Below are 57,671 nucleotides of genomic sequence, written 5' to 3' on the forward strand. Positions count from 1 at the left end.
TTCAAGCATTTTATGGAAAAACTGTTTGAATTTTTCCGCATCACATTTCATCACTTGCTGATAAGTGCTGACTTCAGGCTGATCGGTGAAGAAAATACCAAACATTCCGCCCACATAATTCACCACAAATGGAATGCCGTGTTTATCGGCAAGTGCTTTTAAGCCAAGGGCTAATTTTTCCGTTTGCTCAGCCAGACGCTGTTCATTGCCGGCTTTTTTCAGCTCGGTTAAACAAGCCAGCCCTGCCGCCATTGCGATTGGGTTGCCTGAAAGCGTTCCCGCTTGATAAACTGGACCAGTTGGCGCGATATATTGCATAATTTCTTTTTTACCACCAAATGCGCCCACAGGCATTCCGCCACCGATCACTTTACCAAGGGTGGTTAAATCAGGGGTTACGCCATAATATTGCTGCGCACCGCCTAATGCCACGCGAAAGCCTGTCATCACTTCGTCAATAATTAACAATGCGCCATATTGATCACAAAGTTCACGCAGTTGTTGTAAAAAGCCTGCTTTTGGTGGAATACAATTCATATTGCCTGCCACTGGCTCAATAATCACACAAGCGGTGTCATCAGGGTATTGCTCAAAGGCTTGCTTAACAGAATCAATATTGTTGTATTCGCAAGTTAAGGTGTGTTTAGCAAAATCTGCTGGCACACCAGGGGAACTTGGCTGACCAAGGGTTAGCGCGCCAGATCCCGCTTTCACCAGTAAACTATCAGAATGGCCGTGATAGCAGCCTTCAAACTTGATGATTTTATCTCGTTTGGTATAACCGCGCGCCAAACGAATGGCCGACATTGTGGCCTCTGTTCCCGAACTCACCATTCGTACCATTTCGATCGAAGGCACAAGCTGACAAACCAGCTTTGCCAAGTCAATTTCTAACGGCGTAGGCGCACCAAAGCTCAAGCCTTTTTCTGCGGTTTTTAACACCGCACTTAAAATGGCTGGGTGGTTGTGGCCTAAAATCATCGGGCCCCAAGATCCCACATAATCAATGTACTGCTTGCCGTCGGCATCAAAAATATAAGCGCCCTCAGCGCGATCAATAAACACTGGCGTGCCGCCAACCCCATTAAACGCACGAACAGGGGAGTTCACCCCACCAGGGATCACTTTCTGCGCTTGGGAAAAGAAATTTTCTGAATGGTTCATTGTTTGTCCTTTATCTTGTTTAAGAGAGAAATTGAGTAAAATTGTGGGCTATTGTACTGTAAAATTATCAGCAGCCCCTAAAAATTTATAAAAATATTTATGCGCACTTTTGCCTTTATGGTATGCTTTCGCCACTCATTTTTTACTGAAATTATTCATTATGTTGTTGAGTTTTCTGCTCACATTTCTCGGCGCACTGCTCTCTTTATTTGCAATGCGTCCGATTGCGCAAAAAATCGGTTTAGTGGATAAACCAAATTACCGCAAACGCCACAAAGGGGCAATCCCCCTGATTGGGGGCATTTCGCTATTTATCGGTAACTGCGTGTTCTATTTTTTAGAATGGGATCAAATGCGGCTGCCTGCGCTCTATCTTTTCAGCATTTTTGTGCTGTTAGCCATTGGTATTTTAGACGATCGCTTTGACATCAGCCCATTCATTCGCGCAGGAATCCAAGCCTTTCTCGCCATTTTAATGATCGATATGGGCAATATTTATCTCGATCATCTTGGACAAATTTTAGGCCCGTTCCAATTAACGCTCGGCTCAATCGGCTTGATGATCACCGTATTCGCCACCATCGCTGTGATCAACGCGTTCAATATGATAGATGGCATAGACGGCTTGCTCGGTGGCTTATCCAGCGTGGCTTTTGGTGCGATTGGCATCTTGCTGGTAATGGATAACCAAATGGATCTCGCCTATTGGAGCTTCGCCCTAATCATCGCTATTTTGCCTTATTTAATGCTCAATCTTGGTATTCCTTTTGGCGCAAGATTTAAAGTGTTTATGGGCGATGCAGGCAGCACGCTGATCGGCTTTACCATTATTTGGATCTTGCTACTTAGCACGCAAGGCAAAGGCCACCCAATGAACCCAATCACCGCACTATGGATTATCGCCATTCCTGTGATTGATATGATCGCCATTATTTACCGCCGCTTACGCAAAGGCAAAAGTCCATTCCGCCCAGACAGGTTGCATATTCACCATTTAATGGTGCGCGCAGGGCTAAGCTCACGCCAAGCCTTTTTATTAATCACCTTTATCGCCGCGCTATGCGCAGGTTTTGGTATTTTAGGCGAAGTTTATTACATCAATGAATGGATAATGTTTGTCGGCTTTATTCTGTTATTTTTCATTTATGTTTTTTCTATCGCCAGAGCGTGGCGTATCACCCGTTGGGTAAGAAGAATAAAACGCCGCAAACAACGTTCACAAAAATAACGTCAAAAACCACCACACTTTTTGTGAATATGGTTTGATAATTTGCGTAGGGGCGAACCTATGTGTTCGCCCGCCTCCCCCCTTTAGAACGTAGCAACTGTATTCCGCTAAAAAGCAAAAATACAAATTCGTTAATTAAAGCGCGTGAGCGTCCCATTGCGAGCCATCGCGGACAATCGCATTTAAAATGGTTAGAAGCTTACGCATACAGGCGTTAATCGCCACTTTGAACGCCTTACCATTAGCGCGTAAACGTTCGTAAAATTGTTTGAGTTTAGGCTCAAAACGCACGCAAACAAATGTGGCCATATACAGTGCATTTCGCACGGCTTTGCGACCACCTGAACAGCGGCTTTTCCATTTGGTGTCACCGCTTTCTTTCGGATGTGGCGCAACGCCAACAAGCGAAGCAATTTGTTTATGTGTATATTGACCTAACTCAGGCAACATTGACATCAAAACGGCTATCGTTTGTGTGCCTAACCCTTTGATGTCTTTAAACTTTTTTATTGTATCGTCAAAATGTTTGAGATGCTGTTCGATTTCACTATCCAGCTCATCAATACGCAGACAGAGATAGTCGATATGCTGCTCAACACTGAGTCGTTGTGTGGAATGGACTTGTTCAAGGCGGTTTTTCTCCGCGGAACGCATTTCAACAAGCTGATTACGGCGTGAAACAAGGGCTTCAAGCTGTTCTTGCTCGGGAGTCGGTGGTATGTAAAGCTGTTGCGCTACATTATCACGCATTGCGAGCATCTGGGCGTAAAAAGCCAACATTTTGGCGTCTTTATTGTCGGTTTTTGCTAGTGACTGCGACATCGCAAACTGATTGGTTTGTCGCGGGTTGGCAATCACCACACGAAAGCCTGCGCGGTGGAGTGCTTTAGCTAATGGAAGTTCAAGCCCACCGGTGCTTTCAAGGACAATTAAGTCCACACTGAAACGACGTAAATACTCAATGGTATGCGCAATCCCTTTCGGGTTGTTGGTTTCGGTCTTTGTTCGTTTTTGGTTAGAAAGCCCAATGACGAAATGACGTTTAGCAACATCAATACCACAATAAGTTTGTTCATTCATCATTAACCTGCCTTGCATTCGGGTTTAAGTCTGGCAACTGTTCGGTTTTTTGGTGAAATGTTATCTGCTCTCATTGCTACAACTCGGTTTGTTGCCTGGGGCGGACTCGAGATGCAGATAACGGGGTTTTGTTGCTATTTTATATTAATTTTAATATACAAGGGGCGAACCTATGTGTTCGCCCACCTCCCCTATTTAGAATGTAGTGTGGGCTTCAGCCCACCGACCGAAAAAATTGAGTCAAGCGATGGGCTGAAGCCTATCCTACGTTTTATTATTCGGGCAGACGCACAGGTCTGCCCCTACGCCCATTTTTCAAATTTTCCACAGCGCAGGGGCGTATTGCATACGCCCCGATAAATGAATATGGACACCCCTATGTCTTCGCCACATACAAAAAATAAAAAAGGCTTGGAAACCCAAGCCTTAGATTATTTTTAACAATTACAGATTGATTTTTTTCTCGAAACGCTCTGCGGCGTAATCCCAGTTCACCACGTTCCAGAATTCTTTAATGTAGTCTGGACGGCGGTTTTGGAATTTTAAGTAATACGCATGTTCCCAAACATCTAAACCGAAAATTGGGTAGCCTTCGCAACCTGCGATTTCTTTACCCATTAATGGGCTGTCTTGGTTTGCGGTGGAAACCACTTCTAATTTACCGTTGTTTAACACTAACCACGCCCAGCCTGAACCGAAACGAGTTGCTGCTGCTTTCTCAAATTCTGCTTGGAATGCTTCCACAGAACCGAAATCACGGATAATTGCATCTTTTAACGCACCTTGTAAGGTTGTGCCTTTTTTCAAGCTTTTCCAAAATAAACTATGATTTACGTGGCCGCCTGCGTTGTTGCGTAAACCTGTACGCTTGTCCGCTGGCACTTCCGCTAATTTAGTGATCAATTCACCTGGGCAAAGCTCTGCAAATTGCGGCAATGTTTCTAAAATCGCATTGGCATTGTTTACATAAGCTTGGTGATGTTTTGTATAGTGAATTTCCATTGTTTGCGCATCAAAATGCGGTTCTAACGCATCATAAGCGTAACCTAATTCTGGTAATGTATAAGCCATAATTTTTTCCTTCTGAATAAAATGTTGGAGTTAAAATTCTGTGTCATTCTAGCAAAAAACTTGATTAAGATCATTAAAAGTTTAGATTTTTCGCCAAAATCTCACCGCACTTTACCTTCTATTTTTCACAAAATAAAAGGCAAAGTGCGGTTTAAAATTAGGCATTTTTTGATATAATTTAGCGGTTTTAATGATTTGAAATAAAGAGAAAAAAGGCGAAAAAATGACCCAATCAATCAATCAATCAATCAATCAATCAATCAATCAATCAATCAATCAATCAATCAATCAAGATTCTAGTGCCAGCCTTGCGCAACAGCAAGCGTTTTTAAATGATTTAGATGCCAAACTTTGGAAGTCAGCAGATAAGCTGCGTAATCAAATTGATGCCGCCAATTATAAACACATCGTCCTTGGCTTAATTTTCTTAAAATATATTTCTGATAGCTTTACCAGCTATCGTCCAAAACTTCTCGCTCAACTGCAAGATCCACAAAGCTCACTTTATATTGATCCGAAAGAATATTCCCCTGAAGAATATCAAGCCGTCCTTAATGAAGAAATGGAAGATAAAGATAACTATGCGGCAGAAAACATCTTCTGGGTGCCACCGCAAGCTCGTTGGGAAAATATTCGCAACAATGCCACCTTAAGCAAAGGTGCGCCGTTGCCTTGGGGCGGCACTTTTCGTAGCGTAGCAAATCTGCTTGATAACGCCTTTATCACCATTGAAGAAAAAAATGACAAACTCAAAGGTGTGATTCAACGCATTTCAGGCTTTGATGTGAGCGACAAAACCCTCATCGGCTTAATTTCCACCTTTTCTGATACCGATTTCAGTCAGCCCACTTACAACGGCCAGCCCATTTCAATGGCAGCAAAAGATATTCTTGGCCACGTTTATGAATACTTCCTAGGTGAATTTGCCGCCGCCGAAGGGAAAAAGGGCGGTGAATATTTCACCCCAAAATCTATTGTAACTCTCATTGTTGAAATGCTTGAACCCTATCAAGGCCGCATTTACGATCCAGCAATGGGATCGGGCGGTTTTTTTGTGCAAACGGAAAAATTTATCCGCGCACACCAAGGCACCATTAACCAAGTGTCTATTTTCGGGCAAGAATATAACCCTACCACTTGGAAACTGGCGGCAATGAATATGGCAATCCGTGGGATCGAATTTGATTTTGGGAAGCGTCCAGAGGATAGCTTAGTCAAGCCACTGCACATTGATAAAAAAATGGATTTTGTGATGGCAAATCCCCCTTTTAACGTGAAAGATTGGTGGGACGAATCCCTACAAGGCGATCCACGCTGGGCATACGGCGTGCCGCCAACAGGCAACGCCAACTTTGCGTGGATTCAGCATATGCTCAACCAACTTGCGCCACAAGGTCGAATGGGTATTGTACTAGCAAACGGCTCAATGAGCAGCCAATCAAGTGGTGAGGGCGAAATCCGCCAACGCCTAATTGAAGCAGATTTGGTGGAGGCGATGGTCGCCCTGCCAAGCCAGCTCTTTACCAATGTGCAAATCCCTGCCTGCATTTGGTTTTTAAACAAAAACAAAGCGCACAAAAAAGAAGTGCTGTTTATTGACGCACGAGAAATCGGCTATATGAAAGATCGCACCCTGCGCGATTTCACCCCTGAGGACATCGCCCACATCGCCAACACCTACCACGCTTGGCAGCAAAACAACGGCTATGAAAACCAAGCGGGCTTCTGCTACTCCGCCAGCCTTGAGGAAATCGCCAATAATGATTTTGTTCTCACTCCAGGGCGTTATGTCGGCACGGCAGAACAACAAGATGACGGCATTCCTTTCGCCGAAAAAATGCAAAAACTGACCGCACTTTTAAATCAACAATTTGAACAGGGGCGAGAGTTGGAGTCAGAAATTCGCAAAAATTTATTAATACTGGGAGCGTAAAAATGAGTGATTGGGCAAAAGTTGAATTATCTGAATTATTAACCCTTGTCATTGATCATAGAGGAAAGACACCTAAGAAAATGGGATTTGATGACTTCTTTAGTAAAGGCTATCCAGTTCTTTCAGCAAAACATATTAAAAATGGAGATTTAGTTAATCTAGATAACCTTAGATATGGTAATAATGAGATGTATAAAAAATGGATGAAGGAAGAAGTAAAAAAAGAAGATATTATACTTACTTCAGAAGCCCCACTTGGTGAAACATATTATATAGATAATGATCAAAAATATATTTTAGGTCAAAGAGTCTTTGGATTACGAGTCAATAAAGAAAAAGTAGTACCAAAATATTTAGAGATATGGCTTTCCTCCCTAAAAGGACAACAAGAGTTATTTAAGCGAGCATCAGGTTCAACAGTACAAGGAATAAAACAAACAGAATTATTAAAAATTACTGTCGATATTCCACCACTAGAAATTCAAGAAAAAATTGCAACAATAGGGGATTCTCTATCTAAAAAAATTAAGCTAAACACCCAAACCAACCAAACCCTAGAGCAAATCGCACAAGGGATTTTTAAACACTGGTTTATCGACTTCGCCCCTGTACACGCCAAAGCCAACGCCTTGGCACGCGGCGAAACCACCGAACAAGCCGAACTGGCAGCAATGGCGTGCTTAAGCGGAAAAACTGTGGAAAAAATCACCGCACTTAAAACCCAAGATCCCACCGCCTACCACCAGCTACAACAAACCGCCGCCGCTTTCCCAAGCGAATTTGTGGAAACCGAAATGGGGGAAGTGCCGAAGGGGTGGGAGGTGAAGCAAGTTAAAGATATGGGAAAAATTATTTGTGGAAAAACACCTTCTAAAAAGAAAGAAGAATTTTATGGTAATGACATTCCATTTATCAAAATTCCTGATATGCATAATAATACCTTTATTATAAAAACAACGGATAATTTAAGTTTATTAGGTGCAAATAATCAAAAAACTAAATTTATTGAGAAAGGTAGTATTTGCATTAGTTGCATAGCTACTGTTGGTCTAGTTTCAATTACAAGTGAACGTTCTCAGACTAATCAACAAATTAATAGTATCGTTCCAAATTCAGAAATATTTACAGAATATTTATACCTTTACTTTTCACAAGATACTATGAACAAGAAACTGAAAGATTTAGCTAGTGGTGGAAGTGCCACACTGAACTTAAACACCACTGCATTTTCAAATATAACATTATTAACACCTAATAATAATTTAATAGAATTTTTTCATAAAAAAGTACAACCTGTGTTTGACAAAATTTTATCAAATAAAAAAGAAAACATATCTTTAAGTGATACAAGAGATGAGTTATTGCCTAAACTTTTGAGTGGGGAGATTGAGTTATGACAGGAAAAATTAAAAATTTAGACGAAATAAAAGAAGCTGATATAAATAAAGGTATTTTAGAACAAGATTATATATTAGAAATCTATAATGATGATTATCAAAGTCCATTCCAATGCTTAAAGATCGAAACTTGGGAACAATTAGAATGGCTAATTAAAGAAACTAAAATAGAAAGAGAAAATGGAAATTTTATTTTTCGTGGACAAAAAGATTGCCATTGGAAGCCTATAAGTTCTTTAGAAAGAGAAGCCAAAGAATTAACCCCTAAATTAATAAGCAACCATTTTAAGAATTTTAAGAAATTTGCTAGAGGGCGAACAAACGAACAATTTATACTTCATAAGACTGGCCGAGAAAGTGAGCAACGTGAACTTTGGGCATTAGGACAACACATAGGACTAAAAACTCCATTATTAGACTGGAGCTGGTCAATCTTTGTAGGGCTGTTTTTTGCCTTTGAAGAAGATAGAAATGAGACACCTTATAGATCTGTATTCTGCCTTAATTATGAGCGGTTATGCCCTGATAAAGATTTTATAAATGGCGTTTTTGAACCTATAGCAGATCCTATAGGAAGATTAACTGCACAACAGGGGCTATTTGTAATGCATAATGTCATACCTAGATTGATAAAAGGAGATATTACTCTATCTAGAAAATATTTAATAGCTGAAAATCTTCAAAAAAACATCATAGATTATTTAGATTTTATTGGAATAAAAATGGAAACACTTTTCCCAGATATATATGGTGCAGCAAAAAAAGCTAATTCAATACTATTTCAAGAAATTTATAAACATAAGAAAGAGCGATGAAAAATAATGAATTTTCGACCGCTCTTACCCGTAGGGGCAGACCTATGTGTCTGCCCGAAACAATATTCCCTAAACAACAAATGGGAAAATAAACACGGGCGAACACATAGGTTCGCCCCTACGCAGGAATAAATAGATTTTGGTAACAATTAACAAAAAAAGAGCGGTCAAAAATAATTAATTTTTTCAGAAATAAATTATTCTCCCACTAACTAATCCCCCTCTTTTGTAAAGAGGGGTTAGGGGAGATTAACAAACAACAAAAGGAATCCCCAATGCGAATAAACGAATCCACCATTGAAAATCTCGCCATTGAACAGTTGAAATCCCTTGGTTGGCAATATGCCTACGGCAAGGAGGTGTTGGCTGAGCTGGTTTATCCTTGGCGGGATAGCCTGAAAGAAGTGGTGCTGAAACCCCATTTATTGCAAAGTTTGCGCAAAATTAACCCGCACTTACCCGAGGAAACCTTGCTTGATGTGGTGCAGTTGGTGTGCAAAAGCGATATTTTGCCGGTGGAAGAACGCAATAAGCAGTTTTACCAGCTGTTAAAGCAAGGGGTAAAGGTGCGTTACCAGCAAAACGATCAGGAAAAGCACGATGTGGCGCTGTTGGTGGATTTTAAACAGCCTGAAAATAATCTTTTTTATGTGATCAATCAGTTTGATATTCAGGGCAATAAAGGCAAGCGGATTCCCGATATTTTGTGCTTTGTGAACGGTTTGCCCTTGGTGATTTTTGAGCTAAAAAATCCCTTTAAGGTGAATGCGGATTTGGATCGCGCCTTTAATCAATTACAAACTTATAAGCACGAAATTGACGATCTTTTTGTATTTAATCAGCTAATGGTGATTTCAGATGGCACAATGGCGCGGGTGGGGTCGCTCACGGCTGATTTTCAGCGTTTTTTACCGTGGCGTGTGGTTGATGAAAGCCAAAAAAGCCAGCGTGTGAAATTCGAATATGAACTTGAAGGCTTGTTGAAAGGGCTGTTTTCTCCGCAAACCTTGCTCGATTATGTGCATAATTTTGTGGTGTTTGAAAGTGATAACAAAGGGCGCACGGTGAAAAAAATTGCCGCCTATCACCAATTTTATGGCGTGAATGCAGCGGTGGAAGCCACCATTGGCGCGCAGTTAAGCGATAGCCGTAAAATTGGCGTGGTGTGGCATACGCAGGGTTCGGGCAAATCCCTTTCTATGTTGTTTTATGCTGGCAAACTGATCAGCCAGCCTGAATTGAAAAATCCCACCATTGTGGTGGTAACGGATCGCAATGATTTAGACGGTCAGCTTTTCGCCACATTTAGTCAAGATCAGGATATTATTCGCCAAACACCAATTCAAGTGGAAGATCGCGAAGCCTTGCGTATGGAATTGGCAAAACGGGAAAGCGGTGGGATTATTTTTACCACCATTCAGAAATTCGGCTTAAATGAAACAGAAAGCCAATTCCCTGTGCTGAATACAAGGCACAATATTATTGTGATTAGCGATGAAGCGCACCGCTCGCAATATGGTTTTCACCAAAAAGTGAATGCGCAAGGGGCATACCGCGAGGGCTATGCGAAATATCTGCGCACTGCCCTACCCAATGCAAGTTTTATCGGCTTTACTGGCACACCAATCAGCCTTGAAGATCGTGATACGCAAGATGTGTTCGGCAAATATATTTCTATTTATGACATTCAAAATGCGGTGAATGATGGTGCGACTGTGCCGATTTCCTATGAACCGCGTCAAATTCGTCTAAATGAAAGCGAGGACTTTGGGCTAGCGGTGGAAGAAGCGCAAACAATACTTGATGATGACGAAAATAGCTATGCGTTCCGTGTGCGTGAGCAGTTAATGGGCAGTGATTCGCGGATTAAAGCCTTAGCGGAAGATATAGTACAGCACTTTGAAAAACGCAACGAGCTAATTGAAAGCAAGGCGATGGTGGTGGCGATGAGCCGCCGAATTTGCGTGAAGCTCTATGATGAAATTGTCAAACTTCACCCAGATTGGCATAGCGATGATGTAAATCAAGGGGCGATTAAGGTGATAATGACGAGCAGTGCTTCAGATTCTGAAAGTATGCAAGCCCATAGTTATTCTAAGCCTGAACATAAAATCTTAGAAAAACGCTTTAAAGATCCTGATGATCCGCTCAAAATCGTGATCGTGCGTGATATGTGGCTAACGGGGTTTGACGCGCCTGTGTGTAATACAATGTATATCGACAAGCCAATGCAAGGGCATAATTTAATGCAGGCAATTGCGCGGGTAAACCGTGTGTTCCGCAATAAAAGCCGTGAAAATGGCGGACTGATTGTGGATTATGTAGGCTTGAGAGACGAACTCAAAGCCGCCTCGGAAGAATATACCAACGCAGGTGGCAGTGGTGAGGTAACAATCGATATTAATCAGGTGTTTCAAAAAATGTTGGAATATCTGGACATTATCCGTGGCCAATTTGCTACGCCTGTTGAGGGCAAGATTTTTGATTTACCCCACGCCTTGCAAGAGCGAAATCCGAAGCAATTACTCGAAGCCATTGGGGATGCTGCAAATCATATTCTGAAATTAGATCATCAAGAAAAGAACCCCGATGATCCACAAAGTGCGGGGGAAATTTCGCAAGATTTTGCTAAAAAAGTCAAAACACCGCGTAAAAAAGCCTTTTTAGAGGCGGTTTCCTTAGCCAAAAAAGGCCTTGCCCTTTGCCGTTCAATGCCTAAAGCCCAGCATTATGAGCAAGAAATTGCGTTCTTTGATGCGGTGCGTGCCACCATCATCAAAACGGCAAATCAGCAAGGTTCGCCAAGTTCACCAAAAGAAAAGCAAATCAAGCTCGTCCGCCTGCTCAACCAAGCGGTGCAATCAGACGGCGTGGTGGATTTATTTGAATTAATGGGTGAAGAACACCCTGATATTTCCATTCTTTCCGATAATTTTCTAGGTATCGTTGAAAAAAGTGGCAAGCCAAATTTATGGGCTTCTGCCATTGAAAGTTATTTAAAACGAGAAATTCGCGACAAAGCCAGCGGCAATATTGCCGTGCAAAAAACCTTTGAAGAAAAACTCAAAGAAGCACTGAATCAATATAATGCGCATAATTTAACCGTGATCGAGGTGATCAAAGAATTATTAAAACTTGCAAAAGAACTACAAGATCAGCTCAGCAAAGGGCAAGAATTAGGCCTTAGCACGGCGGAACTGGCGTTTTACGATGCCTTAAGCCAAAACCAAAATGCGGTGGAAATTTTGGGCGATGAAGTGTTGCTAAATCTCGCCAAAGAAATCACCGATAAATTGAAAAAATCCGTTACCATTGATTGGCAGTATAAGGAATCTGTGCGGGCAAAAATGCGTGTTCTCATCAAGAGAGCCTTGAAAAAATATAAATATCCCCCTGACGACGAGCCAGAAGCCATTGAATTTATCCTTAAACAAGCGGAAGTGGTGTCGGACGAGTTGAGTAGAGCATAATTGACGGATAAAAAAATAGGCTTAATCATTAAGCCTATTTTTATTGTTAATATAAAAAGTGCGGTGATTTTTTCGCACATTTTTTATTTCAGTTTTTCCATTTTCTCACGGCTAGCTTTTGCAAGATATTGTATTCATTCAATAAATGTATTTTAGCCATAATTTTGTTCCCCAAACACCTTCCAAAACGGCACAATCTCAATCACTTTGCCATCAACAATCATTTTATCTTCCTGATCAAAGGTAACGATAACGCCTTGCTCCAATTTAAAGAAATTCATCGCATCAACTAAGCCGTCCCGTTCTCGGGCGATATTTTCGGCACTTAGCTGCCAGCAGACTTGGATAAGCTGTGTTGGGGCGCTGTTTTGGCAGACCACGAAATCGCATTCTTTGTTGTTTTCATTGTAGTAATACAGCTCGGAAAATTGTCGTCTAAGTTCCCAAAATACGGCATTTTCCAATTTTCTGCCGAGATCTCGGCTGAAAGATGGGCTAATTACACGCTGTAAACCATTGTCGATAAAATAGACTTTGCGTGGATTAGCGAGCTGGGTTTTGTAGGAATAAGCAAATTTTGGCAGCAAATGGATCACATAGGCTTGTTCTAAATGCGAAAAATATTCCTGTACGGTGGAAGTACTTTTTACTTCAAGGCTTTGTTTGAGTTTGTTTGCACTGATTAAATTGCCCACGTTACCCGCCAAAAAAAGTAGCAGACGCTTCATCGCACGTTCGTCACGAATGCCGAAACGAACGATAATATCGCGGTATAAAATATCGTTAATCAAAGCGTTTAAAATCTCATTTTCATTGAATTGCAGATATTGCGGAAAACCGCCGAGAGTCAAATAATCTGAGACCGCCTCGGCATTTTTTGCTTTGCCAAGAAATTCGCAAAATTCCACAAAAGAGAAAGGAAAAAGCTCTTTGCTGATGTGCCGCCCTGTCAGTTTTGTGCCTAGCTCACGGCTGAGCAAAGAGGCATTAGAACCCGTTGCCACCACTTGATAGCCCTGATCAAGTTTGCCTCGCACATACACTTCCCAGCCGTCAATCACTTGGATTTCATCAAAATAGAGTGTTTGAATCTGTGGGTTTTCTGCAATGATTTCATCGAGTAAGGCAAAATCGCTAAACTCAAAATTAAAAAATTGAGGGGTATCGAAGTTGAGAAAAAGATAATTATTTTCTGCTTGTTTCTTAATAAGTTGAGTGAGCAATGTGCTTTTTCCACTACGACGAATACCTGACACTACCAAAGCAAAATTAGGCAGAATTTTGATTTTTTCCAGTATTTTTCGTGGATAGGTCTGCTGCGATAATAGCTGCTGTTGCTGGCTTGTAATAGCTTGGGTAATTTCTGATTTTAACAACATAAACTAACTCCTTATCAATCTATTCGTTACTAACAAACAAAAGCATCTGATACTAATGGAAACTATTTTATGCTAAAAATAGAGAGAAAGGCAAAGTGTTTGTTGCTATCGAGCAATAATGTTTATTAGGCCTTAGCACTGCGGAACTGGCGTTTTACGATGCCTTAAGCCAAAACCAAAGTGCGGTGGAAATTTTGGGCGATGAAGTATTGCTGAATCTCGCCAAAGAAATCACCGATAAATTGAAAAAATCCGTTACTATTGATTGGCAGTATAAGGAATCCGTGCGGGCGAAAATGCGTGGGCTGATCAAAAGAACGCTCAGAAAATATGGATACCCACCAGAGAACAAAGATGAAGCCATTGAGTTTATGCTCAAACAAGCCGAAGTGATGGCGGACGAGTTGAGTAAAGCATAATTGATGAATAAAAAATAGGCTTAATCATTAAGCCTATTTTTATTGTTAATATAAAAAGTGCGGTGATTTTTTCGCACATTTTTTATTTCAAATTTTCCATTTTCTCACGGCTAGCTTTTGCAAGAATTTCCTTTCTTCATCACTTTGCCGAAATCATTTTGGCTATCTGGTTTGCTTTGATTATTGGGTGCGCCTTTTTGTACAGGGTATTTGCTGTCCATTTGCCACGCATTCCAACCGCCATCATAAATTGCCGTATCTTGCCAACCTGCCAATTGGGTGATAAACCAAGAAACGCCCGCACGCCAGCCTGTACCACAATAAAACGCTAATTTATCCCCTTTGTGAATGCCTTGCGTTTGCCATAAGGCAAAGATTTCATTTGGGTTGCGTAAGGTGTTATCGGGATCGTAATAATCCGCTAAGTTGGAAGAATCCGTGCCAGCAAAGCCCCAAATTGCGCCCTGCGGTTCACCTTTACCGAGGATATAATCATAGCCGCTGATCTTGCCTGTGTATTCGTCCCACGCTCGGTTACTGATCAGCTTTAAGCCTTGTTTTTGTGCATCAATAACCTGCTGTGGTGTAGCAATATCAATTTGTGGGTTGGCAGGAATTTTTGTGCCAAATTGACGTTCAGGCTGCGGAATATTGACCTGCGTTTCCGTTGGTAAACCTGCGTCCACCCAAGTGCCAAGATTACCATTTAGCACGCGAACATCTTCCACGCCAGCCCATTTTAATGCCCAGAAAATGCGGTACGCGGCGAGCTGGTTGTCGGAATATAAAATCACGGTTTTGTCTTTTGTGATGCCATTTTTTAGTAAGTTCTGCTCAATCACTTCAGGGGAAGACAAATTCCATACGGGATCGTTTTCCACCCAATCCGTATTAAAATGATAAGCACCCACAATGTGCTGTGTATAAGATTTAGCATTTTCCAAACTGCCCCAAGATACTTCAAACAGCATTACCTTGTCATTAGTTAAGGTTTCTGGTTTTTCGCCTTTTAATGCTGCATTCACCCATTGTGGCGAAACGCTATATTGGAAATTCGCAAAGAATTCTAACGGATAATCCGCATTGGCATAGCTGATAAAATCGCTAAAACGATGAACTTTGTAACCTTTTGCGGCGAACTCGGCGGTAACGCAATCTAAATTGTCAGCATTGCTATCATAAAAAACCAGATTTTTTTCTTTGGTAATCCCCTTCCCTGCGGCAAAGGATTCAAATTTTTCAGGTTGAATATTGCCAATCCAATCACAGCTAAATTGCACTGCCCCTTTGATGTGTCCGCCCCTTGTGGCGTTTTTATCTTTGAAACCGTTATATAAACTGTCTTGCCTTGTATCCACAATAACAAAATCAGGATTCTCAAGCTGCTTGAGCAATTCTGGGGTATCAATCACTTTCACCGTGCGATCATCACAAGCAGACAACGCCACGCTCACAGCGACCGCCAATAAGATGGGTTTCATTTTCATAAGATTTCCTTTTGACTAAAGTTAAACGCCACATTTTGTGGGCTTGATAACAACAGAAGTTAGCCAACAACCCAGCATAATCATCAAAGTTGCCAGCCAGCCTTGCCAAGAAAAATATGCGGTGGAAACTAACGCATTAGTTACGGTACAACCGCCAGCTAAAGCCGCACCAATGCCCATTACGACACCACCCAAAATCCGTTGTAGCACGCCTTTCGGCTCAGGAAAACGCCAATGCAATTCGCCTGCTAATTTAGCGCTAAGCAATGCCCCCAGTGGAATGCCTAGCACAAAAAGCGTTCCCCAGTTCCAGTAACGCTGCTGCCCTGTTACCACATATTGCACCACATTGGCAGAAGGCACTGAAATGCCAAAGCCGAAATTTCGCCCTGCTTTCGCACTCAACCACCACGCCACAACACCTAACAACCCAATGGCAACGGCGGTGAGAAAAGGGTGCCAAGTGCGAGCAAAAATTTTAGGCAAAATCAACGTATCATTAGGCTCTTGCGGAAATTGATAACGTGGGTGTTTGATATAGTAATAAAGCAAAAGTGCGGTAATAAAAATCAGCAAAATCACGCAAATCCAAGGGGAAAGATTGAAGGTGAGATAAATATTATCCAACGGAGTAGGATTTTCTATCAGGGCATTAATTTGATATTTTAAAATCCCTGATTGCGTGGCCGCCATTGTAAGGGCAAAACTCAGCAACGCCAAATAACTGCCCACTGCCCCTTCAGCACTACGAAACCACGCACCGCTACCACAGCAATTCGCTAAACTCATTCCAATGCCAAACAACAATCCCCCTAACAGTGTGGCGAAAATAGGCAACTGGCTTGTAGGAATAGTGATGAGATTAAACTGCGCAAGGGTAAAAAATCCCACAGATTGAATCGATATGGCAATAAAAAGTGCGGTCAAAAAACGGATATTTTTTTGCGTATAAAGCGTCCGAAAGCCAGACACAAAACAGAATTGCCCACGTTGTAGCAAAAAGCCAAGCAACAGGCCGATAAGAAAACCTGAATACATCGATTAAACCTTAATACGATTATTTAGAAATTACGCACTATTTAAGCATAAAGATTATACAAACTCAATGCGAAAAATTTTAAAAATTTCCACCGCCCTTTAAAATTCAATCTAACCACACTCCCCGTCCAAACCGCCCGAATAAAAATAAAATTTTTAGAAAAGTAACGCCTGAACACAGCATCGCGAGTATGGTGTTACTTTTCGTCAAGAAAGTTTTATTGGAATGAGGAAAAGTGGGTTCGTTAAATTTCTCACTTACAGACAAGGCATTTTGTCGAAGACAGTACGCCAGTACTGCAAGACAAAATAACGCAGTCTGTGAGTAAGAGAAATTTGACGATGATCGGGGGACTTTTCTTTGCTTACTCTCTTTTGGGTAAGCAAAAGAAAGGAAGTCGCTCAACGAGCGAAACCCGTTATTCATTAAAGCATTTAACCAACAATAAAGAACCAAATAATAAAGAGCGGTACTTTTCCACAAATTTTTAACCACTTAAAACTCTGTGAAAAACCACCGCTCTTTTCGTTTATGTTATTTTTATTCCACCGCTTTAAATAAAATCTCGCTTGGAATAATTTCGCCTTGCCAATAAAGTTCGCTGGCAACTTTTTCGGCGAGTTGTAGGAAAGATTGAGCAATTTCGCTGTCTGGTGCGGAAACCACTGTTGGTTTGCCGTTATCCATATCTTCGCGCAAGCGGATATGCAATGGCTGTTGTGCCAGCACTTTTACTTGATATTTTTCCGCCATTTTTTCTGCACCGCCTGTACCAAAAATAGGTTCGTGATGGCCGCAGTTGCTACAAATATGCACAGACATATTTTCCACAATGCCAAGCACAGGGACAGAAACACGCTGGAACATTGAAATGCCTTTAATCGCGTCAATTAAAGCAATATCTTGCGGTGTGGTAACCACAATCGCGCCAGTTACAGGGATTTGTTGTGAGAGCGTAAGCTGAATATCGCCTGTGCCGGGTGGCATATCAATTACTAAATAATCTAGCTCCACGCCGTCTTTCGCCCATAAGGTTTCTTGTAAAAGCTGGCTTAGCGCACTACTTGCCATTGGGCCACGCCAAATGGTGGCGTTATCAGGTTCCATTAAATAGCCAATAGAGTTGGTGCGTAATCCATACACTTCAATAGGGTTAATATGTTTGTTGTCTGGCGAAGTTGGGCGCTGATCTGCCACACCAAGCATATGGGGGACAGACGGGCCATAAATATCCGCATCGAGCAAGCCAACTTTTGCACCTTGTGCTTGTAAGGCTAAGGCTAAATTGACGGAAACGGTAGATTTGCCCACACCGCCTTTGCCTGAACTTACTGCAATAATATTTTTGATGCCTTTCACCGCTGGGTGATTATTGGCGCGTTTTAAGGTGGCGATTTGGTAGTTCAGCACCCATTTTACTTCTGTGGCTTGGGTGATTTTTTCTAGCGCATTGGTTAGCGCTGCTTTTAATTGTTCAAAACCACTGTTCCACGCAAAAGGCATTGTGATTTCAATGCGTAACACGCTTGCGCCTAGCTCTACTTTTTTGATCGCATTAAGACTGATTAAATCACGTTGCAAGCTAGGGTGTTGAAATTGTTGGAATAATTGTTGAATTTCGGCTTGTTGAGCCTCGCTTAAATTCGCTGAAAAATGAATGCTCATCATTATTTCCTATTGTTAAGTCGCTGTTAAGTAAATGGTTAGAGAATAGTTGAGTAAATTTGTGGGTATATTTAAACACGGCAAGGCGGTACTGTTAAGTATAAATTGAGATAAACCGCCTTGAACTGGAAAAAATACCGCCAATAAGGTAAAATTCGGCACAATTTTTCTGATGATAAAGGTAACAGATAATGTCAAATTCACCTCGTAAAATTTTAGTCACTTGCGCATTGCCTTATGCAAACGGCCCGATCCATTTAGGACATATGCTTGAGCATATCCAAGCCGATATTTGGGTGCGCTTCCAACGTATGCGTGGCAACGAAATTTATTTTGTTTGTGCTGATGATGCGCACGGTACACCAATTATGCTTAAAGCCGATCAAATGGGCATTACCCCTGAGCAGTTAATCGCTGATGTGCAACAAAAACACGTTGAAGATTTCAAAGGCTTTAACATTAGTTTTGATAATTATTATTCAACCCATAGCGAAGAAAATCGCGAGCTGGCAGAAAGCATTTACAATAAATTAAAAGAAAATGGTTTTATCAAAAGCCGTACTATTTCGCAATTATTCGATCCTGAAAAGCAAATGTTCTTGCCTGATCGCTTTGTTAAAGGCACTTGTCCAAAATGTAAATCCCCTGATCAATATGGCGATAACTGTGAAGTTTGTTCTGCCACTTACAGCCCAACGGAATTAATCGATCCGCGTTCTACGGTATCGGGGGTAACGCCTGTGTTGAAAGAAAGTGAGCATTTTTTCTTTGACTTACCAAGTTTTGAAGCAATGTTGAAAGCGTGGATTCGCTCTGGTTCATTGCAACAAGAAGTGGCGAATAAAATGCAAGAATGGTTTGAAGCAGGGCTACAACAGTGGGATATTTCTCGTGATGCGCCTTACTTCGGCTTTAAAATCCCCGGCACAGAAAACAAATATTTCTATGTTTGGCTTGATGCGCCGATTGGTTATATGGCGTCTTTCAAAAATCTGTGCAACCGTAAAGGCGATATTGATTTTGATAGTTTCTGGAATAAAGATAGCCAAGCAGAGCTTTATCATTTTATTGGTAAAGATATTATGTACTTCCACTCATTATTCTGGCCTGCGATGTTAGAAGGGGCGGCATTACGCAAGCCTGATAATATTTTTGTACACGGTTATGTTACGGTGAATGGCGAGAAAATGTCGAAATCTCGCGGTACATTTATCCAAGCGGCAACCTATTTAAAACACCTTGATCCAGAATATTTACGTTACTACTATGCGGCAAAATTAGGCAACCGCATTGACGATTTAGATCTCAATTTGGAAGATTTTGTACAGCGAGTGAATACCGATGTGGTAAACAAATTGGTCAATCTTGCTTCACGCAATGCAGGCTTTATTCAAAAACGTTTTAATGGCGAATTGGCAGCGAGCTTGCAAGATCCCGTTTTATTCGCAGAATTTACTTCACAAGCGGATCACATTGCGGCTTATTATGAAAACCGTGAATTCGGCAAAGCCATTCGTGAAATTATGGCATTAACGGACAAAGCCAATAAATATATTGACGAAAAAGCCCCTTGGGTGATTGCAAAAGAAGAAGGTCGTGAGCAAGAATTGCAACAAGTGTGTTCAATGGGTATTGAGCTATTCCGTGTATTAATGGGCTATTTAAAACCTGTGCTACCGCAATTAGCCGAACGTGCTGAAGCCTTTTTACAGACTGAAATTACTTGGGATAACCTTGCAACACCGTTGCTTGCTCACAAAATTGCGCCGTTTAAAGCCTTGTTCTCTCGTTTAGATATGAAGCAAATTGAGCAGATGATCGAAGCATCAAAAGCGGAAAATGCTCAACTTAATCCGCAAAGTAGCACAGAAAAAAGTGCGGTACAAAATGTGGCAGATTTTGAGCCTTTTGAAGAAACCATCACCATTGATGATTTCGCCAAATTAGACTTGCGTGTTGCCAAAGTGCTGAAGTGCGAAGCTGTGCCTGAAAGCAATAAATTATTGAAATTTATCCTAGATTTAGGCGTGGAACAGCGTCAAGTATTCTCAGGCATTAAAGCAGCTTACAGCAAACCAGAAGATCTGGAAGGGCGAATGGTGATTATGGTCGCCAATCTTGCACCACGCAAAATGAAATTTGGTATGTCAGAAGGAATGATCCTTTCCGCAGGCACGGGCGGCGCAGATTTATTCTTGCTTGATGTAGATTCTGGCGCGAAAGCAGGCGCGCGCGTGAAATAATAATCAGTAGATATTCATTCACAATTTAACCAACTTATTATCAAGGCAGATGAAAATCTGCCTTATTTTTTACCGCACTTTATTAATAATTTTTACCGCAACAATCTTCTGATGATGTCCGCCAATAAGTGGCAAATCTTGGCAGCCCTTTTTGTGTTAGACCACGATATTTGTAGGTTATGATTGAACCGATTGGCGGTGGATTTTCTCTATCCGTTAATTTAAAACCTGAACCGATACGAAATTCGCCACGCTGATTTTTACAAGTAATCGCACCGAGTTTATCAGCAAATTGCCCTTTGCCTTTATGGTGTGCAATCACTTCACATTCTTCATCAAGTGCGGTCTTTAATTTCAAAATTTGCTGACTGCGTTTGTGTTCATAAGGTGCGTTAGGGTTACGCAGCACCAAGCCCTCCCCTTGTTTTTGTTCTACTTCACGCAAAAAATCTTGCACTTGAGCATAATGTTCAATTGGAATTTGCTTAATAATTTCAATATGTTGGTTTGGGTGTTGGGTTAAATAATTTTCCAACACGGCTAAACGTTCAAATAAATTGCCTTTGGCATTAGGCACATCAAACACATAGAGCTTTAATTTTTCCCAACCTTTATCTTTTTGCGAACGCACAATAGAAGAAATTTGCTCAAACGCATTGCGTTGGCTAAACAGTTCACCATCAATGGCAAAAGGCGGAAAATCTTTAATGAAATAAGAGGGCGGCGTGAGAATTTTATTCTGTCTTGTAAACAGCTGTTTGCCGTCCCAGTATCCCCTGATGCCGTCTAACTTTTCGCTCATCACCCAACCTTGCACATTTTGATTGTGGTAAGTGCCAAGTAGCATTAAATCTGGCGGATTGGCCTTAGCTAATGCTGAGCATAGTGCGAATAAAATGAGCAGGATACGCTGAATATAAAGCATAATTTTCTCCCCGATTTTTCTGCGCGATAAAAATTTGGTTGGGATATTACGCGACTTTTTTACAGTTGTGGAAAATACAATTTAGTTTTTCGATCCTGATCGTAAAAATTATTATGGTTTTAAAAGTGAGGTGGTTTTTTTTAGAATATGTGTGAGTTTTTTGTTAAAATCACGGCTTTCTATCTAAATATAACTAAAAGAGAGTGATTATGAGCAAACTATTTCCTAATGCACAACTTCGTGATAAAGCGCCCTATCGTTTTGATATTGTTGGCAGTTTTTTACGTCCAGAAAGTTTAAAACAGGCACGTCAGCAATGTAGCTGTGGGGATATTTCTTGTGCGGATCTCACCCAAGTGGAAGATAAAGAAATTGCCAATTTAGTGGCTCACCAAAAAGCAGTGGGCTTGCCAGCCGTAACCGATGGTGAGTTTCGCCGTACCTTTTGGCATTTAGATTTCTTAAGTGCGTTAGATGGCGTGGAAGAGGTGGAAGCAGAAAAATTTTCTGTTCAATTTAAACATCATAATGTTCGTCCTAAAACGTTGAAAATTGTTGATAAAATCGGTTTCTCGGATACTCACCCATTCCTTGAACATTACCGTTCTTTACAGCAAATCGCTGGCGATTATCCCGTTAAATTCACCATTCCATCGCCTTCAATGTTGCATTTAATTTGTACGGTGCGTGAAACGGATTATCAGCCAATTGAGCGTTATAAAAACAACAATCAACAATTACTTGATGATATTGCAGACGCTTATATTAGTGCGATGCAAAAATTCTATGCACTAGGCTGTCGTAACCTGCAATTAGATGACACGAGCTGGGGCGAATTATGTTCTGAAGAAAAACGTCAAGCTTATCAAGAACGTGGCTTCGATTTAGAGCAACTCGCGAAAGATTATGTGTATATGGTGAACCGTATTATTGCCGCAAAGCCTGCAGATATGACCATTACAATGCACATTTGCCGTGGTAACTTCCGCTCAACTTGGTTCTCATCGGGCGGCTATGAACCTGTGGCAGAAACCCTATTTGGGCACTGTAACGTTGATGGTTTCTTCCTTGAATACGATAGCGATCGTTCGGGCGATTTCAAACCATTGCGCTTTATTAAAGATCAGCAAGTGGTGCTAGGTTTGGTTACTTCAAAAGACGGCAACCTTGAAGACAAAAACGAAATCATCAAGCGCATTCAAGAAGCCGCACAATATGTGGACATCAACCAACTTTGTTTAAGCCCGCAATGTGGCTTTGCTTCAACGGAAGAAGGCAATATCCTGACAGAAGAGCAACAATGGAATAAACTGAATTTCATTCGTGAAATTGTTGAGGAAGTTTGGGGAAAATAATTTTATTTTCTCTAACCTGTGTTAAATAAAGTGCGGTAAAAAAACGCAATGTTTTTATCTTTAAACGCACTTTTCCTATAAAAAAATCCACCTTAAATAAAGGGTGGATTTTTATATTTTTAAACAATTAACTGGCTTATTAACCCACAGTGTAAGGAATATCTGTGATACCAGATTCCGCTAATGCTGCGATCACATCTGGCACTTCAACAGTATCGCTAAATTCAGCAACAACTTCTGCTTTATCTTCACCTTTTTGTTTGGTTTCTTCGGCAGATAATGCACCAATGGTTAAAAGCTCAGAAACTAAATCGTGAGCAAAAATGCGTGTAGTGGTAAAAGTGATTTTTACATTACTCATAATGTGTCCTTCTCTTTATTGTTAAATTTGTTATTAATCTTTATTGTTAAATTTGTTATTAAAATGGTATAAGTATAAATAGTCAATACAGAAACTATTTAACCTTGCGATTCTATCATTATTTCAGCGTTTTTGCTGAACTTTTTTCAGCACCAAAACTAGCGATAAAAAGCCTTATTATTCATAGCGTTAGAAAAACCCAAAAGAATTTCACTGCACTTTACAAAAGGAAACTAATTCGTTCAAGCTAATTTCCTTGCTGCAAATAATCTAGCACCACTTGATGATGTTCACCAGTTTTAAATTTATCAAACACTTTTTCAATTTTTCCTTGTTCATCAATTAAAAACGTGATGCGATGAATGCCGTCATAGGTTTTTCCCATAAATTTTTTCTCACCCCATACGCCAAATTGTTCCGCCACTTGATGATCAGGATCAGAAAGCAAGATGAAATTAAGCGATTTTTTCTCGGCGAAATTGGCTAATTTTTTAGGGCTATCAGGGCTAATCCCTAAAATAACCACATTGTGCTTTTCAAGCTCAGCTTTCGTATCTCTTAATCCGCAAGCTTGTGTCGTGCAACCTGGTGTAAGCGCTTTAGGATAAAAATAAACCAAGACTTTTTTGCCACTAAAATCCGTCAACGCAACAGGTTGTTCATTTTGATCAAGTAACGAAAAGTGCGGTGCAAAATCGCCCGCTTTTAATGTTTGCATAAAAAATATCCTTAAAAATAGCAAGTTAGTGAAAAAAAGCAAAAAAATGATTTGCAAATTAACGCTATTTTAGCGATCCTAATGAGAATTTTTCAAGCAAACTCAATATAGATAACAAAAATAATTCGGAGGCCCTTATGTCTGCAAACAACCCTTTATTTTATGGGAGCATTACAGCTCTGATCACGCCAATGGATCAATATGGTGAAGTGGATTTTGATGCGTTAAAGAAACTCGTTGAGCATCATATCAATGCAGGAACGCACGCGATTGTTTCAGTGGGAACAACAGGTGAATCAGCAACATTAAGCATTGAAGAAAATGTAAAAACCATCTTGAAAACCCTTGAATTTGCAGACGGCCGCATTCCTGTGATTGCAGGCACTGGTGCAAATGCGACCAGTGAGGCCATCACAATGACGAAATTATTAAATGGCAGTGGGGTGGCTGGTTGTTTATCTGTTGTGCCTTATTACAATAAACCAACCCAAGAAGGAATGTATCAGCACTTTAAAGCCATTGCAGAAAGCACCGATTTACCCCAAATTTTATACAATGTGCCGGGCCGTACGGGCAGTGATATGCAACCTGAAACGGTGGCTCGCTTAGCGAAAATTAAAAATATTGTGGGTATTAAAGAAGCAACAGGTGATGTAAGTCGCGTGGCTAAAATTAAACAGCTCGCCGGTGATGATTTCATTGTATTAAGCGGTGATGATGCAACCGGCTTAGAAAGTATGAAAGCAGGCGGTGAAGGTGTTATTTCTGTAACCAACAATATTGCCGCTGCAGATATGGCGAAGATGTGTAATTTAGCCCTTGCTGGTAAATTTGATGAAGCGGAAGAAATTAATCAACGCTTGATGCCACTTCACAAAGATCTATTTGTGGAATCAAACCCAATTCCAGTGAAATGGGCGGCTTATAAACTCGGGTTAATTCCAGAACCTGTACTACGTTTACCGCTCACTGTATTAAGTGAAAGCGCACAGCCAATTATGCTCAAAGCACTTCAAGCGGCGAAATTATTATAATTAACCATAGTAAATAAAGGGGGCGGTGATTTATTCGCCCCCTTTAAACTTTTTCCGAATAAATTGGTCAAAGTTGCAGAAAATTGAATATTTTTATCTTTTTATGCTACTTTATATCAAACGCGTAACCTAACCTTGAGGAATAATGATGAAATATTGGTTATTTACCACTCCCCTATTACTCACTTTGGCCGCTTGTTCAACAAGCAATGAAAGCAAGCAATCCGCTGATGATACTTTTGGTAAACACACTGAACAGCAAGTTTCCTTTGCGCCCTTGAATACTGGCGGGCTAACTTTAGTACAAGAAGATAGCACCTATCGCTTACCCGAAACAGGCAAAATTAACTATCAGCCGATGGATATTCGTCCACCAACATCACCTATTGCGTTAATCAATAACTCAATGACACGTTTTGATGGACAACGTTCATTAATTGTTTATCCACTTGATAAACAAAATGTTTATAGCATAAAACAAGTAGAGCGTTTATTAAGAGAGCAAGGTATTGGCTACACTGCCACCAGCAGCCAAATTGAAACAACTTGGGCATCAACTGGCCGTAAAGATGATCTTGGTAACACACAAATTCGTTATTTAATTGAGCAAGTAACCACAAAAGATGCCAGTGCATTAGCGGTATCCATTTTGCAAATGAAACGTGATAATGTAATTTTCACCCCAACTGAGCTTGATGTTCAACGCTATACGTCTGATCGCTTAAACCAACTTGTTGGTCAATTAAATGCCGCTTACAACAAGCAACAACAGGAATTAAACAGTGGCGTTTCTATTCCAATTAAATCACAGTTAGCGCGTGATATAAACGGTCGCTTAGCCTTAGCCTTAGATGCTTCTTTTACCTATTCTTGGAATAAATTGCGTCCTGCATTAAATTTATTAGGCTTTAAAACAAGCGAAGAAAACCCTGCGAAAGGTTATCGTGAATTAAGCTATTCAGCACCAGAAGCCACTGAATGGGCAAGATTTGGCAGTGCTGATCCAAAATTAGAAAATGGTACTTACACAATGCAATTAATCTCACTTGGCAGACAAAGTGCGGTAATTATTTCTGATGAAGATAACAAAACCTTACCAGAAGAAAAAGTTCAGCATATCTACCAAGCATTACATAACATTTTAGCGAAGTAATTTAACGCAAAAAATGCCCGCACTTTTTCCTTATTCTGTAAAAGTGCGGTCTTTTTTTATCAAATTTTTAAGGGCAAAAAAATGCTGAGTTATCGTCATAGCTTTCACGCAGGCAACTTTGCCGATGTGTTAAAACACATTGTGCAAATGCTGATTATTGAAAGCCTGCAACAAAAAGACAAAGGCTTTTATTATTTAGACACCCACGCCGGTGTGGGGCATTATCGCTTATTCGGCAATGAAGCGGAAAAAACCGGTGAATATAAAGAAGGGATCGGGCGTTTGTGGGATCAAACAGAAATGCCCGAAGAAGTAGCGCGTTATGTCGCCCTTATTAAAAAACTGAATTATGGCGACAAATCGCTACGATATTACGCAGGATCACCGCTGATCGCAGCACATTTATTGCGTCCACAAGATCGAGCGTTATTAACGGAGCTACACCCAGCGGATTTCCCATTATTACGCAATAATTTCAAAGAATTTGATAATGTTACTACTAAACGCGATAACGGCTTTCAGCAAATTAAAGCCACCTTACCGCCAAAAGAAAGACGTGGGCTGATTTTGATCGATCCCCCTTATGAATTAAAAGAAGATTATGATTTGGTGGTAAAAGCCATTGAAGAAGGGGTAAAACGTTTTGCCACAGGCATTTATGCTATTTGGTATCCTGTGGTGCTACGTCAGCAAACCAAGCGTATTATAAAGGGGCTGGAAAACACGGGCATTCGCAAAATTCTCCAAATTGAAATGGTGGTGCGTCCTGATTCGGATCAACGTGGAATGACGGCAAGTGGAATGATTGTGGTTAATCCTCCTTGGCAACTAGAAGCACAAATGAAAAAAATTCTGCCTTATTTAACCAAAACCCTTGTGCCAGAAGGCACAGGGAGCTGGAAGGTGGAATGGATCACGCCAGAGTAAGAATTTACCGATTAGATTAATTAGTCGCTTTACCTCGTATTTTTCGGCAAAATAAGCGCAGATTTATTATGGGCTTTTCGCATTCACGGCCCAATTCACCAATTTAGGGAGTTAAAAATGACAAAACATTATGATTACATCGCCATTGGTGGCGGAAGTGGCGGTATCGCTTCAATTAACCGTGCGGCAAGCTATGGCAAAAAATGTGCCATTATTGAAGCAAAAGAACTAGGCGGAACCTGTGTAAACGTGGGCTGCGTGCCGAAAAAAGTGATGTGGTATGGCGCACAAGTGGCAGAAGCGATCAATCTGTATGCTCCAGATTATGGCTTTGATGTTGCGGTAAAAGACTTTGATTTCAGTAAGTTAGTGGAAAATCGTCAGGCTTATATTGGACGTATCCATAATTCTTATAACAATGTATTAGCCAAAAATAACGTGGACGTGATCAAAGGCTTTGCCAAATTTGTTGATGCCCACACCGTTGAAGTAAACGGCGAAAAAATCACTGCAGATCACATTTTGATTGCAACAGGGGCTTATCCTGCTCACCCTGAAATTAAAGGCGCAGAATACGGCATTGATTCTGACGGAGTATTTGAATTAAACGCGTTGCCAAAATCCGTAGCGGTTGTTGGCGCAGGTTATATCGCAGTGGAATTAGCGGGTGTATTAAACAGCCTAGGCGTGGACACTCACCTATTCGTGCGTAAACAAAGCCCATTGCGTAGTTTTGATCCGCTTATCGTAGAAACCCTTGTGGAAGTGATGGAGCAAGATGGCATTCATCTGCACACTCACGCCATTCCAAAAGAAGTGGTTAAAAATGCTGACGGATCTTTTACCTTAAAATTAGAAGATGGACGTGAGCAAACAGTTGAGAAAGTGATTTGGGCGATTGGTCGTAAACCAAATACGGCGAACATCAACCTTGCCGCAGCAGGCGTGGAAACTAACGATCAAGGTTTCATCAAAGTAGATAAATATCAAAACACCAATGTGAAAGGCATTTATGCGGTGGGTGATATTATTGAAGGTGGCATTGAACTCACCCCTGTTGCCGTTGCCGCAGGACGCCGTTTGTCTGAGCGTTTATTCAACAATAAACCAAATGAACATTTAGATTACAACCTTGTGCCAACCGTAGTGTTTAGCCACCCACCAATCGGCACTATCGGCTTAACTGAACCGCAAGCCATTGAGCAATATGGCGCAGAAAACGTGAAAGTGTATAAATCATCGTTCACGCCAATGTACAGCGCGGTAACCCAACATCGCCAACCTTGCCGAATGAAATTGGTTTGTGTGGGTAAAGATGAAAAAATTGTCGGCTTACACGGCATTGGTTTTGGTGTTGATGAAATGATCCAAGGCTTTGCCGTTGCCATTAAAATGGGCGCAACCAAAGCGGATTTCGACAACACCGTTGCTATTCACCCAACGGGTTCAGAAGAATTTGTAACAATGAGATAACTTGAATACATATAAGGTGTAACGCTATTATTCATCTACACCTTATATACCACCAAGATGATAAAAATCGGGCTGTACCGCAAAGCGCTAATACAGCCCGATTTTTTTATTATTTATTCTCTAACCAAACAATCCCATCTGTGAAGCGATGAATAGCATTGTGAAACCTGCAAGGTAGATTAATCCGATGAAGGATAGCCATAATAAACCACCTTTAACCTTATGTTCACCTTTTAAGACGAGAGAAAGGTTAAGATAGGCAAAAATAGGCGTTGAAACAAAAGAGCAAATCATAGCAAAGCGCAACATTGTTGCGACATCACTCATAAAGAAACTAATGATAATTATGCCTGCTAATGCAGCAAACGTCATCCATAAAGCCAATTGTTTTGGAGAGTGTTCTTTACGATTTAATAATAAACGTAGTGCTTCAGCATTAGCTCGAGAATAGCCATCGATCACCGTGATTGTGGTTCCAAACATACACATTAAGGCAATAAATGCAATTAATAAGCGAGACCAATCACCAATAGCATAAGCATACATTTTAATTAATTGCGCAATATATTTCACACCAGCTTGCTCCACAACTTCTCCAGAGCCATATTGAATGAGTGCACCTAATGCTAAAAAAACCATTGCTAGAATAGCGGTACCAATAAAGCCTACATTAAAATCAAACAGCCCATCTTTATAATTTATATGAGTAAAACGTCTTTTTGCTACAACCCACATTGAGTTAATAGCAGAAATTTCAATAGGTGCTGGCATCCAGCCCATTAAGGCAACAATAAAACCAAGCGAAAGCATATTCCAAGGGGATGGCTCAATAAAGTCTGGTGCAATCACTTTTTCCTTGAAAACGGCAATAATTACTGCTATTACAGTTGCCGTAGTCAATGCAATCATAATCCATTTCGATAAACGATCTAAAAAGCGGTATTTACCAAGTAATAAAATCCCCCAAGTTAATACAATAATAACCGTACTCACCTGAGAAATACTTAATCCCCATTCTTTAGGTAAAATAAAACTTAAAATCGCTGCAGTTACAATACCTACTCCAGCTGTATTAATCGCTGTCGCAAAAACATTAAGCAAGAAAAAAATTAATAAATAAAAATATCCTTTTTCTTTATAACCCTCCAACAAGGTTTTCCCTGTACTTAAGGTATACTGAGCGCCAAAACGGAAAAAAGGGTATTTGAATAAATTTGCAAGAAGAATAATAATCGCTAATTGCCAGCCATAAATCGCCCCAGCTTGCGTTGACGCAATAAGATGCGATCCCCCAACTGCAGCGGAAGCCATCAAAATACCGGGGCCTAAAGCTGAAAATTTAGAACGCCACGTAGAAGCATTAAAATTTGAAGTCGTTGTCATTTGTTATATTCCTTTTTATTACATCATCCACAACAATGATGTATCACACAATAACACAGCAAGGACTAAAGTTAAAGCGACATTTTTAGGATAAAAAACTATAAAAAGATGAAAAACGATAAATTAAATAGAATTAAAAATATTTAAAACCAGAAAAACAATAAAAATCAGAATAAAATCCCAAATTAATTTAATGCTGCAATATTTAATTTTTGACCTTATAAAAGAAAAATATAGGCAAGCTATTAAATGAATTTATAGAGAACTAAAAACAAGGTAGAAAATAAATCATAATGGCTGGGGTACTAGGATTCGAACCTAGGGATGCCGAGATCAAAACCCGGTGCCTTACCGCTTGGCGATACCCCATTAGGAATTCTATAATCAGAATTTTTGATAAGAAATTGGATAGTATGGCTGGGGTACTAGGATTCGAACCTAGGGATGCCGAGATCAAAACCCGGTGCCTTACCGCTTGGCGATACCCCACCTACTAAAGAACTGCAAGCTAATGAATGGTGCGGGACGAGGGACTTGAACCCACACACCTCGCGGCGCCAGAACCTAAATCTGGTGCGTCTACCAATTTCGCCAGTCCCGCAAATATGGTGGCTATGACGGGATTCGAACCTGTGACCCCAACATTATGAGTGTTGTGCTCTAACCAACTGAGCTACATAGCCAAACATTTTGCATTCACCTCATCGGCTTTGCGGGGCTAATTATGCTGATCTGACTCCCCTTCGTCAACTCTTTTTTTACGCTTTTTTCTAAATTCTTTCTCATTCGCATAGAGATTATACAAATCGGCGTAAAAGCCTCCTCTTATTCAGCTAATAAATGCTGTAATAATCGTCCATCTAGCAACGCTTGCTTGATCAAAGCAAAAGCACCAATTACATCTTCATTATGTAATTCTGAAACAACTAAAGGAGTATTTTTCACAAAAGCAGGCAATGCCAAATTATCCAAGGTGCGGCGAATAGCAGAAAACAGTACATCCTTAGCTTGCGTAATTTCTCCTGAAATCACGATTTTTTCAGGGTTAAACATATTTACGCTCATTGCAAGTACACGTCCAATTTGGATACCTACGTGTTCAATCAACTCTACTGCCACGGTATCTTGTTTATTCACTGCCTTACAAATCGCTTCAATATCATGACTTTCTAAAGAAATCCATTTGCTTTGATAACCATCTTCAAGTAAACGTTGCATTTTTTCTTCAATTGCCGCATTACTAACCACGGTTTCCAAACAGCCTACATTGCCACACAAACAGCGTTTACCTAAAGGATCAACCTGAATATGCCCAATTTCCCCCACATTATTTTTATAACCAAGGAATACTTCGTGATTAATCACAATACCAGCACCAACACCACGATGAATACGTAGTAATAAAGAATCATAGCAATCTTTTGTTACACCGAAATAATGTTCTGCTAAAGCAAGGCTACGCACATCATGCCCAATAAAGGTCATCAATTGAAATTCCTGTGTTATTTTTTGCGCTAATAACCAAGGTTCATCTAACTTAAGATAAGATAAATGTTCAATCGCGTTTGTTTTGCTATCAACAAAGCCTGATACAGTAACACCAATTGCAATAAATTCACTACGGCGATGCTGATTGGCTTCAATGAATTGCTTCAAGTGAGTACATAAAAATGCTTCGATTTCAGCGGCACTATTCATCTCTGGCAAATCAATCACGGTTTTCTTTAATAAGTTTGTAGAAAGATCCATTATTGCAAAGGTAATATGCTCTTGCCCCAACCGAATTAGAATGGCTCGAAATGCCTTATATTCCGCAATAATCGACGTTGCTCGGCGTCCCCCTGTTGATTCTTGTTGCTCAACTTCTTTAATCAAACCGCGCGCGAGTAAATTTCGCGTAATTTTTGTTACACTGGCTGGTGCAAGCTGGCTTAATTCTGAAATTTGAATACGAGAAATTGGTCCTTGTTGATCAATTAATTTATAAACCACTGCACTATTCATTTGTTTAACAAAATCAACATTTGCAATTTGATGATGATCCCACATTCTCTTTTCCTACATCATAAAACCGATAATGGGGGTATTTTAAAATGAATTGAACAAAATGCCTAGCTGAGAAAACAGGCTAAATAAAAAGGTAGCCTGTGCTACCTTTTTCTTATCAATAAAGTGCGGTGTTTTTTCTCTTAGTTTTCATACCATTGCCATTGCCCATTGACTGCACTGCCTAGCACTTTAAAATCATTATTGAACAACGTCAGGTTAGCAATTTTCCCTTCAGCAATATCCCCTAGATGATCATCCACACCAATGGCTTTTGCTGGGTAGTAATTGCACATTCTTAGGGTTTCATCGAGTGGAATCCCTACTTGTTTTACCGCATTTTCTACCGATTCAATCATTGTGATCGCAGAGCCGCCGAGCGTACCATTTTCGTCATAGCATTTACCATTACGCACATACACGGTTTTCCCCACAAAATCGAAAGATGTGATATTCGCACCAGCGGCTGCAGTGGCGTCTGTCACGATACACAATTTATCGCCTTTGACTTTTTTATCAATTTTGATATTGCCGAATTCAACGTGCAAACCATCTACGATAATACCTGTGTAAATATCGCTATCTAACACGGCACCGACAACCCCCATTTCACGCCCTGAACTAATCGGTGACATTGCATTATGCAAGTGTGTAGCGAAAGTTGCACCATTGGCAATCGCCTGTTTTGCCACATCATAAGTGGCGTTGGAATGCCCAATGGAAACCACAATGCCACTTTGTACAAAATCACCAATGTATTTCGCTGTTGGGTTTTCAGGCGCCAGTGTAATCTTGCTAATCACCGAGGAATTTTGGCATAGAAAATCTTTCATTTCAGGACTAATGGCACGAATATATTCCGCCTGATGCACGCCTTTCTTTTCTACGCTTAAATAAGGACCTTCCAAATGCAAACCAAGTGCTTGGTTTTTATGCTTTTTAAGGTACTCGCCCATCACTGAAACAGCCTGCTTAATGCCTTCATCATCTGCCGTGATAAACGTGGGCAAATAACTTGTCGTGCCTGAACGCAAATTGGTTTGCTGCATAATTTCAAGGGTTTTCACTGAAGTATCGCCATTAAACATAACGCCACCGCAGCCATTTAATTGCAGATCAATAAATCCTGCTGTTAGATTATTCCCTTTTAAATCAATTTGTTGCAATCCTTCAGGCAGATTTTCTTGTGGCATAATCGCCACAATTCTCTCCCCATCGACGATCACTGCTTGCCCATACTGCACGCTTTGCGAGGTATAAACGACTCCGTTTACTAATGCATAACTCATTTTTTACCTTCTCTATAAGACACTATGAATTGCTTTAGCTTCTAACTCAGTAAAATATTTGACAGTTTTTACTTTTAGCTCTTGTGTAGCAGGTTCATCACAAACAAAAATTGCGTGGCGGTGTAGTTGTAACGCACTGATAGTCCAAAAATGATTTACGCTCCCCTCCACGCCTGCTTGCAACGCAAGGGCTTTGTTATGTCCCGTAACTAAAAGCATTACTTCTGCCGCATCTAATAAGGTTGCAACCCCAATCGTTAGGGCGTATTTCGGTACTTTATTAACATCATTATCAAAAAAACGCGAGTTTGCAATTAAGGTATCTTCTGTCAATGTTTTAATTCGAGTACGAGACGCTAAAGATGAGGCCGGTTCATTAAAGGCAATATGTCCATCCACGCCTACTCCGCCCATAAATAAATTCACTTTGCCATAAGATTTCATTTTTTCTTCGTAACGGCGACATTCTTCATCCAGATCAGGGGCATTGCCATCTAGTAAATTAATATTTTTTTCTTGAATATCAACGTGATCGAAGAAGTTTTTATACATAAAAGTGCGGTAACTTTCAGGATGATCTTTAGGCAATCCTACATATTCATCCATATTAAAGGTAACCACATTTTTAAAGCTCACTTCCCCTGCCTGATACAGTTTAATTAATTCTTTATAAGTTGCTAAGGGAGTACCACCTGTTGGCAATCCAAGCACAAAAGGCCGCGCTTCTGTTGGATTAAATTCATTAATACGATCAACAATATGACGTGCTGCCCATTTGCTGACTTGCTCGGCGGTTTTTAAAGGAATTAAACGCATAGCTCTCTCCTGTTTGCTATCTAAATTTCAATATTTTGAAGTATCATTTCATAATTTTCATTATAAAATAAGATTAACTTCAAAGAGAAATAGAATTTTAACGAAAAGAGAAAATCGTGATTTATATCACAAAATCACTAATTATTTACTGGTGTGCCTTTCAGCAATTTTCTTATCCAGCTGCGATTTGGGCTGAGCTGATGCAAAATATCTTCACTTAACGGCAAAGGTTCGCCATAAATTAATGAAGCCAGCACTTCGCCAAGCAAAGGCGCGGACGTGAGTCCCCTTGAACCTAACGCACCGATTAAATAAAGATTACGATGCACTGACGCAGGCGGAATAGGCTGTTTGCGGCGGCGTAGATTAAAGAGATTTTTATAGTCTTCTACTTGCTGTGCGAAATTTGGCACGTTGCCCACCATAGGAATGCGATCGCGCACGGAGCAACGTACGCCGACACGCGCTAAGTTGCCTGAGGTATCAATCTCATTCACCCATTCTACACCGGCAAGATTTTGCTGAATTTTGTGCTGATTTTCTTGCTGTTCTTGTTGGCTGAATTGACGATCTTGATTATCACGAACGTGGCTCGCACCAATGCAATGGCTGGTTTGTTCTTGATCTGCAGGGGTGAGATAGCCGTCATAGCAAAGCACCGCTTTAAGGTGTTTTAGCTGTGCGGTAGTGGGAATTTGGCTCACTTGCCCACGCACTGGGTAAACAGGCAGTTGTGCGGTTTGGCTAAAGTCTTTGAGCTTATGCCCGTTAGCAATAATAGCGATCTGATGAGAAAAGGTTTCACCCTGTGCATTAGTCAGCTTCCAGCCTTCGCCTTGTTGAGAAAGTGCGGTGATTTTTTGCGAAGTTTTTATCGTTACGCCACGCTTTTGCAAATAGGCAAATAAATTTTGCACAAATTGACGAGGTGCAAGCCAAGCACCTTGCGGAATAAATGCCCCATCGCAAGGCAGTGGCAAACCAACTTTCTCGTTCAATTCTGCTCGAGAAAGGCGTTGGAATAAGGTCTCGGGCAGATCTAAGTGAGAAATTTTATCTAATTTCACCGCACTTTTATGATCATAAGCACAGAGCGCCACACCGCAAAAATCCCGTTCAAATTCAATGCCTTGCTCAATCGCCCAATGCAGTTGCTGTTGCCCATATAAAAACGCGTGAATATAAAAACGAATGTTACGCTCATCATCATCGCTCAGCTGCGGATAAAATGCCCCTTGCTTGTTGCCTGAAGCGTTGAGCGCGGTTTGCTCATCTTCACAATAAAGTGTGATATTCGCACCACGTTGCAATAAAGAAAGTGCGGTAAAGGCAGAAGCAATGCCGCCGCCGATAATGGCGATGTCTTGCGCTTCGTTCATTTGAGCTGCTTGTGGCAAATACCAAGGGGTTAAAATCGTGGAAGTGCGGTGATTTTTTGTGAAGTTTTCGGGTTTCCCCCCCGCTAAACATTCACGCTTTTTACCGTAGCCTTTGCGTTTATGCACGCTAAATCCAGCATTTTCTAACCCTTTTCGCACCGCACTTGCGGCGGTGAAAGTGGCAAATGTGCCGTTAGGTTTGCAGTAATCAAACATTGCGTTGTAAAGCTGCTCGTTCCACATTTGCGGATTTTTGCTAGGTGAAAAACCATCTAAAAACCACGCGTCAATGCGATTTTGCATATAATCGCCAAGTTGCGGTAAGTTATCCGCAATTTCACCAGACCAAATATCCAATGAGGTTTCGGCAAAATGAAAACGCTGACAGCCTGTGATCATCGGTTGCCAATGGCGACAAAGTTGCGTGCTTAAATCGGCAAATTCAGGATAAGGCTGATGGGTTTGGGCAAGCTGTGTTGGATTAAGCGGATATTTCTCAAAAGAAATAAAAAACAAGCGTTTCAGCGGGCTGTGCGGATTGGCTTGGCGAAACTGACGAAAAAGTTGGGTAACAGCAAAAAAATTCAGCCCTGTGCCAAAGCCAGTTTCGGCAATCACAAAATGCCCTTGGTTAAACTGATGCCAACGTTCCCACAGCGCATTTCCCTGCTGAAACACATAACGACTTTCCGCCAAACCGTCTTGGTTGGAAAAATAAACATCATCAAATTGGTGGGAAACGGGCGTGTTTTCTTGATTAAAATAGATCTCTGCGTGGTTAAGTTTAAACATCTTTGCTGGCATCTTTGTTGTGCTACTTGAGTTTGCTATAATAGCGAAATTTTCGGGATTGGTCGAACCTTCAAAGAAATGCTTGCAATATTTTCATTTCGTAGTAAGTTAGCGACCGACTGTATTTTTTACTCTTTCAACTCAAAAGGAATAATCTATGAGAAGAGCGGTGATTACTGGTTTCGGTGTCATTTCCAGTATTGGTAACAATAAAGAAGAAGTATTAGCTTCATTAAAAGCGGGTAAATCAGGCATTGAATTAGTGCCAGAATTTGTGGAAATGGGTATGCGTAGCCATATCGCAGGTACGCTCAAAATTACACCTTCAGAATTGATTGATCGTAAAGTTTATCGCTTTATGGGCGATGCGGCGGCTTATGCTTATCTTTCAATGAAAGAAGCCATTGAAGACGCTGGCTTAACAGAAGAACAAGTGTCTAACGATCGCACCGGTTTAGTGATTGGTGCAGGTACAGGTTCTGCGCACAATCAGCTTATCGCTTGCGATGCCGTGCGTGGCCCGCGTGGCGTGAAAGCCGTTGGCCCTTATGCGGTAACCAAAACAATGGCATCAAGTGTATCAGCTTGTTTAGCCACCCCTTACAAAATCCGTGGCGTGAATTATAGTATCAGCTCCGCTTGTGCCACTTCTGCACATTGTATCGGCCACGCTTTAGAACTAATTCAATTAGGCAAACAAGATATTGTTTTTGCCGGCGGTGCAGAAGAATTATCCTGGGAATGTGCCACAGAATTTGACGCAATGGGCGCAGTTTCCACTAAATATAACGACACCCCAGAAAAAGCTTCACGTGCTTATGACGCAAACCGTGATGGTTTCGTGATTGCAGGCGGCGGTGCTGTGGTTGTGGTTGAAGAATTAGAACATGCCCTTGCGCGTGGTGCAAAAATCTATGCGGAAATCGTAGGCTATGGTGCAACTTCTGATGGTTATGATATGGTTGCGCCAAGCGGTGAAGGCGCGGAACGTTGTATGAAACAAGCAATGGCAACAGTAGATACTCCTATTGACTACATCAACGTACACGGCACTTCAACGCCAGTGGGTGATGTGAAAGAATTAGGTGCGATCAAAAATGTTTTTGGTGATGAAAAACCGGCCATTTCATCAACCAAATCAATGACAGGCCACTCATTAGGTGCGGCTGGCGCACACGAAGCCATTTACACCTTATTAATGTTAGACAACGATTTCATCGCCCCAAGCATTAACATCGAAACCCTCGATCCACAAGCGGAAGGAATGAATATCGTAACAGAAACCAAAGAAAACGCGGGCTTAAATACCGTAATGTCAAACAGCTTTGGTTTCGGCGGCACAAACGCAACATTGGTGTTTAGACGTTATACGAAGTAAATTTAGATTAGAATAAATACATAGAAAAAGCAGGCGGAAGGCCTGCTTTTTTTATATATAGAATTTCTTTTTCCTTAATCCCTTTCATACAGGGCAATGTCTTTCGACCCGATATGTTTAGCAATATTAATTGGGCAGATGCATCTTAATCCCTTTCGTACAGGGCAATGTCTTTCGACAACGTCGAGCGTTTGGTTATGAGTATTATCGCAGACAGGTCTTAATCCCTTTCGTACAGGGCAATGTCTTTCGACTCTATACCGCCACGGATACCTTCCCAGAGCTAGCTGGTCTTAATCCCTTTCGTACAGGGCAATGTCTTTCGACAGAGCTGGAGCACAAAGCCCAGCTACTCGACCGCAGTCTTAATCCCTTTCGTACAGGGCAATGTCTTTCGACGAATGAGCGGAGCAAATATTACGATCCAAATTTGTCTTAATCCCTTTCGTACAGGGCAATGTCTTTCGACGCTGGTTGTGGTATCGGTCTTGATACCGTTAATCGGTCTTAATCCCTTTCGTACAGGGCAATGTCTTTCGACCGAATTAGCAAGCGTTGGGATTGATTGGCAAGCGTTGTCTTAATCCCTTTCGTACAGGGCAATGTCTTTCGACTTGGTATGCAGAAAGCAATCGCCTTGATGAAGTGTCTTAATCCCTTTCGTACAGGGCAATGTCTTTCGACAAGAGCTTATGATAAATACAGCACCTACATTCAAGGTCGTCTTAATCCCTTTCGTACAGGGCAATGTCTTTCGACTAAATGCTGAAGATGAACAAGAAGCCTTAAGAATTAGTCTTAATCCCTTTCGTACAGGGCAATGTCTTTCGACAGAACAAGCAAAAAAGGCAGCCAACCTATTGTCTTAATCCCTTTCGTACAGGGCAATGTCTTTCGACCACTAGCTTGTCCAAGCATCCACCTAGAGCTATTCTTGTCTTAATCCCTTTCGTACAGGGCAATGTCTTTCGACATGGACAAAGTTGAATGAAGCTATTGATTTAGCTGAGTCTTAATCCCTTTCGTACAGGGCAATGTCTTTCGACTTGGTAATCTTTTAGGCTCAATCGATGGTACTGGTCTTAATCCCTTTCGTACAGGGCAATGTCTTTCGACTAGTTCTTACGCTAATGAATGGCGTAAAGAAAGAGGTCTTAATCCCTTTCGTACAGGGCAATGTCTTTCGACGGAATGACGAGAGCGTAACTAAAGTAGAGCAGCTTGGTCTTAATCCCTTTCGTACAGGGCAATGTCTTTCGACAGAAGACTTAGGAATATGGGGAGCGGAACAAGACCGGTCTTAATCCCTTTCGTACAGGGCAATGTCTTTCGACTCTTAAAAATAATTTAAGTTCCATTGTGGTTCTTATGTCTTAATCCCTTTCGTACAGGGCAATGTCTTTCGACTATTAAAGGCGGTCTAAGCCTTGGTAACGTAGTAGGTGTCTTAATCCCTTTCGTACAGGGCAATGTCTTTCGACACTCAGGCGGAAGAATGGATTGCCCAAGCCGTAGCAGGTCTTAATCCCTTTCGTACAGGGCAATGTCTTTCGACTTAAATCCCAATAATCATCACGCCCTATCTGAAAAGTCTTAATCCCTTTCGTACAGGGCAATGTCTTTCGACCCTAGCTCAAAGCGATTGGGGGGATTTTATGTTGTCTTAATCCCTTTCGTACAGGGCAATGTCTTTCGACACGTTTCAATTAAGCAAACATGGTGATAAACCAGAGTCTTAATCCCTTTCGTACAGGGCAATGTCTTTCGACACGTGATCGGGGAAGGTTCACAGTACCTGAACCGTCGTCTTAATCCCTTTCGTACAGGGCAATGTCTTTCGACTATTAAAGGCGGTCTAAGCCTTGGTAACGTAGTAGGTGTCTTAATCCCTTTCGTACAGGGCAATGTCTTTCGACGGCAAGGAACTAGCGGACTACGAAAAGGACTGCGAGTCTTAATCCCTTTCGTACAGGGCAATGTCTTTCGACGAAAAACGCGCGGCGGAGTTGTGGGCCGAAGTAGGTCTTAATCCCTTTCGTACAGGGCAATGTCTTTCGACTGCGCAAGGTGATTTTTCTTTGTGCGATCAATAAGTTATAAAAACCTTTCGAGAAAATGACCGCACTTTGAAGAGTTAGGTTTCGATTTGGATAATATTTAACCAATTTTATTTCTCTATGCCACAATTTTTTGACTCACCTTTCCTTCATTATTGAGAGGTAAGGCTGTCCAAATTATGCCTTCTGGAAGTATTGCATCACCAAGCTGCCATTGTTTTGCGTTGCTTGGTAAAGGGTAAACCCGAAAATCATCTTGCTTTTTGTGAATGAGTCGCAAAATATCATCAATACATTTCTGTAATGCGTTGCGATCCCCTTCAAATAAAAATACGCTATATTGTATAGGCGTGGCGTATTTTACCATTTTTCTATGGACTCTTTGCAAGCGTTTTTCATCGGAAATGTCATATCCTAATAAATATTGCATTTTTTCACCGCTCTTTTTTGTTAAAAGACGAATTCGACATTTTTTAGCATTGTGTGCAGATTAAAAAAGTAACTTTGTAATTGCCATTGCCAATCTTTTACGATTTCTGGAGATGATAATAAGGCACTGCTACGACGTTGTGGTGATACGTTAGATTGGTGTTCTTTGAATAATTTGCTGAGATCGTAACAATTTTCAGTGAGCATTTTTCGCCATTCCGCAATCACTTTTTCATAAGCTTGATAAAAATGTACTCTGCCCGTTTTACCAAGGAAACAACCTTCTTGTGTGGTAGTAAAATGATCGGCGCGCAGTTCTTCTCGGCGGAAACAGCCAAGCAACCAGTTATCCACAAGTGGACGTAAGGGTTCGATTAGGTCGCAAGCAAGGGATTCTCGGCCATAGTCTAAACTGTGATAAAAACCGATGTAGGGATCAAGCCCTGCGGAATACGCACATAATACCGCTTCGGCGTGTAGCATTGTATAACAGAGCGAAAGCCCAGCATTGAAGGGATCTCGCGGTGGACGACGGTTTCTTCCTTGAAAATCTAAAGCCGGCGGCAAATATTGACTCAGTGCGGAAAAATAGACTGCGGCTGCGCGCCCTTCTATTCCCCTTAATGCAGGTAGATCGGGTTGTTCATTAACCCGACTGATAAGGCTATCCAATTCACTCACTTTTTTGATCAGTTTATCTTTTTTATCTGGACGTTTGCTAATCGCTTCCCATAGCCAATTTTTTTGTGTGATCAATTTAGCAAGCACCACATTTTTTGCATAAACAAGACAAAAAAGCTCATTTTGGCTGAGCTGATATTGGGCAATTCTGCGTTGCGCATCATTATGCGGTTGTGGAATAAATAAAGTGGGGGTGTTTTTTCTGCCTGATAAGCAGATGATTCCAATGCCTTTTTCACCAAATTTAGCAAGCAATGAAGCTTGTAATTTAACATTGCCTTTAAGATAAACGCGATCAATGGGGGCAAGAGGGATAGTACCTACTCGCTCGCCATTTTCATAACAAGCAAGAGCTTCGCTATTAAGTTTAATTTCAATTCCTTTGCGATCAATATATAAGCTAGACATAGAGCCTCCTAAATCAGCAAAAAAGGTTGAGTTGATTGAAGGTGCGCAATGCCGTAAAGCATTGGTTGGGTGTCTTTGTGTAATTGAAAAATAAATACACGATCGCCCATTTCCAGCATTATTTCAATTTGTTGTTTGAATTCTTCAAGCTCGGTCTCTGTCATCCAGCATTCATAGAAGGATTTTTGTCCACCGATGGCATAGGCTTCCACTTTTTTATGAATACGATGTAGCCGTTTGTTTTCGGTGATATCATAGGCAATGAGATAACGCAGGCGTGAACTCATTTTTTCCTCCTAATGCACTTTTATTTGCGCCATAAGGCGGCGGAATGCAGGATCACGTTGCAAACGCAAATTTTGGTGGCGTGCGTAGTAGTTTTCCACGTCATAGCCAAATTCCGCGCGAAGTTCTTCGTCATCAATATAACGACCATATTCATTGTTTAATTTACGGCGTAAGGCTTCCAAATTATGGATCCATTTTAGGCCATTTTTAATGAAATAGCGTCCGTTATAAGCACGTGCATCAGCACATTCAGTGTAGCCTGCAATAATCGCTTGCACTTCGCTATCCGTATAAGGGGATACGGCAAATGTACCTTGTTGCGCAGGTTGTTGATAAGTTTCAAAACGTGCATTAGCTGAGTACATTTTCTTCCCCTTATTTTAGATAATTGCTAACAATGCCCCCTATCATAAATAACAAGAAAAAAAAGAGTAAAAATAACAAATTTGTTATTTTTTATTTCTTGCAACAACTACAAGGGGAAAAGCCTGTAAGTTTTAATAGCTCTTCATTAATTTCCAAGCCTTTTTCAAGGATTTTGGAGATATAAAAGAAAAGCATTTGACTATAAATATTTTTTCTTAAATCATATACATACTTAAAATATTCACCATCCTCAGGATCATTTTTCTTAAAATAAGCGCGACGAATATCATCTTTAGAGCAATTTTCCGTTAGAACTTTGAATTCCTCAATATTTTCATTAATATCAACAACAATATCAGTAACTCCTGAATTTTTCTTATTAACAGGGGTAAGATAATGTTTAACGATAAAATCTAAATCTTCTTCAAGGTTAAACTTTTCCTTAATAAGGATTGAAAATTCCCATTTTTTATCAATACCATTTTGAGCTTCCAGCTCTGGGAAAATTTTTTCAAAGTAGGCTCTATACTCATCAGGATTATTAACCTTTGGCATTTTATAATTAGAAAAACTGCTCTTTAGCTTTTCACAATTTCTATCCGCATGAAAAGACGAGTTATGAATCTCAAAAACCCATTTTTTTTGATTATTCTTTTTTTCTATGATTAAATATTTATCCATCTCAACTTTTAGATCGAAATAGATTTTTTCTGCAATTACTAAATTTTTTGCTTCATCCTTAGTAAAAAAATGAAGGTCGATATCAAACTCCTTCAATTCATTGTTGTAATATGAGTATCCATAGTTATAAAACGCCTCATTAAAATCTAATCTCGCTAAAAATTTACCTAAATTATTATTTGTTAAGTAGTACATAATCATCTCCATTAAAGCATCTAATTTTTATACATTATATATAAGCATTTATTTATATAGTTAAAAATACAAATTTGTATTTTATAATTAATATAACGCTTTACTTTTAATGCTTATAGCATACCCTTGTTTAAAAAATAATGGTGAAATTACAAATTTGCAAAACTGCTGAAATAGAGAAAAAGAAAAGGCTTTCTGTTTGCCAGAAAGCCTTTGATTAGGGAAATAGAAATGTTAATCTAAAATATGTTTGAGATCAGCTTCAATTTCTTTTACTGAAATTCGCTCTAAATCCACCAACAACTCAAAACGCCCATAAGAGGAAGAAGGAATATAAGGGATATTTGTTTTATTAATAGAAAACGCCGCTTTGATTTTCTTAACTAAATCATTACGCGCTTCCGCTAACACTTTTTTCACTTCTTCCGTATAAGCCGTAGTATTTGGATCAATTCCTTTAAAGCGTTTATCTAGCTGACTACCCGCTTTAATGGCTTGATAAATGGGTAAAAAATAGACTTTAAATAACTGTTCATTATCTAAATTCTGCTCACAGATTTTGTTTAACACCACACTTAACAAAATACTGTATCCCTGTGGTGCCAGCTTAATTACCGTTTCACCAAACTGCACTTTGCGATCATCAATGGGTGATAAAAAGGTGATTTTTGGTTCAGCCAATAGATTTTGTGCTTTTTGTACAGAATCACTGTATGAAATGGTATTTTGCAATAAACCTTCTGGTACACCAAGATTTAAACGTACCCAAGGGATCTCCGCGAGCATTACTTTCCCTTCTTTCGCATCTAAAGGTTTACCGTCTTTACCTGTGATTATGTAGGAATAAGGTTTAGGGTAAAAAAAGCTATCTTGATTTTCAAACCCTTCGGAAACCAAAACGTGAGAAAGGCTATCCTGTTCACGTCCATATAATGAAAGCGCGTAGCCTAAGAAAAACCCCATTGTTTTGCGCCCACCAGCAATGGAAACATGAAGTGCGGCATTATCATCTTGACATAGCTCTGCCACAAGGCGAACAATTTGATCTGAGGCAAGGCTATTTTCTTCTGGCGAACGAATATCTTCTAATTTCTGATGATCTTTATCCTCAATCACTTCAATACAGCTTTCATCAAAATGAATTTCTGAAAAGCCATATTGTTCACCGTAATCTTGAATAAACTCAGCTAGCGCCCCTGCATTTTTCTTTTTGCCATTTTCAATGCCTAATAGCTTTTCAAGCAATAAACGTTTGCCACGCAAAGTGGTAATAACTCGAATTTCCGTCGGAATGAACCTTTTTTCCGTGATTAACGCATAAAGGGTTTCGGTTACCACTGCAGGCGACATTCCCGTTACCGAAAGCAAGATTTTTTTGTTATAGGTTTTCATTTCGCAATCCATTCTTGAATTAACTGTTTTAAACGGGCAATATCTTTACCTTGGATAATATGAATGTTTAAGGATTTTGCACGGTTACTCACCGCTTCTGGTACTTCAAAATAACTCACTAAGCATTTTTTAGTCATTAAACCACCATAATCTTTTAAGGTTTCTAATTTATATAAAATATCTTCCGCTTTTTGTCCTGTACCTTTGCCAAATTTTTGTGTTTTACATTCAATAATATGTAATTTATTCTGGGCTAAGAAAATAACATCAAACTCATTTTTATTACCACGATTCTGGGCAATATGATCACCTTTATTTAGCTGATATTGTTCATTGGTAAGCTCTGCATTTTCTAATATATCATCTACTTTTTTGATTGCTTTGACTTGTTGAAAAACATAATCCTCTAACCAACCGCCATTCAGGAACGCTCTTGTTTCCTCATTTTTAAAATGAACTAATCTTCCGTTATAATCTATTAAGCGTTGAAAATCTAACTCATTTAAGAAATCTTCAAATTCAGCTGTCATAGAAAATTTTTTATCAAATTCATATTTTAACTTATTTTTTTCTGCTTCTGCGGCTGCAAAATTCAGTGATGGTAAAATATCTTTATACTTATCATAATATTTAATCACTGGCTGCATTGGTTCTAATAGTGAGGAATTAATTTTATATTGCGCTGTTTTAATACCTTTTCCATATGCGGCTAAATAAGTACTCAGTGTAATATTGGTATTCAATGGTTTATTAGCGATCCATTCTTTGTTTTCATCTTTAGATAAAAAGATAATTTCATTATTGTCTGTATTAATATAAAAGATCGGTTTCTCAATCATATTGAAAGCATCAGCTGCCGCAATAGAAATTAGCTTTGTTCCACCAGTAACATTTAATGCAGCCTTTTCATCTTCATATTTTTCTACAAGAGATAATAATTGTTCTGATGTTTTTGCAAAATCAAATTCATCTTCAAGGTTAATCTGCTCTACTTGAACTTTGTTAGCAATAAACACTTTTGCTAAATGTTCTGCTTGTTTTTTCATTTTTTTTGACACAATAAAAATTGCTTTTTTAGGTTTAAAATCCGTATCTAAAATAGGCAATAGATTGGGTGCTGCTTGTCCTGAGATTAAACAAAAATGAATATCAAATTTCATCATCGATTTCCTTAATAATTACAGTTGTTGAATATGATAAGGAATAAGACGCGCACCTTGTGCCGTTAATTCCTCAGCTGTTAGTTCTGTTCCGCGTTGTTCAAAGCGAACATTAACCGATAAAAAATAGAAAGCGGCTCCTTTCTCACAAACTTGTGCTGCAAGATGGATAGGCAATGTACCAATGACAGTATCTCCTGCTTGAATAGCATCAAGATCCAAATGCTCAATAAAATGATCGATATGAATTCCTTGTTGTTGAATCCAATCAATCGCACCTTGATGTCTAGAAATAAACCATACTGCCATTTTTATTCTCCAATAATTAAAGTGCGGTGATTTTATCGAACATTTTTTTCTATTATTAATTTTACAAATTTGTAATTTTATATTTTCCTAAGCCAAAAGTTGCATTTTTGCCATTATGCAACCACTGACCAAGATATAATAATTTAGCCCAATCTTCTGGCACATTATGCAAATGCCACTGCCCCACAAGCCCACCTAGTTTCATTTTTTGTTGCTGCCGTGAAGAATAACGCGCCCAATCTAGCCATTTTAAATTTCGACTTTGTGTGATTTGTGAAATACTTGCGATTAAACTGTCAAAATCTAAATTCAGTGGCTGATAATGAAACTCGCATAACAAGGCGATACGTTTTGCTAAACTAATTAAAAAACGTTCTAAACTAATGGTTTTATCTGTAAGTGGTTTACCATTTTCTTGTAAACGCAATGGTGTCAAAATTTCAAGCTCTAAATTGCTAGAAAGTTTTTTAGGAAATGCCAGTATTGTTGAATGTTCAATAATTTTATCATCTAGCAGAATAGGAATGCTCTCTTTTTCTGCTAATAAAGATAATGCTGAAAGTGCTGCTTTTCCACCAGCAATGTTATATTCCCCCGCCCTTTTGAAGGCAAAGGTGATCAGTGGCAATTGCTCAACCAAATTTCCTATTAACACTAGGTTAAAACGTAAAACTTCCCCAACTCGATAATATTTTCTTCCCCAAGAAGGTGGTTCAATAATATAGCCATTGGGTACTTGACTAAATTTTTGGATTTGATGACTTTCAGGGGCTGGCGTTTCAAAAATATTAGTGTAAGGGCAAGTACGATATAAAGGGCAAGTTTTGCAATCTTCCAATTTTGTCATACAACAAATTTTGCGCAATGCTCGCCCAAATCCACCACGTAATGTTGATCCTGCATAATCAGGTAACTCAAAGGGTTGAGTTACCTGAAATTGCAATTCATAACGCGCTACTGGCAAATTTTCTAACAGCATCATTAACTTGCACTCACCAATTTATTCAGTAATTTTTTTAGATTTTTTTCCGTATCTTTTTTCTTAAAGTCAATTTTGCTTTTTAATAAATCTACGGTGATTTTTTCTTTAATGAATTGTTGCTCCGTTTCATTCCATTCTGTGGCTGAGGCCAGTAATGCTTGAGCTTCTTTAAGCAATGGTGAGCCTGATGTGTCTATTTGTCGCTCTGTTGTATTTTGTAATTTCTCTACAAATTCCAACACTAAACGCTGATTTTCACTTGCCGAACTCAATAATTGCGATTTTGCTTGTTCTTCCGCTAAGCGTTGCGCTTCCCTTTCTTGAATGCGATTTTGCTCTTCTTCGTACTGCTGTTTTAATTTTTGCTGATCTGCTTGATGCTTCTCGATCAACACCACTTTATCAATAATGTGATTTGCCAACATTTGCTGTTCACACCATTGTTTTAATTTCTCATTTTCTTGTCCGTGGTTAATTTCCAATAAAGCCCAACCGAAAGGAAGTAAATCGTTCGTTTGCTGGCTAGTTTCTCCAGCAAGCCATAATGTGGTAGAACGATCTTTTTGGGTAGATTTCCCACGCCCTTGCATTATTTTTATTTGAGCAGTTCCTGCATTGCGTAAAACTTTGCTATCCGCGCCATTTTTTCCTAAACGAATTAGGGCAATTTTTTTGCTATTTAATAAACTCTGAACAGAGGATACCCACTGGCGATTGATTAAGCCATTGGCGATTAATCGCTCGCATTCCTCGTTAAAAATCGGCACATAGTAAGCATTTAAAATATCAAAAATTTCATTTAACTCATAAGAAGAAGTCTGCTTATGTTTATTTTCCCAAAGTGCTAAATCACTTTGAAATGCACGGTATTGTCCCGATACAATGGTTTCTCTTCGCAAGCTAATCCCACGCCCTAAAATCCCTTTCTCGGTAGGTTTCTTTTTAAAATTAAGACAAAAATAGATTTTGCTATTAATTTCTTTCAATGGGACAAAATCACCAAATTTAACGGTTCTTAGCTCACTTTCCTTAAATTCTCCAATGTACTTTTTGATAAGATTTTCTTTGCGCTCTAATCTTGGAGCACCTGATTTTTTATGTGCAAGATCTAAAATTGCTGTTGCTAATGCGCCCTTAAAACTACTTCCTGGGATATAGGCATTATGCTTGTAAGGTAAATAGCTTGTGCGTTCAATAGCAAGTTTTGCAACCACCTCTCTTCCATTGCTTTCACGTTGCGCAATTTTTCCAATACGACTCTCCCATTCGGAGGCAACCCCCGTCGCAACGTTAGCAAAATAATGAGAAAAATTAACCGCACTTTTTGTATTTGCTTTAAAAAAGCGTTGAATTCTTAACAAATCACTTTGTTTTGCTAAATTCAATAATTCATCGCGTTTTTCTTTAACTAAGCATAAGTTGCTTGGCTCAAAATGGTAAAGAATTTGGTTATCTATTACATAATTTGTTGGCTCAAAATCCTCACCGCAGCCAATATGTATTGGGCTGAGCGGTGTAAGATAAACTTGATGAGTGTGCATAAATTCTTTTGTCATCACTTATTCCTTATCGGTAAAATCAAGTTCAACAGAAATAACAGGAGCATAACCTTGATGTACTGCATTGGCTTGGCTAAAGGATACGCTTGTTAATCCATTCCCCAAAAACGAGCGATCAATCCATTGTTCTGGGGTAAAAATAGCCCCCGCTTTTGCAAGGATAATCGGTTTTTTGAAGGGATTCTCATCTAATGCAGCCAAGCTACCGTGGCGGCCAAAACGCGTGGTTAATTGATAAAAACAGCGTGATTTATCTAAACCTAAATTTTGTGGCGCAGTATTCGCTAAGGTTAAATACGCATTAGCTTTTGAATTAGAAAAATCAACTTGTTGTGGCCGGTCAGTTAAAATAAATTTTCCTAGCCCTGTTGAAGCATCTCTTCCATAGCCAAATTGACCAATATCCTGTAACACTAATTGAAGATCTGAAAGGCTGAAACGTTGTTCATCTAGAACTATATATAAATCAAATTCTGTACCATTTTCATACCGCACTTGAGAAGTTGCAAAAGGTGCAAAAGCATCTTCTCCTGTTGTTTGTGTTTGTCGATTAATCGAATTATGTAATTGCTCATACTCGATTCCCGAACTTACCCCCTGCTTTTCTTGCTGATGAAATGCAATTCCTTGCCATTGATTTACGGCCTGTGAAGCAATGCTATCGGCCTTTATCCAAGCTAGTTTTTTCAATTTTTTACGATCTGCATCAAGCTTTTGATACCATAAACCTGATGGTAGCACTGGCATAGGAATATAGCCTGCTGGCATTGCATTGGATACCACCATAAATGGCTTTTGACTGTCATAGCCTTGCAAAAGTGCAGTCAATTTTTCTGAGGAAAATCGATGTACAATTGCCCAACATAACTGCCCAAAGAGCGTATCTCCCATAAGAGGCGTGCCAAATGCACTCATTGGACGTAACGTAAAACGATAAGTTTTCATTCAATCCGCCTTAATTATGCAAATGGGTTAATTTCTTCCAAATTAACAGGTTTGTTATCTACCATTAAATGTTCAAACGCTACTTTGCCATAACCACGAGAACCTGCGCCACCTAAACTATCTAGCTCTAATAAACGTAAACCTTTTAGGAAAAGCTCGACAAGTTTATCCGAATCTTGCTCAAACTGACGCAATGTGACTTTAAACTCGAACTTAGCTCCTGCTGGAACACGTTCTGTTTGTCGAGGGTTACCTGCGGTAGAAGTAATACGATCAATCGTGTTCTCAAATTTTGCTTCTGTTGCTGGAAGATTATTTTGTTCTAAATGTGCTTGCCAATCTGGCGTAAACTCACAATCCCAGAAACCTAGGCGTGCAACACCGATTTCTTTCACAATATCTTGTTCATTCTTAGTATCTGCATTAATACCAAATAAACGTAAAATATCTTTCACCATTTCAGGCTGAGCTGCTGTTTTAATATCTGAAATCGCTAATGGCTTATCTTTTACTGCACCACTACGCCATTCTAATAAAGAACGAATTTTTCCTTTTAAGCTAGAACCCGGAATGTAAGGTCGCTGAGTAATTGGATTTTTGATAACTGGATTATCGATCCCACCAATATGCATTTCACTATCACCAGAACCAATATGTAAGCCCGTTTTTAAAACTAATGTTGCTTTAATTTCAACAATATTATTCAATTTCATTTTTCTTCTCCCTAACTATTAGTTCTTTGTTGTTTCATATAATTTGCAATAGCCAATTACTGCTTCCATAAACAATTTTGCATCACGCAAGGTTTCTCGATCATTTGCTTGATCAATCACTTTATTGAATACATCAACAAAACTTTGATCAATATGGTCTCTTCCTTTGGCATAAGCGACCTTCGCCTTTAGCATTTTGATAAAAGGAACCAATTCCTCAAACTTGATTTCTGGGTCTTTCGCTTGCTGAACTCGTTCGTTCCAAATCGCCAACTCATCATAAAACTTACGAATTTGTGTCGTTTTGTTCTTTCCTTTAACTCTTTTACTATTTTCATCAATTCGAATGGATTCTGCACATTTATCCGCAATATCAGAAAAAATAGTTGCAGGCTTTCCTGCGCCAAAGGTAATTTTTTCAATTTCTTTTATCATAGTCAGTCCTTAATTGTTGCGAAGTTTATAAAAATAGTTAAATAGCGGCACAATAAAATCTAATTTATGCTTTTCAATACCTTGTTCACCCAATGTTTGAGTAATTTTTTGTAATGCTGTTTCTCTTACCTCTTTGTCCAGTTTATCAACCACATAACGTACCGTACGATAATAAAAACGGCTACGCCACATTGTATTCTCTAAATTCTTTTCCGAATTCTGAGCTTGTTTTGCAAAATAAATCAGCGAATAAAGATAAGATGTTGAAATTCGATATGTATTTGCTAATGTTTCAATATTTCCCTCTAAATCAGTTAATTCAGCCCATTTTTGCCAGCTTAAAGAAGTTTGGAAAATCGTTACTGCATTTTTTCCATCTACTTTTTTCGCTTGTTCCAACGCCTCTTCCGCCATTTCACCTAAACGATGTACTGGCGTTCCAACTTTAGTCATCACCATACCAGCTGAAAAGTGGATATCAGGGTTGTGTGCAACATAACGAGCAAAATATTGCTGCATTGCAAAAGCTAATTTTTGCGTTGAATGCCAAGGGCCTATTAGGAAGAAATCATCTCCCCCCGCAAATACGGTGTACATATTTGGATTATGTTCAGCACAATATGCTGGCAACCATAAACTAAAAAACTGGTTCATTTGACGAGAAAGTGCAGCCATTTTTGCAAAATTTGGCTGAGCTAATCCAGATTGGAAGATTAAACCTAAATTATCTACATCCCCTTTTAGCGTCATTAATGCAGCTTGTCCAATATAACCTTCTTTTTCTTTATCGCTTACGCGATCTTCACAAGCTAAATAATCAAAGGTTTTAATCGCATCAGAATAATGTTTAAGATTTTCTTCCTCTACTATTTTATATTTATCTTTATTTGCTACACCTGTTTCTGTAAAGTAAGGAATATACGCATTAATATAGCGGCGGGCATAGCCATTCCACAATGAATCACTTGTCTTTTTAGGAAGCTCAAAATCCCATAAACGCTTAATTTGCTGTGTTCTTGCTGGCTGTCCAAATTTACCTGTAATCTCTTCGTTAGATGTAAAAATAATATGATAGCCAAATAATGGAACAGTTAATTTATTGGTGTCTGTATCTTGATAAATGGCTGATTGACGATCACAAATAATCACACGATGTTTTTTAGCCAGATTCTCACCAATACTAATTTGATCCAATGAAATAGCTGATGCCTGTTGTTGATTATCTTGAGCGGGGAAATTACTATTATATTTACACTCTCCAAAAGGATATGCCACATTCTGCACACTTTGCGTACTTTCAGTTAAATCCAAACGTTGTAATTTCGTTCTTTCAAGCTGTTTAAATAAGCTATCGCGTAACGTTCTAAAATTTTCTGCAAAAAAGTCCGCACTTGATGCCGATTTAATAGCAAGTCCTAGCCCGATCAATCCATAAGTATTTTCAATAAACCATTGATTTAACTCATTCTGTACCGCATTAATCGCATTTCTTATCTTCTCTGAATTTGGCGCAATGATTAAAAACTTTCCTGCGGCATTCATTAATTGACTGGTGCTTGGCAATTCACAAGCTTCTAATACTTTTAATGCAGCTAATTCAGTAAATAAGGAAACTTGGAATGAACGTCCACGCAATAATTTTGCTGCACGCTTATTCGTTTCTCGTCCACCTGAAAAGATGAAATCTTGAATACCAAAGAAATCACCTTGAATTAACAAGAACGGTTGTTCCTCTTTATTTTCTTTACTCAATGCTAAAGTTGTTGCAATGGCTGTACTTGTTTTTAATTGGTCATAAAGAGAAAGTTCCTCAGTATAACTCGACGGTACATTTGTCATAAAACATTGCAATGCTGTATCAAAATGATCTAACCATAAAGGCAAATTCTCACGGTGAGAGGCTGGAATTTTTGCCAACGCTTGCAAAAAATCTTGCCATAATGCATTTTTTTGCTGCTCCAGATCACTTTTAGGTTGTTGAGATTTTGGAAAAATGGCATCTGCCGTGAGCGAGTGAATTGGATAATAATATATCTCTTTTTTCTGTATTTGATTTTTCTTTACTTCGCTTAATTGGATATTTTCAAACAATGTTCTCAGTAATGAAGAATTAGCTAATTTTAGCTGATGTGAGCCAAGTGCAATTTCATTTGCTATATTGATTTCTTCACGAAATTGCAAATCATTAAGAGAAAAAGAGGCGGGAATATATTTATCCATTGCAGATAAATTGTGCTGAGGTGCAAATTCTTTTAAGCCTTGCATTAAACACGCAAAAGCCACTTTGCAAGCATTTTCTAATGACATATTTACTCCTAATTAGTGAAATTAGTGTAAATATAATACACAACTTTTCTCTTAGAAAAAATTACACATTTGTAAAAATAGAACTAATCTGATCTGACGCAAAACTGCGGTGCAATTTTCACGATTTTTTTCGTTTTGCTCTCGGGTGTGCGGAATCGTAAACCTGCGCTAAATGTTGGAAATCAAGGTGGGTATAAATTTGTGTGGTAGAAAGATTGCTATGCCCGAGTAACTCTTGCACGACACGTAAATCGGAACTACTTTCAAGCATATGCGTGGCGAAAGAATGGCGTAGTTTATGAGGGTTCAAATGGCTAGATAGCCCTTGTTTAATGCCCCACACTTCCATACGTTTTTGAATTGAGCGGTGGCTCATTCGGTTACCAAGCTGGCTAACAAACAAGGCATCATCTTTCGGATTAAATAACAATCGCACTTTTAACCATTGTTGAAGCGCGTGCGAAGCATAGCGCCCGAAAGGCAAAATTCGCTCTTTATTGCCTTTTCCAATTACACGCACTTCACGCACACGCAGATTGATGCTGTTTAAGTTCAGCCCTTGCAATTCAGACAGACGCAAACCTGAACTATACATTAGCTCTAGCATCGCTTTATCCCGTAAATCAATTGGCTCTTTGCTGTCGTTGGCTAATAATTGTTGAACCTGTTCGTTATCCAAATTTTTCGGTAAATGCTTACCTTGCTTCGGTGCAGATACGCCAACTGCAGGATTAACCGAAAGCTCTCCTTGCTGAACAAGAAAGCTCAAAAATTGGCGTAATGCCGATAAGCGCAAGGCTAAACTTTTTTCGTGTAAGCCTGCTTTTTTGCTTTGCGCTAACACAAAGCGTACCACACTGGGGGTTACCTGCTGCCACTGAGAAATTTCATTTTCCTGCAACAACGCCACCACCGCCTCAAGCTGACGCTGGTAATTGCTCAATGTATGCGGACTTACCTGTCGTTCAATACGTAGATAATTCCAATATTTTTCAAGCTGTTGTTGCATTTATGGTAACCTTTCATTAATCAATAAAATACTATGATTTCACTAATCTCATAGTGATAACACATATAAATAATAAAGCAAATTTTATTTTTTACAATTTTTTATTGTAAAAACACGTCTCTTCTTTATAATAATGCTCCCCCTATCTCCTTAAAATAAATTTTTCCATTTTATAAGGTACTAAAGTAATGTTATCCATTAAACAAATTGAAAGTTTATTAACAACCATATCGCCAGATAGAGTCACGGACTATTTTTATATTGTACTCATTATCACCTTCTCTATTGGGTTATTATCCGCATTTCTTCCTAACTCAAGAAAAGAAAGTCCAGTACCGAACTTATTAACCTCTTTAGGTATATTAGGTACTTTTACAGGGATTGTTGTAGGACTATTAAATTTTAACATAGATAACATTGATCAAAGTATTAGTACATTATTAGCAGGAATGAAAACTGCTTTTTTAACCAGTGTGATCGGTTTGTTATTATCTATTTGTTTAAAAATCACTTACCCCTTACTTAGAAAGGTCGTTAGAAATATTTTCTATAAGAAAAATAATAAACAAGAGCAATCTCTTGATATTGATAAGATAATAAATAATATTTATCTTCAAACTGATATATTACAACAGCAAGAAAAAAGTATTGAGAAACTCTCACAATCTCTAGGTGCGGATAATGAAAGTAGTGTTATTGGCCAGTTAAAACTTTTAAGAACTGATTTATCTGATAATAATAAAACACTTATCTCTCAAGTTGAACCAATTATAACTAATAGTAATGCTATATTAGAAGTTATGGAGAAATCCCATACTCAACTATCAACTTTCCAGTCAACTCTATGGGATAAGTTAGAAGGCACTTTCTCTTATCAGACTTCCATTCTAAATAAATTAGAAAACTTCCCTGCTTTCCAAGATACTATTTTAAGTAAATTTGAAGAATCTTTATCTTCCCAAGCTGCTATTTTGGGCAACCTGGAAAAATCTTCAACATTCCAAGATACTATTTTAGATAAGCTAGAGAACTTTTCATCTTTCCAAACTACACTTTGGGATAAATTAGAAAACTTTAGCCAGCTTCTATCCAGATCCGCAACGGAGGCAGTTATACAAGCATTAAACAAAGTTATCTCTGACTTTAATAAAAATTTAACAGAACAATTTGGAGAGAACTTTAAGGAATTAAATAAGGCTGTTGGTGATCTCTTAAATTGGCAAGATCATTACAAGCAACAACTCAATGAGATGATCAATCTATTTGATAAGAAAATAAGCTCATTATCTCAAACTGAGCAAGCTATATTGAACATTGAAAACTCAGCGAAATCAATTCCTACATTAATTAATGAATTAAGTGAAGTCATTCAATTTAACCAACAACAAATTGAAGGGTTAAATATCCATCTTGAAGCATTTTCTGAATTGAAAGAAAATGCTGTTAGATCAATTCCTGAAATTCAAAATCAGATATCTTTAATGCTAAAAAATACTTCTTCAGCTAATCAAGAGTTTATTGATGTGATGAAAGAAAATAGTCAAAATTTTAGTCATTCTTTATCACAGTCATCTGAACAATTTATTGAATCAGTAACAAAGAGCGGTCAAAATTTTACAACTTCTTTACTAGCATCATCTACACAATTAACAGATTCAATTGATAAGAACCAACAACAATTGATTCAACAATCTAATATATTAGAGCAAAATTCTCAAACAATGGAAAAACATCAAAAATCGCTTGTAGAACAACAGGAAAAATCTATTGAACAAGTGATGACGTTCATCTCAGAGTGGCAACAAAAATTAGATAAACATACAACAGATGTTCAACAACGCTTTACTCAATCCTTGGACAAAATGATGCAAACACATATGGAAGAAAATTCAAGATTAATGGGACGTCTAGAGAAGGAAAGCGAATCAGCATTAACTCGTACGGGTGAAAGTATAGATAAACAAATCAAAGCATTAGATAAAGCACTTGAAGCAGAATTAGAACGTGTTATTGGTGATATGGGACGGGCGCTAGCCTCAATCAGCGATCAATTCACTAAAGATTATATAAATCTTGTCGATGCAATGAATCGTATTGTTAACCAGCCAAATAGAAGAGGATATTAATGAATATTAACTTCTCTAAATTAATCAAATCAGATAATCAGGAAGATTCACAATGGCTTCCTGTATCAGATCTAATGTCTGGCTTAATGATTTTATTTTTGTTTATTGCTATCGGATTTATTCTTAATACAAAAAAGGTAGCTGAAAATTATCAAGATAAGCAAAAGCAAATTTATCAAGCTTTAGAAAAAGAATTTTTCTATGATTTAACATACTGGAAAGCTAAAATTGATCAAGGCACTTTAACTTTTGTATTCACTGATCCCGAAGTATTATTTAAAACAGGAGATGCTACATTACAAGAACGTTTTAAACTCATTTTAAATGAATTTTTTCCAAGATACATAAAAGTGATTAATCAGTATCAAGACTCAATTGAAGAAGTTCGAATAGAAGGACATACTAGCAGTGAATGGAATGTATTTTCTCAAGATGATGAGGCATATTTTGAAAATATGCGCTTATCTCAAGATAGAACAAGGGCCGTTTTATATTATATTTATAACCTTTCTGAAGTAGAAAAATATCGTTCTTGGATGAAGGAAAATATCTCTGCCGTTGGATTGTCATCATCAAAAATAATTAAAGATAGTGATGGAAATGAAAATAAAGAAGCTTCAAAACGTGTAACTTTCCGTATTATCACAAATGCAGAAGAGCAACTGCGCAAACTATCGGAGATGAAATAATGAAATTAAATATTCAATTTTCTTCTCTATACGCTTCTGCAAAAAAAATGGGGATAGAAAACTTTATCGATTTTTCAATCAATCTTAATTCAATTCCAATAGATATTCACGTTGAGCCTTTAAGCAGTCCCCAAGGTGTTGAGGTACCTATTGATGCTGTAAATATCGATCCTAATTCAGGTATCTTTATTTATCAAGGTAAGCATATTATTTTATTCATTCCAGATCATAGCTTTAATTATGAAGAAGCGTTACAAAATCCTAAAGAAAAAGGAAATAAATTTCATCTAACTGAATGCACAACGTTATCAAAAATGCGAGCTAGTGGACGTTTCAGACGCTACTTTGCAACCACAAATACAAACGGAATATTTGAAATCTTTAACTCTTTTGGAGAACGAGCAGAAGTCCCATTGTCTGTATGCCGAAATTGCCTTGCTCAGCTTAACTATAAAAATTATATAAATAATAAATACCAAGTGTTTAATGAATTTACTCTTACTGAGTTCTTTAAGCATTATGAAACTAGATTTGGTCGCCTACCAGAATATGTAGGACAAGATAACGGTGGATATACAGATGATTGGCAAGAAATTTCATTCAAATACAGAGAATCTGTCAGTTTTCGTTGTGAAGAGTGCGGTGTAAATTTATCTGCTTTTAAATATTTACTGGATACTCATCATAAAAATGGTGTTAAGCAAGATAACAGTTGGCAGAATCTAAAAGCAGTATGTAAATTATGCCATAGCTTAGAACCTGAACACGAGCATATGATTGTTAACCACAATTATCGCCGTCAAATTGAAAGCTTAAGACGGGTACAAAATATCACTTAAATAATCTTTTTCTGAATAAACAAAAAGCCCCGCTTTCGCGAGGCTTGGGTTACCGCATTAATAAAGTGCGGTGCTTTTTTGGGAAGAATTACGATTGACTTGCTGTGATTTTACCATCAACGTAATCAAGGGTAATGGTTTTCCCTGGGATTAATTCCCCTGAGAGAATTTGTTGTGCGAGTGGGTTTTCCACTTCTTGTTGAATCGCACGTTTAAGCGGTCTTGCGCCGTAAATTGGGTCATAACCAATTTCGCCGATGAAGTCTAACGCCGCATCTGTGAAGGCTAAGTGATAGCCGTGTGATTCCATACGTTTTTCTAAACGTTTTAATTGGATTTTCGCGATGGTGCGAATGTTTTCTTTATCCAATGGGTGGAATACCACTGTTTCATCAATACGGTTAATAAACTCAGGGCGGAAGTGTTGGCTTACCACCGACATTACCACTTCTTTCATTCCTTCATAGCCAAGATCACGGTTGCCTTGGATTAAGTCTGAACCTAAGTTTGAGGTCATAATCACCACGGTATTACGGAAATCTACGGTGCGACCTTGACCATCAGTTAAACGTCCGTCATCAAGCACTTGTAATAAGATGTTGAAGACATCTGGGTGCGCTTTTTCTACTTCGTCTAATAACACCACAGAGTATGGACGGCGGCGAACGGCTTCGGTTAAGTA

General features: G+C 39.2%; 46 protein-coding genes, 4 tRNA genes, 1 pseudogene and 1 CRISPR repeat array (2 of these 52 cut by a window edge). Of the genes and pseudogenes, 16 read left to right on the forward strand and 35 right to left on the reverse strand.

Features of this window, described 5'->3' with window-relative positions:
• Positions 1-1,164 carry the 5' portion of a glutamate-1-semialdehyde 2,1-aminomutase gene (hemL, locus tag L5B76_RS02940; protein ID WP_265754161.1) on the reverse strand. The gene continues 126 nt to the left of window position 1, outside the view, so only the first 1,164 of its 1,290 coding nucleotides appear in the window; it begins with the start codon at positions 1,162-1,164; the stop codon falls past the left edge of the window.
• 160 nt (positions 1,165-1,324) lie between these two features.
• Here hemL and wecA point away from each other — a divergent pair, with 160 nt between their 5' ends.
• Positions 1,325-2,392, forward strand: a complete 1,068-nt coding sequence (wecA, locus tag L5B76_RS02945) for a UDP-N-acetylglucosamine--undecaprenyl-phosphate N-acetylglucosaminephosphotransferase (RefSeq protein ID WP_265754162.1) — start codon at positions 1,325-1,327, stop codon at positions 2,390-2,392.
• A 135-nt stretch (positions 2,393-2,527) separates the two neighbouring features.
• Here the strand turns inward: wecA and L5B76_RS02950 are convergent, their stop codons facing one another.
• Both L5B76_RS02950 and sodA read right to left on the reverse strand, forming a co-directional pair.
• Entirely contained in the window at positions 2,528-3,475 is a 948-nt protein-coding gene (locus L5B76_RS02950) for a transposase (protein WP_265753833.1), read from the reverse strand.
• 441 nt (positions 3,476-3,916) lie between these two features.
• Positions 3,917-4,543, reverse strand: coding sequence for a superoxide dismutase [Mn] (gene sodA, locus L5B76_RS02955; RefSeq protein WP_115249971.1), 627 nt, complete (start codon positions 4,541-4,543; stop codon positions 3,917-3,919).
• Between the two features lie 223 nt (positions 4,544-4,766).
• Between sodA and L5B76_RS02960 the strand changes: the two genes are divergently transcribed.
• The 4 genes from L5B76_RS02960 (at position 4,767) to L5B76_RS02975 (ending at position 12,158) form a co-directional block, all read left to right on the forward strand.
• A complete protein-coding gene (locus tag L5B76_RS02960; RefSeq protein ID WP_265754163.1) occupies positions 4,767-6,476 on the forward strand; it encodes a class I SAM-dependent DNA methyltransferase in 1,710 nt (569 codons plus the stop codon).
• A gap of 2 nt (positions 6,477-6,478) precedes the next feature.
• Positions 6,479-7,873 carry a restriction endonuclease subunit S gene (locus tag L5B76_RS02965; protein WP_265754164.1) on the forward strand — a complete coding sequence of 465 codons (1,395 nt, stop codon included), beginning with the start codon at positions 6,479-6,481 and terminating at the stop codon, positions 7,871-7,873.
• Positions 7,870-8,688, forward strand: coding sequence for an FRG domain-containing protein (locus L5B76_RS02970; protein WP_265754165.1), 819 nt, complete (start codon positions 7,870-7,872; stop codon positions 8,686-8,688). The genes L5B76_RS02965 and L5B76_RS02970 overlap by 4 nt, the downstream gene beginning before the upstream one ends.
• Before the next feature lie 275 nt (positions 8,689-8,963).
• Positions 8,964-12,158 carry a type I restriction endonuclease subunit R gene (locus L5B76_RS02975; protein WP_265754166.1) on the forward strand — a complete coding sequence of 1,065 codons (3,195 nt, stop codon included), beginning with the start codon at positions 8,964-8,966 and terminating at the stop codon, positions 12,156-12,158.
• Positions 12,159-12,310: 152 nt separating this feature from the next.
• Here the strand turns inward: L5B76_RS02975 and L5B76_RS02980 are convergent, their stop codons facing one another.
• Positions 12,311-13,537 (reverse strand): ATP-binding protein, encoded by a 1,227-nt coding sequence (locus L5B76_RS02980; protein ID WP_265754167.1) that lies wholly within the window; start codon positions 13,535-13,537, stop codon positions 12,311-12,313.
• 125 nt (positions 13,538-13,662) lie between these two features.
• On the opposite strand from L5B76_RS02980, the pseudogene L5B76_RS02985 reads away from it, so the two are divergent.
• A pseudogene (locus tag L5B76_RS02985) lies at positions 13,663-13,956 on the forward strand (type I restriction enzyme endonuclease domain-containing protein); the annotation flags it as partial.
• A gap of 110 nt (positions 13,957-14,066) precedes the next feature.
• On the opposite strand, the gene L5B76_RS02990 reads toward L5B76_RS02985, so the two are convergent.
• The 3 genes from L5B76_RS02990 to apbC all read right to left on the reverse strand — a co-directional run bounded on the left by L5B76_RS02990 (position 14,067) and on the right by apbC (position 18,147).
• A complete protein-coding gene (locus tag L5B76_RS02990; protein WP_265754168.1) occupies positions 14,067-15,443 on the reverse strand; it encodes a rhodanese-like domain-containing protein in 1,377 nt (458 codons plus the stop codon).
• Between the two features lie 21 nt (positions 15,444-15,464).
• The gene (locus L5B76_RS02995) at positions 15,465-16,481 is read right to left on the reverse strand and encodes a YeeE/YedE family protein (protein ID WP_265754169.1); all 1,017 of its coding nucleotides are present in this window, start codon (positions 16,479-16,481) and stop codon (positions 15,465-15,467) included.
• A gap of 541 nt (positions 16,482-17,022) precedes the next feature.
• A complete protein-coding gene (apbC, locus tag L5B76_RS03000) occupies positions 17,023-18,147 on the reverse strand; it encodes an iron-sulfur cluster carrier protein ApbC (protein ID WP_265755514.1) in 1,125 nt (374 codons plus the stop codon).
• Between the two features lie 191 nt (positions 18,148-18,338).
• On the opposite strand from apbC, the gene metG reads away from it, so the two are divergent.
• Positions 18,339-20,390: a methionine--tRNA ligase gene (gene metG / locus L5B76_RS03005; RefSeq protein ID WP_265754170.1), complete on the forward strand. Its 2,052-nt coding sequence runs from the start codon at positions 18,339-18,341 to the stop codon at positions 20,388-20,390.
• 82 nt (positions 20,391-20,472) lie between these two features.
• Here metG and L5B76_RS03010 read toward each other — a convergent pair whose 3' ends face one another.
• Positions 20,473-21,315 carry a DNA ligase gene (locus tag L5B76_RS03010; RefSeq protein ID WP_265754171.1) on the reverse strand — a complete coding sequence of 281 codons (843 nt, stop codon included), beginning with the start codon at positions 21,313-21,315 and terminating at the stop codon, positions 20,473-20,475.
• 209 nt (positions 21,316-21,524) lie between these two features.
• Here L5B76_RS03010 and L5B76_RS03015 point away from each other — a divergent pair, with 209 nt between their 5' ends.
• Positions 21,525-22,670: a 5-methyltetrahydropteroyltriglutamate--homocysteine S-methyltransferase gene (locus L5B76_RS03015; RefSeq protein WP_265754172.1), complete on the forward strand. Its 1,146-nt coding sequence runs from the start codon at positions 21,525-21,527 to the stop codon at positions 22,668-22,670.
• 139 nt (positions 22,671-22,809) lie between these two features.
• On the opposite strand, the gene L5B76_RS03020 is transcribed toward L5B76_RS03015, so the two are convergent.
• Together L5B76_RS03020 and bcp are read right to left on the reverse strand one after the other, a co-directional pair.
• Positions 22,810-23,031, reverse strand: coding sequence for a hypothetical protein (locus L5B76_RS03020; protein WP_115249980.1), 222 nt, complete (start codon positions 23,029-23,031; stop codon positions 22,810-22,812).
• A 247-nt stretch (positions 23,032-23,278) separates the two neighbouring features.
• A complete protein-coding gene (bcp, locus tag L5B76_RS03025) occupies positions 23,279-23,749 on the reverse strand; it encodes a thioredoxin-dependent thiol peroxidase (RefSeq protein ID WP_265754173.1) in 471 nt (156 codons plus the stop codon).
• Positions 23,750-23,886: 137 nt separating this feature from the next.
• Here bcp and dapA point away from each other — a divergent pair, with 137 nt between their 5' ends.
• The 4 genes from dapA to gorA all read left to right on the forward strand — a co-directional run bounded on the left by dapA (position 23,887) and on the right by gorA (position 28,336).
• Complete coding sequence (dapA, locus tag L5B76_RS03030) at positions 23,887-24,783, forward strand: 4-hydroxy-tetrahydrodipicolinate synthase (RefSeq protein ID WP_115249982.1); 897 nt, start codon at positions 23,887-23,889, stop codon at positions 24,781-24,783.
• Positions 24,784-24,931: 148 nt separating this feature from the next.
• On the forward strand, positions 24,932-25,936 hold the full coding sequence (bamC, locus tag L5B76_RS03035) for an outer membrane protein assembly factor BamC (protein ID WP_265755515.1): 1,005 nt from the start codon (positions 24,932-24,934) through the stop codon (positions 25,934-25,936).
• Between the two features lie 81 nt (positions 25,937-26,017).
• Positions 26,018-26,863, forward strand: coding sequence for a 23S rRNA (adenine(2030)-N(6))-methyltransferase RlmJ (locus tag L5B76_RS03040; protein WP_265754174.1), 846 nt, complete (start codon positions 26,018-26,020; stop codon positions 26,861-26,863).
• Positions 26,864-26,980: 117 nt separating this feature from the next.
• The gene (gene gorA / locus L5B76_RS03045) at positions 26,981-28,336 is read left to right on the forward strand and encodes a glutathione-disulfide reductase (RefSeq protein WP_265754175.1); all 1,356 of its coding nucleotides are present in this window, start codon (positions 26,981-26,983) and stop codon (positions 28,334-28,336) included.
• A 120-nt stretch (positions 28,337-28,456) separates the two neighbouring features.
• Here the strand turns inward: gorA and L5B76_RS03050 are convergent, their stop codons facing one another.
• The 9 genes from L5B76_RS03050 to mnmC form a co-directional block, all read right to left on the reverse strand.
• Entirely contained in the window at positions 28,457-29,719 is a 1,263-nt protein-coding gene (locus L5B76_RS03050) for an NRAMP family divalent metal transporter (protein ID WP_265754176.1), read from the reverse strand.
• A 294-nt stretch (positions 29,720-30,013) separates the two neighbouring features.
• Positions 30,014-30,088: transfer RNA gene (locus L5B76_RS03055), tRNA-Gln, on the reverse strand.
• 45 nt (positions 30,089-30,133) lie between these two features.
• A tRNA-Gln gene (locus L5B76_RS03060) sits at positions 30,134-30,208 on the reverse strand.
• 27 nt (positions 30,209-30,235) lie between these two features.
• Positions 30,236-30,320 (reverse strand) — tRNA-Leu (locus L5B76_RS03065).
• 5 nt (positions 30,321-30,325) lie between these two features.
• A tRNA-Met gene (locus L5B76_RS03070) sits at positions 30,326-30,402 on the reverse strand.
• Positions 30,403-30,544: 142 nt separating this feature from the next.
• Entirely contained in the window at positions 30,545-31,768 is a 1,224-nt protein-coding gene (locus L5B76_RS03075) for an ROK family transcriptional regulator (protein WP_265754177.1), read from the reverse strand.
• A gap of 140 nt (positions 31,769-31,908) precedes the next feature.
• Complete coding sequence (gene nagA, locus L5B76_RS03080) at positions 31,909-33,054, reverse strand: N-acetylglucosamine-6-phosphate deacetylase (protein ID WP_265754178.1); 1,146 nt, start codon at positions 33,052-33,054, stop codon at positions 31,909-31,911.
• 12 nt (positions 33,055-33,066) lie between these two features.
• Entirely contained in the window at positions 33,067-33,870 is an 804-nt protein-coding gene (nagB, locus tag L5B76_RS03085) for a glucosamine-6-phosphate deaminase (RefSeq protein ID WP_265754179.1), read from the reverse strand.
• 137 nt (positions 33,871-34,007) lie between these two features.
• Positions 34,008-36,041, reverse strand: coding sequence for a bifunctional tRNA (5-methylaminomethyl-2-thiouridine)(34)-methyltransferase MnmD/FAD-dependent 5-carboxymethylaminomethyl-2-thiouridine(34) oxidoreductase MnmC (mnmC, locus tag L5B76_RS03090; RefSeq protein ID WP_265754180.1), 2,034 nt, complete (start codon positions 36,039-36,041; stop codon positions 34,008-34,010).
• Positions 36,042-36,198: 157 nt separating this feature from the next.
• On the opposite strand from mnmC, the gene fabB reads away from it, so the two are divergent.
• A complete protein-coding gene (gene fabB / locus L5B76_RS03095; RefSeq protein ID WP_103855823.1) occupies positions 36,199-37,419 on the forward strand; it encodes a beta-ketoacyl-ACP synthase I in 1,221 nt (406 codons plus the stop codon).
• Between the two features lie 71 nt (positions 37,420-37,490).
• A CRISPR array of direct repeats spans positions 37,491-39,478; the repeat unit is 37 nt; unit sequence GTCTTAATCCCTTTCGTACAGGGCAATGTCTTTCGAC.
• Between the two features lie 116 nt (positions 39,479-39,594).
• On the opposite strand, the gene cas2 (L5B76_RS03100) is transcribed toward fabB, so the two are convergent.
• The 15 genes from cas2 (L5B76_RS03100) to xerC all read right to left on the reverse strand — a co-directional run bounded on the left by cas2 (L5B76_RS03100) (position 39,595) and on the right by xerC (position 53,335).
• Positions 39,595-39,906: a CRISPR-associated endonuclease Cas2 gene (cas2, locus tag L5B76_RS03100; RefSeq protein ID WP_265754181.1), complete on the reverse strand. Its 312-nt coding sequence runs from the start codon at positions 39,904-39,906 to the stop codon at positions 39,595-39,597.
• Between the two features lie 20 nt (positions 39,907-39,926).
• Positions 39,927-40,994 (reverse strand): CRISPR-associated endonuclease Cas1, encoded by a 1,068-nt coding sequence (gene cas1 / locus L5B76_RS03105; RefSeq protein ID WP_265754182.1) that lies wholly within the window; start codon positions 40,992-40,994, stop codon positions 39,927-39,929.
• A gap of 8 nt (positions 40,995-41,002) precedes the next feature.
• Positions 41,003-41,281 (reverse strand): CRISPR-associated endonuclease Cas2, encoded by a 279-nt coding sequence (cas2, locus tag L5B76_RS03110; RefSeq protein ID WP_265754183.1) that lies wholly within the window; start codon positions 41,279-41,281, stop codon positions 41,003-41,005.
• 9 nt (positions 41,282-41,290) lie between these two features.
• The gene (locus tag L5B76_RS03115) at positions 41,291-41,647 is read right to left on the reverse strand and encodes a hypothetical protein (protein ID WP_194751075.1); all 357 of its coding nucleotides are present in this window, start codon (positions 41,645-41,647) and stop codon (positions 41,291-41,293) included.
• A gap of 91 nt (positions 41,648-41,738) precedes the next feature.
• Positions 41,739-42,524 (reverse strand): hypothetical protein, encoded by a 786-nt coding sequence (locus tag L5B76_RS03120; protein ID WP_265754184.1) that lies wholly within the window; start codon positions 42,522-42,524, stop codon positions 41,739-41,741.
• Between the two features lie 234 nt (positions 42,525-42,758).
• The gene (csm6, locus tag L5B76_RS03125) at positions 42,759-43,916 is read right to left on the reverse strand and encodes a CRISPR-associated ring nuclease Csm6 (RefSeq protein WP_265754185.1); all 1,158 of its coding nucleotides are present in this window, start codon (positions 43,914-43,916) and stop codon (positions 42,759-42,761) included.
• Entirely contained in the window at positions 43,913-45,079 is a 1,167-nt protein-coding gene (locus tag L5B76_RS03130; protein WP_265754186.1) for a Card1-like endonuclease domain-containing protein, read from the reverse strand. The genes csm6 and L5B76_RS03130 overlap by 4 nt, the downstream gene beginning before the upstream one ends.
• A gap of 15 nt (positions 45,080-45,094) precedes the next feature.
• On the reverse strand, positions 45,095-45,385 hold the full coding sequence (gene csx16 / locus L5B76_RS03135) for a CRISPR-associated protein Csx16 (RefSeq protein ID WP_194751067.1): 291 nt from the start codon (positions 45,383-45,385) through the stop codon (positions 45,095-45,097).
• Positions 45,386-45,446: 61 nt separating this feature from the next.
• Positions 45,447-46,367 (reverse strand): CRISPR system precrRNA processing endoribonuclease RAMP protein Cas6, encoded by a 921-nt coding sequence (gene cas6 / locus L5B76_RS03140; protein WP_265754187.1) that lies wholly within the window; start codon positions 46,365-46,367, stop codon positions 45,447-45,449.
• On the reverse strand, positions 46,367-47,923 hold the full coding sequence (locus L5B76_RS03145) for an RAMP superfamily CRISPR-associated protein (RefSeq protein WP_265754188.1): 1,557 nt from the start codon (positions 47,921-47,923) through the stop codon (positions 46,367-46,369). Before L5B76_RS03145 ends, cas6 begins: the two co-directional genes overlap by 1 nt.
• A gap of 3 nt (positions 47,924-47,926) precedes the next feature.
• Positions 47,927-48,871 carry a type III-A CRISPR-associated RAMP protein Csm4 gene (csm4, locus tag L5B76_RS03150; RefSeq protein ID WP_265754189.1) on the reverse strand — a complete coding sequence of 315 codons (945 nt, stop codon included), beginning with the start codon at positions 48,869-48,871 and terminating at the stop codon, positions 47,927-47,929.
• A 14-nt stretch (positions 48,872-48,885) separates the two neighbouring features.
• Positions 48,886-49,584 (reverse strand): type III-A CRISPR-associated RAMP protein Csm3, encoded by a 699-nt coding sequence (csm3, locus tag L5B76_RS03155; protein WP_265754190.1) that lies wholly within the window; start codon positions 49,582-49,584, stop codon positions 48,886-48,888.
• Between the two features lie 18 nt (positions 49,585-49,602).
• Positions 49,603-50,019, reverse strand: a complete 417-nt coding sequence (gene csm2 / locus L5B76_RS03160; protein WP_194751059.1) for a type III-A CRISPR-associated protein Csm2 — start codon at positions 50,017-50,019, stop codon at positions 49,603-49,605.
• Between the two features lie 9 nt (positions 50,020-50,028).
• Positions 50,029-52,326: a type III-A CRISPR-associated protein Cas10/Csm1 gene (gene cas10 / locus L5B76_RS03165; RefSeq protein ID WP_265754191.1), complete on the reverse strand. Its 2,298-nt coding sequence runs from the start codon at positions 52,324-52,326 to the stop codon at positions 50,029-50,031.
• 118 nt (positions 52,327-52,444) lie between these two features.
• A complete protein-coding gene (gene xerC, locus L5B76_RS03170; protein ID WP_265754192.1) occupies positions 52,445-53,335 on the reverse strand; it encodes a tyrosine recombinase XerC in 891 nt (296 codons plus the stop codon).
• A 188-nt stretch (positions 53,336-53,523) separates the two neighbouring features.
• Between xerC and L5B76_RS03175 the strand changes: the two genes are divergently transcribed.
• Genes L5B76_RS03175 through L5B76_RS03185 form a run of 3 tightly spaced genes read left to right on the forward strand, consistent with a single transcriptional unit; the run spans position 53,524 to position 56,989 of the window.
• The gene (locus tag L5B76_RS03175; protein WP_265754193.1) at positions 53,524-55,461 is read left to right on the forward strand and encodes a MotA/TolQ/ExbB proton channel family protein; all 1,938 of its coding nucleotides are present in this window, start codon (positions 53,524-53,526) and stop codon (positions 55,459-55,461) included.
• The gene (locus L5B76_RS03180; protein ID WP_228516213.1) at positions 55,461-56,150 is read left to right on the forward strand and encodes an OmpA/MotB family protein; all 690 of its coding nucleotides are present in this window, start codon (positions 55,461-55,463) and stop codon (positions 56,148-56,150) included. Before L5B76_RS03175 ends, L5B76_RS03180 begins: the two co-directional genes overlap by 1 nt.
• The gene (locus tag L5B76_RS03185) at positions 56,150-56,989 is read left to right on the forward strand and encodes an HNH endonuclease (RefSeq protein ID WP_265754194.1); all 840 of its coding nucleotides are present in this window, start codon (positions 56,150-56,152) and stop codon (positions 56,987-56,989) included. The genes L5B76_RS03180 and L5B76_RS03185 overlap by 1 nt, the downstream gene beginning before the upstream one ends.
• Positions 56,990-57,077: 88 nt before the next feature.
• Here the strand turns inward: L5B76_RS03185 and clpB are convergent, their stop codons facing one another.
• Positions 57,078-57,671: the 3' end of an ATP-dependent chaperone ClpB gene (gene clpB, locus L5B76_RS03190; RefSeq protein WP_265754195.1), read on the reverse strand. Its footprint extends 1,980 nt past the window's final position; the window shows 594 of its 2,574 coding nt (coding positions 1,981-2,574); its start codon lies off the right edge, out of view; the stop codon is at positions 57,078-57,080.

The organism is Avibacterium sp. 21-594, from assembly GCF_026226815.1.
Lineage (GTDB): Bacteria > Pseudomonadota > Gammaproteobacteria > Enterobacterales > Pasteurellaceae > Avibacterium > Avibacterium avium.

Coding starts and splice junctions, on each gene's coding strand:
- wecA (WP_265754162.1), top strand. CDS start 1,325: ATGTTGTTGAGTTTTCTGCTCACATTTCTCGGCGCACTGCTCTCTTTA.
- L5B76_RS02950 (WP_265753833.1), bottom strand. CDS start 3,475: ATGATGAATGAACAAACTTATTGTGGTATTGATGTTGCTAAACGTCAT.
- sodA (WP_115249971.1), bottom strand. CDS start 4,543: ATGGCTTATACATTACCAGAATTAGGTTACGCTTATGATGCGTTAGAA.
- L5B76_RS02960 (WP_265754163.1), top strand. CDS start 4,767: ATGACCCAATCAATCAATCAATCAATCAATCAATCAATCAATCAATCA.
- L5B76_RS02965 (WP_265754164.1), top strand. CDS start 6,479: ATGAGTGATTGGGCAAAAGTTGAATTATCTGAATTATTAACCCTTGTC.
- L5B76_RS02970 (WP_265754165.1), top strand. CDS start 7,870: ATGACAGGAAAAATTAAAAATTTAGACGAAATAAAAGAAGCTGATATA.
- L5B76_RS02975 (WP_265754166.1), top strand. CDS start 8,964: ATGCGAATAAACGAATCCACCATTGAAAATCTCGCCATTGAACAGTTG.
- L5B76_RS02980 (WP_265754167.1), bottom strand. CDS start 13,537: ATGTTGTTAAAATCAGAAATTACCCAAGCTATTACAAGCCAGCAACAG.
- L5B76_RS02990 (WP_265754168.1), bottom strand. CDS start 15,443: ATGAAAATGAAACCCATCTTATTGGCGGTCGCTGTGAGCGTGGCGTTG.
- L5B76_RS02995 (WP_265754169.1), bottom strand. CDS start 16,481: ATGTATTCAGGTTTTCTTATCGGCCTGTTGCTTGGCTTTTTGCTACAA.
- apbC (WP_265755514.1), bottom strand. CDS start 18,147: ATGAGCATTCATTTTTCAGCGAATTTAAGCGAGGCTCAACAAGCCGAA.
- metG (WP_265754170.1), top strand. CDS start 18,339: ATGTCAAATTCACCTCGTAAAATTTTAGTCACTTGCGCATTGCCTTAT.
- L5B76_RS03010 (WP_265754171.1), bottom strand. CDS start 21,315: ATGCTTTATATTCAGCGTATCCTGCTCATTTTATTCGCACTATGCTCA.
- L5B76_RS03015 (WP_265754172.1), top strand. CDS start 21,525: ATGAGCAAACTATTTCCTAATGCACAACTTCGTGATAAAGCGCCCTAT.
- L5B76_RS03020 (WP_115249980.1), bottom strand. CDS start 23,031: ATGAGTAATGTAAAAATCACTTTTACCACTACACGCATTTTTGCTCAC.
- bcp (WP_265754173.1), bottom strand. CDS start 23,749: ATGCAAACATTAAAAGCGGGCGATTTTGCACCGCACTTTTCGTTACTT.
- dapA (WP_115249982.1), top strand. CDS start 23,887: ATGTCTGCAAACAACCCTTTATTTTATGGGAGCATTACAGCTCTGATC.
- bamC (WP_265755515.1), top strand. CDS start 24,932: ATGAAATATTGGTTATTTACCACTCCCCTATTACTCACTTTGGCCGCT.
- L5B76_RS03040 (WP_265754174.1), top strand. CDS start 26,018: ATGCTGAGTTATCGTCATAGCTTTCACGCAGGCAACTTTGCCGATGTG.
- gorA (WP_265754175.1), top strand. CDS start 26,981: ATGACAAAACATTATGATTACATCGCCATTGGTGGCGGAAGTGGCGGT.
- L5B76_RS03050 (WP_265754176.1), bottom strand. CDS start 29,719: ATGACAACGACTTCAAATTTTAATGCTTCTACGTGGCGTTCTAAATTT.
- L5B76_RS03075 (WP_265754177.1), bottom strand. CDS start 31,768: ATGTGGGATCATCATCAAATTGCAAATGTTGATTTTGTTAAACAAATG.
- nagA (WP_265754178.1), bottom strand. CDS start 33,054: ATGAGTTATGCATTAGTAAACGGAGTCGTTTATACCTCGCAAAGCGTG.
- nagB (WP_265754179.1), bottom strand. CDS start 33,870: ATGCGTTTAATTCCTTTAAAAACCGCCGAGCAAGTCAGCAAATGGGCA.
- mnmC (WP_265754180.1), bottom strand. CDS start 36,041: ATGTTTAAACTTAACCACGCAGAGATCTATTTTAATCAAGAAAACACG.
- fabB (WP_103855823.1), top strand. CDS start 36,199: ATGAGAAGAGCGGTGATTACTGGTTTCGGTGTCATTTCCAGTATTGGT.
- cas2 (WP_265754181.1), bottom strand. CDS start 39,906: ATGCAATATTTATTAGGATATGACATTTCCGATGAAAAACGCTTGCAA.
- cas1 (WP_265754182.1), bottom strand. CDS start 40,994: ATGTCTAGCTTATATATTGATCGCAAAGGAATTGAAATTAAACTTAAT.
- cas2 (WP_265754183.1), bottom strand. CDS start 41,281: ATGAGTTCACGCCTGCGTTATCTCATTGCCTATGATATCACCGAAAAC.
- L5B76_RS03115 (WP_194751075.1), bottom strand. CDS start 41,647: ATGTACTCAGCTAATGCACGTTTTGAAACTTATCAACAACCTGCGCAA.
- L5B76_RS03120 (WP_265754184.1), bottom strand. CDS start 42,524: ATGTACTACTTAACAAATAATAATTTAGGTAAATTTTTAGCGAGATTA.
- csm6 (WP_265754185.1), bottom strand. CDS start 43,916: ATGAAAACCTATAACAAAAAAATCTTGCTTTCGGTAACGGGAATGTCG.
- L5B76_RS03130 (WP_265754186.1), bottom strand. CDS start 45,079: ATGATGAAATTTGATATTCATTTTTGTTTAATCTCAGGACAAGCAGCA.
- csx16 (WP_194751067.1), bottom strand. CDS start 45,385: ATGGCAGTATGGTTTATTTCTAGACATCAAGGTGCGATTGATTGGATT.
- cas6 (WP_265754187.1), bottom strand. CDS start 46,367: ATGATGCTGTTAGAAAATTTGCCAGTAGCGCGTTATGAATTGCAATTT.
- L5B76_RS03145 (WP_265754188.1), bottom strand. CDS start 47,923: ATGACAAAAGAATTTATGCACACTCATCAAGTTTATCTTACACCGCTC.
- csm4 (WP_265754189.1), bottom strand. CDS start 48,871: ATGAAAACTTATCGTTTTACGTTACGTCCAATGAGTGCATTTGGCACG.
- csm3 (WP_265754190.1), bottom strand. CDS start 49,584: ATGAAATTGAATAATATTGTTGAAATTAAAGCAACATTAGTTTTAAAA.
- csm2 (WP_194751059.1), bottom strand. CDS start 50,019: ATGATAAAAGAAATTGAAAAAATTACCTTTGGCGCAGGAAAGCCTGCA.
- cas10 (WP_265754191.1), bottom strand. CDS start 52,326: ATGTCATTAGAAAATGCTTGCAAAGTGGCTTTTGCGTGTTTAATGCAA.
- xerC (WP_265754192.1), bottom strand. CDS start 53,335: ATGCAACAACAGCTTGAAAAATATTGGAATTATCTACGTATTGAACGA.
- L5B76_RS03175 (WP_265754193.1), top strand. CDS start 53,524: ATGTTATCCATTAAACAAATTGAAAGTTTATTAACAACCATATCGCCA.
- L5B76_RS03180 (WP_228516213.1), top strand. CDS start 55,461: ATGAATATTAACTTCTCTAAATTAATCAAATCAGATAATCAGGAAGAT.
- L5B76_RS03185 (WP_265754194.1), top strand. CDS start 56,150: ATGAAATTAAATATTCAATTTTCTTCTCTATACGCTTCTGCAAAAAAA.